Annotated in this window: 53 protein-coding genes, 2 tRNA genes and 1 pseudogene (1 of these 56 running past the window's edge); 32 read left to right on the top strand and 24 right to left on the bottom strand. The window is 68.7% G+C overall.

What is annotated here, in order from left to right; genetic code table 11:
- Positions 1-307 precede the first annotated feature (307 nt).
- A tRNA-Arg gene (locus C882_RS03425) sits at positions 308-384 on the top strand.
- 69 nt (positions 385-453) lie between these two features.
- Here C882_RS03425 and C882_RS03430 read toward each other — a convergent pair.
- Positions 454-2,205: a monovalent cation:proton antiporter-2 (CPA2) family protein gene (locus tag C882_RS03430; RefSeq protein WP_009539147.1), complete on the bottom strand. Its 1,752-nt coding sequence runs from the start codon at positions 2,203-2,205 to the stop codon at positions 454-456.
- A gap of 125 nt (positions 2,206-2,330) precedes the next feature.
- Here C882_RS03430 and C882_RS03435 point away from each other — a divergent pair, with 125 nt between their 5' ends.
- Positions 2,331-3,125 carry a carbonic anhydrase gene (locus tag C882_RS03435; protein WP_051999980.1) on the top strand — a complete coding sequence of 265 codons (795 nt, stop codon included), beginning with the start codon at positions 2,331-2,333 and terminating at the stop codon, positions 3,123-3,125.
- Complete coding sequence (locus tag C882_RS03440; protein ID WP_009539149.1) at positions 3,125-4,096, top strand: hypothetical protein; 972 nt, start codon at positions 3,125-3,127, stop codon at positions 4,094-4,096. Before C882_RS03435 ends, C882_RS03440 begins: the two co-directional genes overlap by 1 nt.
- 194 nt (positions 4,097-4,290) lie before the next feature.
- Here C882_RS03440 and C882_RS24905 read toward each other — a convergent pair whose 3' ends face one another.
- Positions 4,291-5,133, bottom strand: a complete 843-nt coding sequence (locus tag C882_RS24905) for a Clp1/GlmU family protein (RefSeq protein ID WP_009539150.1) — start codon at positions 5,131-5,133, stop codon at positions 4,291-4,293.
- Complete coding sequence (locus C882_RS24910) at positions 5,130-5,666, bottom strand: hypothetical protein (protein WP_009539151.1); 537 nt, start codon at positions 5,664-5,666, stop codon at positions 5,130-5,132. The genes C882_RS24905 and C882_RS24910 overlap by 4 nt, the downstream gene beginning before the upstream one ends.
- A gap of 134 nt (positions 5,667-5,800) precedes the next feature.
- On the opposite strand from C882_RS24910, the gene C882_RS03455 reads away from it, so the two are divergent.
- The 3 genes from C882_RS03455 (at position 5,801) to C882_RS03465 (ending at position 9,786) form a co-directional block, all read left to right on the top strand.
- Positions 5,801-6,646 carry a zinc ribbon domain-containing protein gene (locus C882_RS03455; RefSeq protein WP_009539152.1) on the top strand — a complete coding sequence of 282 codons (846 nt, stop codon included), beginning with the start codon at positions 5,801-5,803 and terminating at the stop codon, positions 6,644-6,646.
- A 251-nt stretch (positions 6,647-6,897) separates the two neighbouring features.
- Complete coding sequence (locus tag C882_RS03460) at positions 6,898-8,760, top strand: ribonucleoside-diphosphate reductase subunit alpha (RefSeq protein WP_009539153.1); 1,863 nt, start codon at positions 6,898-6,900, stop codon at positions 8,758-8,760.
- Positions 8,761-8,826: 66 nt separating this feature from the next.
- A complete protein-coding gene (locus C882_RS03465) occupies positions 8,827-9,786 on the top strand; it encodes a ribonucleotide-diphosphate reductase subunit beta (protein ID WP_009539154.1) in 960 nt (319 codons plus the stop codon).
- 709 nt (positions 9,787-10,495) lie between these two features.
- Here C882_RS03465 and purH read toward each other — a convergent pair.
- Positions 10,496-12,076, bottom strand: a complete 1,581-nt coding sequence (gene purH, locus C882_RS03470; protein ID WP_009539155.1) for a bifunctional phosphoribosylaminoimidazolecarboxamide formyltransferase/IMP cyclohydrolase — start codon at positions 12,074-12,076, stop codon at positions 10,496-10,498.
- Between the two features lie 152 nt (positions 12,077-12,228).
- Here purH and C882_RS03475 point away from each other — a divergent pair, with 152 nt between their 5' ends.
- The 4 genes from C882_RS03475 (at position 12,229) to C882_RS03490 (ending at position 16,497) form a co-directional block, all read left to right on the top strand.
- Positions 12,229-13,191, top strand: coding sequence for a glycosyltransferase family 9 protein (locus C882_RS03475; protein ID WP_009539156.1), 963 nt, complete (start codon positions 12,229-12,231; stop codon positions 13,189-13,191).
- Positions 13,192-13,285: 94 nt separating this feature from the next.
- Positions 13,286-14,242: a DMT family transporter gene (locus tag C882_RS03480; protein WP_009539157.1), complete on the top strand. Its 957-nt coding sequence runs from the start codon at positions 13,286-13,288 to the stop codon at positions 14,240-14,242.
- A 134-nt stretch (positions 14,243-14,376) separates the two neighbouring features.
- A complete protein-coding gene (locus tag C882_RS03485; RefSeq protein ID WP_009539158.1) occupies positions 14,377-15,138 on the top strand; it encodes an SDR family NAD(P)-dependent oxidoreductase in 762 nt (253 codons plus the stop codon).
- 318 nt (positions 15,139-15,456) lie between these two features.
- On the top strand, positions 15,457-16,497 hold the full coding sequence (locus C882_RS03490) for an OmpA family protein (RefSeq protein WP_009539159.1): 1,041 nt from the start codon (positions 15,457-15,459) through the stop codon (positions 16,495-16,497).
- An 82-nt stretch (positions 16,498-16,579) separates the two neighbouring features.
- On the opposite strand, the gene C882_RS03495 is transcribed toward C882_RS03490, so the two are convergent.
- The 4 genes from C882_RS03495 to C882_RS03510 form a co-directional block, all read right to left on the bottom strand.
- Positions 16,580-17,812, bottom strand: coding sequence for a multidrug effflux MFS transporter (locus C882_RS03495; protein WP_009539160.1), 1,233 nt, complete (start codon positions 17,810-17,812; stop codon positions 16,580-16,582).
- A 141-nt stretch (positions 17,813-17,953) separates the two neighbouring features.
- Positions 17,954-18,214, bottom strand: a complete 261-nt coding sequence (locus C882_RS03500; RefSeq protein WP_009539161.1) for a glutaredoxin domain-containing protein — start codon at positions 18,212-18,214, stop codon at positions 17,954-17,956.
- 131 nt (positions 18,215-18,345) lie between these two features.
- A complete protein-coding gene (locus C882_RS03505) occupies positions 18,346-18,840 on the bottom strand; it encodes a GFA family protein (RefSeq protein WP_009539162.1) in 495 nt (164 codons plus the stop codon).
- A gap of 32 nt (positions 18,841-18,872) precedes the next feature.
- Positions 18,873-19,661, bottom strand: a complete 789-nt coding sequence (locus C882_RS03510) for an alpha/beta fold hydrolase (RefSeq protein ID WP_009539163.1) — start codon at positions 19,659-19,661, stop codon at positions 18,873-18,875.
- A gap of 248 nt (positions 19,662-19,909) precedes the next feature.
- Between C882_RS03510 and C882_RS03515 the strand changes: the two genes are divergently transcribed.
- Positions 19,910-20,611, top strand: coding sequence for a hypothetical protein (locus C882_RS03515; protein ID WP_009539164.1), 702 nt, complete (start codon positions 19,910-19,912; stop codon positions 20,609-20,611).
- A gap of 113 nt (positions 20,612-20,724) precedes the next feature.
- Here the strand turns inward: C882_RS03515 and C882_RS03520 are convergent, their stop codons facing one another.
- The gene (locus tag C882_RS03520) at positions 20,725-21,285 is read right to left on the bottom strand and encodes an SH3 domain-containing protein (RefSeq protein WP_009539165.1); all 561 of its coding nucleotides are present in this window, start codon (positions 21,283-21,285) and stop codon (positions 20,725-20,727) included.
- Positions 21,286-21,487: 202 nt separating this feature from the next.
- On the opposite strand from C882_RS03520, the gene C882_RS03525 reads away from it, so the two are divergent.
- Complete coding sequence (locus C882_RS03525) at positions 21,488-22,474, top strand: 2-hydroxyacid dehydrogenase (RefSeq protein ID WP_009539166.1); 987 nt, start codon at positions 21,488-21,490, stop codon at positions 22,472-22,474.
- Between the two features lie 215 nt (positions 22,475-22,689).
- Here C882_RS03525 and C882_RS03530 read toward each other — a convergent pair whose 3' ends face one another.
- From C882_RS03530 to ubiE, 3 genes are read right to left on the bottom strand one after another with little or no spacing between them, the layout of a single operon-like run.
- Positions 22,690-23,523, bottom strand: coding sequence for an ion transporter (locus C882_RS03530; RefSeq protein ID WP_009539167.1), 834 nt, complete (start codon positions 23,521-23,523; stop codon positions 22,690-22,692).
- 39 nt (positions 23,524-23,562) lie between these two features.
- Positions 23,563-25,110 (bottom strand): 2-polyprenylphenol 6-hydroxylase, encoded by a 1,548-nt coding sequence (gene ubiB / locus C882_RS03535; protein ID WP_009539168.1) that lies wholly within the window; start codon positions 25,108-25,110, stop codon positions 23,563-23,565.
- A gap of 19 nt (positions 25,111-25,129) precedes the next feature.
- The gene (gene ubiE / locus C882_RS03540) at positions 25,130-25,954 is read right to left on the bottom strand and encodes a bifunctional demethylmenaquinone methyltransferase/2-methoxy-6-polyprenyl-1,4-benzoquinol methylase UbiE (RefSeq protein ID WP_009539169.1); all 825 of its coding nucleotides are present in this window, start codon (positions 25,952-25,954) and stop codon (positions 25,130-25,132) included.
- A gap of 149 nt (positions 25,955-26,103) precedes the next feature.
- Here ubiE and C882_RS03545 point away from each other — a divergent pair, with 149 nt between their 5' ends.
- From C882_RS03545 to C882_RS03555, 3 genes are all read left to right on the top strand, one after another.
- On the top strand, positions 26,104-26,769 hold the full coding sequence (locus tag C882_RS03545) for a glutathione S-transferase family protein (RefSeq protein ID WP_009539170.1): 666 nt from the start codon (positions 26,104-26,106) through the stop codon (positions 26,767-26,769).
- A gap of 74 nt (positions 26,770-26,843) precedes the next feature.
- Positions 26,844-26,918: transfer RNA gene (locus tag C882_RS03550), tRNA-Asn, on the top strand.
- 153 nt (positions 26,919-27,071) lie between these two features.
- Positions 27,072-27,500 carry a hypothetical protein gene (locus tag C882_RS03555; protein WP_009539171.1) on the top strand — a complete coding sequence of 143 codons (429 nt, stop codon included), beginning with the start codon at positions 27,072-27,074 and terminating at the stop codon, positions 27,498-27,500.
- A gap of 19 nt (positions 27,501-27,519) precedes the next feature.
- Here C882_RS03555 and C882_RS03560 read toward each other — a convergent pair whose 3' ends face one another.
- The 3 genes from C882_RS03560 to C882_RS03570 all read right to left on the bottom strand — a co-directional run bounded on the left by C882_RS03560 (position 27,520) and on the right by C882_RS03570 (position 31,014).
- A complete protein-coding gene (locus C882_RS03560; protein WP_009539172.1) occupies positions 27,520-27,906 on the bottom strand; it encodes an RNA-binding S4 domain-containing protein in 387 nt (128 codons plus the stop codon).
- A gap of 20 nt (positions 27,907-27,926) precedes the next feature.
- Positions 27,927-30,479, bottom strand: coding sequence for a helicase-related protein (locus C882_RS03565; RefSeq protein WP_083875674.1), 2,553 nt, complete (start codon positions 30,477-30,479; stop codon positions 27,927-27,929).
- Positions 30,480-30,648: 169 nt separating this feature from the next.
- Entirely contained in the window at positions 30,649-31,014 is a 366-nt protein-coding gene (locus C882_RS03570; protein WP_009539175.1) for an HPF/RaiA family ribosome-associated protein, read from the bottom strand.
- 382 nt (positions 31,015-31,396) lie between these two features.
- On the opposite strand from C882_RS03570, the gene C882_RS03575 reads away from it, so the two are divergent.
- The 4 genes from C882_RS03575 to C882_RS03590 all read left to right on the top strand — a co-directional run bounded on the left by C882_RS03575 (position 31,397) and on the right by C882_RS03590 (position 36,289).
- Complete coding sequence (locus tag C882_RS03575) at positions 31,397-32,563, top strand: hypothetical protein (RefSeq protein WP_009539176.1); 1,167 nt, start codon at positions 31,397-31,399, stop codon at positions 32,561-32,563.
- A gap of 137 nt (positions 32,564-32,700) precedes the next feature.
- Complete coding sequence (gene htpG, locus C882_RS03580; protein ID WP_009539177.1) at positions 32,701-34,590, top strand: molecular chaperone HtpG; 1,890 nt, start codon at positions 32,701-32,703, stop codon at positions 34,588-34,590.
- A 112-nt stretch (positions 34,591-34,702) separates the two neighbouring features.
- Positions 34,703-35,164 (top strand): YccF domain-containing protein, encoded by a 462-nt coding sequence (locus C882_RS03585; protein WP_009539178.1) that lies wholly within the window; start codon positions 34,703-34,705, stop codon positions 35,162-35,164.
- A 36-nt stretch (positions 35,165-35,200) separates the two neighbouring features.
- Positions 35,201-36,289 carry an NAD(P)H-dependent flavin oxidoreductase gene (locus tag C882_RS03590; protein WP_009539179.1) on the top strand — a complete coding sequence of 363 codons (1,089 nt, stop codon included), beginning with the start codon at positions 35,201-35,203 and terminating at the stop codon, positions 36,287-36,289.
- Positions 36,290-36,292: 3 nt separating this feature from the next.
- On the opposite strand, the gene C882_RS03595 is transcribed toward C882_RS03590, so the two are convergent.
- The 7 genes and pseudogenes from C882_RS03595 to C882_RS03625 all read right to left on the bottom strand — a co-directional run bounded on the left by C882_RS03595 (position 36,293) and on the right by C882_RS03625 (position 42,337).
- Positions 36,293-36,637: a 4-fold beta flower protein gene (locus tag C882_RS03595; RefSeq protein ID WP_009539180.1), complete on the bottom strand. Its 345-nt coding sequence runs from the start codon at positions 36,635-36,637 to the stop codon at positions 36,293-36,295.
- A 214-nt stretch (positions 36,638-36,851) separates the two neighbouring features.
- Positions 36,852-38,144 carry an adenosylhomocysteinase gene (gene ahcY / locus C882_RS03600; RefSeq protein WP_009539181.1) on the bottom strand — a complete coding sequence of 431 codons (1,293 nt, stop codon included), beginning with the start codon at positions 38,142-38,144 and terminating at the stop codon, positions 36,852-36,854.
- 240 nt (positions 38,145-38,384) lie between these two features.
- On the bottom strand, positions 38,385-40,163 hold the full coding sequence (ptsP, locus tag C882_RS03605) for a phosphoenolpyruvate--protein phosphotransferase (RefSeq protein WP_043643629.1): 1,779 nt from the start codon (positions 40,161-40,163) through the stop codon (positions 38,385-38,387).
- A 76-nt stretch (positions 40,164-40,239) separates the two neighbouring features.
- On the bottom strand, positions 40,240-40,524 hold the full coding sequence (locus C882_RS25210) for an HPr family phosphocarrier protein (protein WP_043643631.1): 285 nt from the start codon (positions 40,522-40,524) through the stop codon (positions 40,240-40,242).
- Between the two features lie 5 nt (positions 40,525-40,529).
- Positions 40,530-40,935, bottom strand: a pseudogene (locus tag C882_RS25215) (PTS sugar transporter subunit IIA).
- Positions 40,932-41,885: an RNase adapter RapZ gene (gene rapZ / locus C882_RS03620; protein ID WP_051999981.1), complete on the bottom strand. Its 954-nt coding sequence runs from the start codon at positions 41,883-41,885 to the stop codon at positions 40,932-40,934. The pseudogene C882_RS25215 and the gene rapZ overlap by 4 nt, the downstream one beginning before the upstream one ends.
- On the bottom strand, positions 41,882-42,337 hold the full coding sequence (locus C882_RS03625) for an HPr kinase/phosphorylase (RefSeq protein ID WP_043643554.1): 456 nt from the start codon (positions 42,335-42,337) through the stop codon (positions 41,882-41,884). Before C882_RS03625 ends, rapZ begins: the two co-directional genes overlap by 4 nt.
- Before the next feature lie 143 nt (positions 42,338-42,480).
- On the opposite strand from C882_RS03625, the gene C882_RS03630 reads away from it, so the two are divergent.
- The 11 genes from C882_RS03630 (at position 42,481) to lhpI (ending at position 51,724) form a co-directional block, all read left to right on the top strand.
- Positions 42,481-43,368 (top strand): AEC family transporter, encoded by an 888-nt coding sequence (locus tag C882_RS03630; RefSeq protein ID WP_009539186.1) that lies wholly within the window; start codon positions 42,481-42,483, stop codon positions 43,366-43,368.
- An 81-nt stretch (positions 43,369-43,449) separates the two neighbouring features.
- Positions 43,450-44,037: a TetR/AcrR family transcriptional regulator gene (locus tag C882_RS03635; RefSeq protein WP_009539187.1), complete on the top strand. Its 588-nt coding sequence runs from the start codon at positions 43,450-43,452 to the stop codon at positions 44,035-44,037.
- 116 nt (positions 44,038-44,153) lie between these two features.
- The gene (locus C882_RS03640; RefSeq protein WP_009539188.1) at positions 44,154-44,861 is read left to right on the top strand and encodes a response regulator transcription factor; all 708 of its coding nucleotides are present in this window, start codon (positions 44,154-44,156) and stop codon (positions 44,859-44,861) included.
- Between the two features lie 6 nt (positions 44,862-44,867).
- Positions 44,868-46,655 carry a stimulus-sensing domain-containing protein gene (locus tag C882_RS03645; RefSeq protein WP_009539189.1) on the top strand — a complete coding sequence of 596 codons (1,788 nt, stop codon included), beginning with the start codon at positions 44,868-44,870 and terminating at the stop codon, positions 46,653-46,655.
- A gap of 77 nt (positions 46,656-46,732) precedes the next feature.
- Positions 46,733-47,377, top strand: a complete 645-nt coding sequence (hisH, locus tag C882_RS03650; RefSeq protein ID WP_009539190.1) for an imidazole glycerol phosphate synthase subunit HisH — start codon at positions 46,733-46,735, stop codon at positions 47,375-47,377.
- Positions 47,374-48,105, top strand: coding sequence for a 1-(5-phosphoribosyl)-5-[(5-phosphoribosylamino)methylideneamino]imidazole-4-carboxamide isomerase (hisA, locus tag C882_RS03655; protein WP_043643557.1), 732 nt, complete (start codon positions 47,374-47,376; stop codon positions 48,103-48,105). The genes hisH and hisA overlap by 4 nt, the downstream gene beginning before the upstream one ends.
- Before the next feature lie 229 nt (positions 48,106-48,334).
- Positions 48,335-49,093 (top strand): imidazole glycerol phosphate synthase subunit HisF, encoded by a 759-nt coding sequence (hisF, locus tag C882_RS03660; RefSeq protein ID WP_009539192.1) that lies wholly within the window; start codon positions 48,335-48,337, stop codon positions 49,091-49,093.
- Positions 49,094-49,240: 147 nt separating this feature from the next.
- A complete protein-coding gene (locus tag C882_RS03665) occupies positions 49,241-49,588 on the top strand; it encodes a phosphoribosyl-ATP diphosphatase (RefSeq protein ID WP_043643559.1) in 348 nt (115 codons plus the stop codon).
- A gap of 69 nt (positions 49,589-49,657) precedes the next feature.
- Positions 49,658-50,020 (top strand): histidine triad nucleotide-binding protein, encoded by a 363-nt coding sequence (locus C882_RS03670; protein WP_009539194.1) that lies wholly within the window; start codon positions 49,658-49,660, stop codon positions 50,018-50,020.
- Positions 50,021-50,255: 235 nt separating this feature from the next.
- Positions 50,256-50,471 carry a hypothetical protein gene (locus C882_RS03675; protein ID WP_009539195.1) on the top strand — a complete coding sequence of 72 codons (216 nt, stop codon included), beginning with the start codon at positions 50,256-50,258 and terminating at the stop codon, positions 50,469-50,471.
- 326 nt (positions 50,472-50,797) lie between these two features.
- A complete protein-coding gene (lhpI, locus tag C882_RS03680) occupies positions 50,798-51,724 on the top strand; it encodes a bifunctional Delta(1)-pyrroline-2-carboxylate/Delta(1)-piperideine-2-carboxylate reductase (RefSeq protein WP_009539196.1) in 927 nt (308 codons plus the stop codon).
- 120 nt (positions 51,725-51,844) lie between these two features.
- On the opposite strand, the gene C882_RS24915 is transcribed toward lhpI, so the two are convergent.
- A complete protein-coding gene (locus C882_RS24915) occupies positions 51,845-52,372 on the bottom strand; it encodes a copper chaperone PCu(A)C (RefSeq protein ID WP_009539197.1) in 528 nt (175 codons plus the stop codon).
- 95 nt (positions 52,373-52,467) lie between these two features.
- Positions 52,468-52,887 (bottom strand): DUF2946 family protein, encoded by a 420-nt coding sequence (locus tag C882_RS24920; protein WP_043643561.1) that lies wholly within the window; start codon positions 52,885-52,887, stop codon positions 52,468-52,470.
- A 91-nt stretch (positions 52,888-52,978) separates the two neighbouring features.
- On the opposite strand from C882_RS24920, the gene C882_RS03695 reads away from it, so the two are divergent.
- A complete protein-coding gene (locus C882_RS03695; protein WP_043643639.1) occupies positions 52,979-53,746 on the top strand; it encodes a HugZ family pyridoxamine 5'-phosphate oxidase in 768 nt (255 codons plus the stop codon).
- Between the two features lie 163 nt (positions 53,747-53,909).
- A protein-coding gene (locus C882_RS03700) for a phosphoenolpyruvate carboxykinase (RefSeq protein ID WP_043643563.1) crosses the window boundary here: on the top strand, positions 53,910-55,301 show its 5' portion. It continues 216 nt past the right edge of the window; the window shows 1,392 of its 1,608 coding nt (coding positions 1-1,392); the start codon lies at positions 53,910-53,912; its stop codon lies off the right edge, out of view.

A 55,301-nucleotide genomic window follows, 5' to 3' on the forward strand; every position in this document is an offset into this window, starting at 1 on the left:
CGGAAGGCCGGGTTTCTATCGAACCACCCGGACCCTGTCAACCGCTTTTCTCAGGCCGTTTCAGAACCCCGCCGAAGCGGAAAACCCTGAACCGTGCCGCACCCTCCGTAGGCTGGTGCGACGGCCGAAACCCCTGAAGCTGTCGGCTGCCCCGGCATCGCTGCCGAGAGGCCGGTTTCTAGGCCCATCCGACCTTCGGGTCAACGGAAAAATGACGCCTTCGTGTCGAATCAGTAACCGCCCGCCGCAATGACAGGGTTTGCGGCGCCCCTGCCTTGCGCTAATGTGTCCGCCGCTCACCGCTTTGGCGCCCGTAGCTCAGCAGGATAGAGCACCGGATTCCTAATCCGGGGGCCACAGGTTCGAATCCTGTCGGGCGCACCAGAACACCGAAAGGCCCCGACGCTGCCACAGCGCCGGGGCCTTTTTGCACGCAAAGTGGGAATCCCCCGCCTACCCCGCGTCGGCTTTCTGCTCCGGCGCCACCGGGCCTTCGGGCGCGCGGACCGCGTCCACGGCCTCGCGCAGGGCTCGGTAGTCGTCGGCACGCCAGGTTTCCAGCACATCCGTGACGGCCTCGGCCGTGAGGCCCGTCGCGGTCAGGACGGAGGCCGCCAACTGCAGGCTCGATTCCAGCGTCTCGGGCACTGTTGCCGTGGCGCCGTAGCGGCGCAGGGTGTGGCTCTGTCCCAGGTCGCGGGCGCGGGCGTGAATGGGAAGGCTGGGATAGTGGTGATGGATCTGCGCCACGGCCCGGGCCGTGGCCGCGGCATCGTCGGTGGTCACCACCACCAGGCGGGCGTCGGAGGCATGGGCGGCGTGCAGCACTTCCGCCCGGCTCGCGTCGCCGAAATAGACGTTCATGCCCGACGAGCGGCCCTGCATCACCCGGTCCAGGTCGCGGTCGAAGGCGATGTAGGCGCGGCCCTGATCTTCCAGCAGGCGGGCAACCGTCTGGCCGACGCGCCCGAAGCCGCAGACGATGACGTGGCCTTCCTTGCCGGCCGGCGGCTTGGGCGGCGTTTCCGCCGGAGCCTCGCCGCGCGCCGCCAGCACGCCGGCGGCGCGGGCCCCCAGCAGCATGACGAGCGGCGTCAGCGCCATGGACAGCGACACCACCAGGATCAGCAGCTGCACCACGTCCTGCCCCATCACGCCCTCGCCCAGTGCGAAGGAGAACAGGACAAAAGCGAATTCGCCGCCCTGGCCCAGCAGCGCCGCCCCCTTGAGCGCATCGGGCAGGGCCAGCCCGCCGATCCGCAACAACGGCAGCAGGATCAGCACCTTCACCGCCATCAAGCCGAACACCAGGGCGATCACCAGCAGGAGCGATTCGGTGAGCAGGCCGAAGTCGACGCTCATGCCGACCGCCATGAAGAACAGGCCCAGCAGCAGCCCGCGGAAGGGCTGGATGTCGGCCTCGACCTGGTGGCGGAACTCGCTCTCGGCCAGCAGCAGGCCGGCGACGAAGGCGCCCAGCGCCATGGACAGGCCGACATGCTCCATGGCCAGCGCCATGCCCAGCACCACCAGCAGGGCCATGGCCGTGAAGACCTCGGCCGAGCGTGTCTTGGCGACGGCGCGGAACAGCGGGCGCAGCAGGAACCGCCCGACCAGGACCGCGCCGGCCAGCACGACGGCGGCCTCGGCCACCGCCTTGCCCACGTCGGCCGACAGGGCCGTGTTGGTCTGGGCCAGCAGCGGGGTCAGGGTCAGCAGCACCGGCACCATGAGGTCCTGCAGCAAGAGCACGGCGAAGGCCGCCCGGCCGTAGGTGCTGGCGACCTCGCCCCGCTCGGCCAGGATCTGCAGGCCCATGGCGGTGGACGACAGGGCCAGGCCGAGGCCGGTGATCAGCGCCACCGGCGGGGTCAATCCCATGAGCCACCCCGCCAGGCCGATCACCGCTCCGGTGATGAACACCTGAGCGCCGCCCAGGCCGAACACCTGCCGGCGCATCAGCCACAGGCGGGCGGGTTTCATCTCGATGCCGATGATGAACAGCAGGAAGACGACGCCGAATTCCGAGAAATGGCGGATTTCCTCCACCTCGGTGATGAAGCCCAGGCCCCAGGGACCAATGGCGGCGCCGGCCGCCAGGTAGCCCAGGATTGAACTCATCCCTAGGCGGGTCGCCAGCGGCACGAACACCACCGCCGCCCCCATGATCACCAGCGTGTCGAGCACGACGCCGCCTTCCGTCACGGTCTCCTCCTCCGGCCGAATCTCAGGTGCGCCCTTAGGAGTACATTGCGCGCGGCCCTGTTCCCAAAGGCTTTTCTCTGCCCATAATGGCAACGGACCGCGAAAGGAAGGGAAAAGACGGAGACATGATGGATCGGCGCCGCTTCCTGACCCGGGCCGCCGCGGCCGCCGCCTGCCCCGTCTGCGCCGCCGCCCTGGCACCGGGCCGGCCGGCCGGGGCCGCGGAGGCCGGCGGCTGGAGCTATGGGGGCGCCACCGGCCCCACGGCCTGGGGCACGCTCGACCCGGCATGGCGAACCTGCACCGCCGGCGAACGGCAGAGCCCCGTCGACCTGTCCGGCGCCACGCCGTCGATGATGGCCACACCCGACATCGACTGGCCGGCCATGCCGCTGGTCATCGCCAACACGGGCAACACCATCGCCGTGGAGGCCACCGCCTACGCCACCATGGGCCTGGGGCTGGAGGGCGCGCGCTACCGCATGACCGGTTTCCACTTCCACCACCCCAGCGAGCACACGGTGGAAGGGCGCGGCTTTCCGCTGGAAATCCATTTCATGCACGAGGACGAGTTGGGCGGCGGGTTCGCCATCGCGGCGGTCTTCGTGCGCTCGGGCGCGCTGAACCCGACCCTTCAGACGATCTTCCAGGCCATGCCGGCGCAGGCCGGGGAGCGCCTCAGCCTGCCGACGCTGATCCCGCCGCGCCGCCTGCTGCCGCCCGACGACGAGCGGGAGAGCTTCCGCTATCAGGGCAGCCTGACCCGTCCGCCCTGCACCGAGGCGGTGCGCTGGCTGGTCTTCACCCACCCCATCGAGGCCGCGCCCGAGCAGATCGAGGCTTTCGCGCGCCTGTTCCCCATGAACGCCCGCCCCGTGCAGCCGCTGGGACGGCGTTATCTTCTGCTGGACTTCTTCTGATGCGCTTCCGCTTTCTGGCGACCGCCGCCCTGGTTTCCCTTGCCGCCACCGCCTGCGCCCAGCGCATGGACACCCCGCCGTCGGACCTGGCGGGGACGTGGCTGGTGGCCGGCGTATACGACAGCGGCACCCGCCTGCCCTCGGCGCAGGAGCGGCAGGCGCTGGAGAACCAGGCCATGCGCGTCTCGCCCGAGCAGATCACCGACCCGCTGGGCCGCAACTGCCCGCGCCCGGTCTACGAGATCAAGGGCACCAGCGCTGCGGACTGGTTCGGCTTCGGCAACGACTGGCTGCGCCGGCGCGGCCCGGACGTGCCGCTGACGGCCGTGACCGTCTACTGCGACGGCGCGGCGTTCGACGGCTACGCCCTGCGCGAGGACGGGGCGCTGGTGGGCCGCTACAAGGATGCCTACGTGGTCATGCGCCGGGAAGACGACCCCCGCGTCGCCGACCGTCTCGCCGCCGTGGCCGAGGCCCGCTACAACCGCGTGCTGACGCCGGGCGCTTCGGCCGCGCCGGCGGAGACGGCGGCGGAAACGGTGGTGATCGGGGGGCCGGCGGCGGACGAGAAGCGGGCCGAGGGTTCGACTGCCGAGCCCCCGGCACCCGCGCCCGAGGAGCAGACCGCCGCCCTCCCGCCCAAGGAGGTCCTCGGCCCCACCCGCGCGGAGCTGCGCGAGATGGCGGGCCAGACGCCCGCCGAGCGCCAGGCCGAACAGACCGGCGGCGGCGGGCCGGTGGTGCATCTGGCATCCCTCCGTTCGCGGCAGGCGGCGGAAGAGGAATGGCAGGCCATCATCACGCGCGTCCCCATGCTGCGCGACTGGACGGTGCGATACCTGCCCGTGGACCTGCCGGAAAAGGGCCGCTACGTGCGCGTCATGGGCCTGCCGCCGGAGGGGATGACGGCCACGGAGGCCTGCGCACGGATCGAGGAGGCGGGGCAGTATTGCCGGGTGATGGGCGGATGACCGTCTGAGCGCTTCGCTCCAGGGGCCGTCAGCCGACGGCGACGCCGGGGTGACGGGTTGCTTTAGCTATTGGCATAAAGAGAAAAATACTCGTCGTTCCCGCGAAAGCGGGAACCCACATCAGACGCCAGACATCCTGCCGCGCACCTTACGAGGGAGCGCCGAGCGACTTCTTTAAGAGCCCATTCCGAAATTCACCGGCTGAGGCTGAGCGAGGGATTTTTTCGCGAGCCCGGCCTGGATCTCTCCACCACCATTCCACCCAGCCGCAACCGCGCCACCTCCGCCGCCGGCGTCAGGAGCCGCACCGCCGCGTCCGTCGCCTCCAGGAACAGCGCCAGCGCCACATCCCGCCCCGCCGCATCGGCCACGCCGCACAGCAGGCGCGGCGGCAGGCGGTTCGGGTCGACGGTTCCGGCGCCGCAGTCCTCCAGCGTCAGCCCCTCGCGCGCCACCTCCAGCACAGAGGCCTGCTCGAAGGACGTGGCGAAGGCGGCGGCGCGGGTTGCGCGGCGGCGGGCCTGGGAACGGCGGCGGACACAGTCGCTGCGGGGCAAGGCCAGGAGCGGCAACGGCGCCAGGGCCTCCCGCAGCGGCGCGAGCGTGTCCTCCGGCTCCAGCGCCAGGGCCAGGTCGGCTCCCACCGCGCGGGCCGTGTCGCGCTGCAGGAAACGGCCAGCACCCCGGATGAAGCCGCAGGTGTTGACGATCAGCGGATGCGCCGGGCGCTCCGCCAGCGCGCGCGCATTGTCCAGAAGCGGCCGGCGGCGGCTCATGGGGTCCACGACGCCCAGAAAGGCGAGCGTCGGCGCATTTTCGCCTTCCGTGCGGGCGAGGTAGGCGGGCGGGCCGACGTCGGGTTGACCGGGGTCGGCGTCCAGCAAGGCGGGCGAGAAACCGCGCGCCGCCGCCGCCCCGTACAGCCAGCGGCAGAAGGTGCTCTTGCCGGCGTCGGGGCCGCCGACGACGAGCAGTCGTGTGGCACCAGCCTCGACAGCCTTCAGGGCCGCGTGCCAGCCGGCGGGGACGTCGATCAATTCCGCGCCTTCTGGAACAGGGCCAGCGACAACTGGCTCATGAGCATCCGCACGGGCTCGGACTCCGGCGTCAGGTCCGCCAGGTCGCCGCCGACGGAGCCGTGCACCTCCGCCTTCACCTTGCCGCGCTGGCAGAAGACCGCCAGGGCGTAGAGGCGCTCGCTGGGCTGGACGGCGGGCTGCTCGCCCTCGCACAGGCGGCGGCCGGGGAAGCTCTTGGGCGGGTTGAAGGCCACCCGCACCGCATAGTCCGGGTGCCCTGCCGCCGCCAGGTCGGTGGTGAAGCGCAAACGGTCGTAGGCGGTGATCGCGCGCGCCATGTGGCCCAGGATCACCTGCTCGGCGGCGGCGTCGGCACCCCAGGGCGCGCCCGCCACGCCGGCGAGAATCGGCCCCCGCGCCGCGGCACCCTTCATCTCGTCCCAGGTGCCGGTCGGGTCCATGTAGCGGGTGGTGACGCGGGGCGCGTCGCCGCAGGCGGCGACGGCGGCCGTCACCGCACCGGCGGCCAGGGTGAACAGCTTTTTCAACATCGCCCGGCAACTCCTTGGCCCGTGCGGAACTTTCGACTTATCCCCGCTTCCCCCGATTCGCAAAGGCTTGCGCGGGACGGCTCCGATCGTCAATATCCGCCGCCCGCACATCAGGTCAACATGAGGCTCCCCCGATGACGACCGACCCGCTTCTGGGCGACGCGACGGATTCGCTGGACTCCGCGGCCCGCGAACTGCGCGCCCGCATCCGCTATGTCTCCGCCCGCGACGAACTGACGGCGCCTGACAGCACCGTGAACACCGCCCGCCTGGACGAGCCGGTGTTCGTGCTGCGCGCCCGCGACATGGTCGCCAGCACCACCGTCGCCTATTGGGAGTTCTGCGCCCGCAACCGGGGCGTGCCCGAGGACAAGCTGGAGCGCGCCGACCGCCAGCGCCGCGCCATGGAGGCCTGGCTCGACAAGCGCCTGCCGCAGCCCCGCTTGTCGGGCGAACTGCCGACGGTCCGCACCGCCCATGTGGAGCGCAACAATCCCAACGGGGTCCTGCGCAGCTGCCATCCGGAAGAGCCGGTGTTCTGCCTCGTGGCCTCCGACGTGGTGGCGCAGGAAGTGGTGGAGTTCTGGGCCTTCAACGCCCTGCGCAACGGCGCCAAGCCGCAGAAGGTGGACGACGCCCTGACCGTCGCCCGCGCGATGGCCGCCTGGACCGGCAAGCGCATCGTCGGCCTGCAGGAGCGCCACCGTCCTGCCGCGCTGTCCGATGACCGGCCCGCCGGCGGCGACGTGACGTCGGTGCTGTCGACGCACCGGCCCAAGCACGCCAAGGTCACGCGCATCCGCTGCCTGGCCTGCGGCCACACCGAAAAGATGGGCGAACCGCCATATTCGGAAGAGCTGCTGTCCGCCATCGCCGAAACGTGCGAGGGCCCCTGCCCCTCCTGCGGCGCCGAGCCGGCGCAGGACGCGGCGACGGGCCAGTCGCGCCGCGTGCTGACCACCGAAATGGTGGATGGCTGATCCGGCCGGGATGTGACTTCGTATCGCTCAGCGTCTCCAGATATTGACGCGGGGCGCGGAATGAATACCATATCTAGATCACCTCGACGGCCGGCCTTCTGGGACCGGCCGACCTCGGGGCCTTGGGGAACAGATCATCAGGCCTGACCGGCGCGGGTATCGCGCCCGGCAGTCTCACGGCGCCGCCGCCCCCGACCGGGCGGGGCGCCAACAGGCTTCCTTGCGCCTGATCTTAGTGGAGGACAGTGGTCGTGCTAGACGTTGTGCAGGTTTCGGAAGGCCCCCGGGTCCAGGTCGATCACCGCCGTGACGACCGGCTGACCGACTTCGGCAAGGCGGTGCTTGAAGACCGCTACCTGCTGCCCGGTGAAAGCTTCCAGGATCTGTTCGCGCGCGTCGCGTCGGCCTATGGCGACGACGACGCCCACGCCCAGCGTCTGTACGACTACATGTCCAAGCTGTGGTTCATGCCTGCGACGCCGGTGCTGTCCAACGGCGGCACGACGCGCGGCCTGCCCATTTCGTGCTTCCTGAACGAGGCGGACGACAGCCTGGACGGCATCGTCGGCCTGTGGACGGAAAACGTCTGGCTGGCCGCCCGCGGCGGCGGCATCGGCAGCTATTGGGGCAATCTGCGCTCCATCGGCGAGGCCGTGGGCTCGGTCGGCAAGACCTCGGGCGTGGTGCCGTTCATCCGCGTCATGGACAGCCTGACGCTGGCGATCTCGCAAGGGTCCCTGCGGCGCGGCTCGGCGGCCGTGTACCTGCCGTGCGACCACCCCGAGATCGAGGAATTCGTGGAAATCCGCCGCCCCACCGGCGGCGATCCCAACCGCAAGGCGCCCAACCTGCACCACGGCGTGCTGCTGTCGGACGCTTTCATGCGCGCGGTGGAAAGCGATTCCGACTGGCCGCTCATCAGCCCCAAGGACGGCCACGTGGTGCGCACCATCAAGGCGCGCGCGCTGTGGATTCGCATGCTGCTGGCCCGCATCGAGACGGGCGAGCCGTACATGATCTTCAGCGACACCGTCGCCCGCCAGCAGCCGGAGCACCACAAGCTGGCCGGCCTGCGCGTGAAGACCTCCAACCTGTGCGCCGAGATCACCCTGCCCACGGGCCGCGACCACATGGGCATGGACCGCACCGCCGTCTGCTGCCTGTCGTCCCTGAACCTGGAAACCTGGGACGAGTGGAAGGACGAGCCGCGCTTCATCGAGGACGTCATGCGATTCCTGGACAACGTCATCCAGGACTTCATCGACCGCGCGCCCGACAGCATGATGAAGGCCCGCTACTCCGCCATGCGCGAGCGTTCGGTGGGCCTGGGCGTCATGGGCTTCCACAGCTTTTTGCAGAAGAACCGCATCCCGTTCGAATCGGTGATGTCGAAGGTGTGGAACCGCACCATCTTCAAGCACATCAAGGCGGGCGTCGATGCCGCCAGCCGCGCGCTGGCCGTCGAGCGCGGCCCCTGCCCCGACGCCGCCGACTACGGCATGATGGAGCGGTTCAGCCACAAGACCGCCATCGCGCCGACGGCGTCCATCTCCATCATCTGCGGCGGCACCTCGCCGGGAATCGAGCCGGTGGCGGCCAACAGCTACACCCACAAGACGCTGTCGGGCTCCTTCAACGTGCGCAGCCCCTACCTCAAGGCCCTGCTGGCCGAGAAGGGCCGCGACGACGAGGACACCTGGACGTCCATTACCGTCAACGAGGGCTCGGTCCAGCACCTGGACTTCCTGTCGGACGACGAGAAATCCATCTTCAAGACGGCGTTCGAGCTGGACCAGCGCTGGGTGGTGGACCTGGCGGCCGACCGCACGCCCTTCATCGACCAGAGCCAGTCGGTGAACATCTTCCTGCCCGCCAACGCCCACAAGCGCGACCTGCACCAGCTGCACTTCCAGGCGTGGAAGAAGGGCGTGAAGAGCCTGTACTACTGCCGGTCGAAGTCCATCCAGCGCGCCGAGGTCGTCGCCGACAAGGCCGTCCCCGACGGGCTGAAGGACCTGGTCGCCTCCGCCGCCCTGCCCTCGGGCGCCAAGCCTGCCAACGGCGGCGGCAAGGACGACGGCCCTGACTATGACGAGTGCCTGGCCTGCCAGTAAGGCCGGGTGCCCGCGCCCTCTCCGTTTCGCACAGTTTCAGACGCCCCGCGCGCCACAGGTGGTTCCATGTCCCTCCTCGACTCCAAGCCCGTCTACAAGCCGTTTGCCTATCCCTGGTGCTACGACGCCTGGCTTCTCCAGCAGCAGATTCACTGGCTGCCGGAGGAAGTGCCGCTGGCCGATGACGTGAAGGACTGGCACCACAAGCTGTCCGACAGCGAGCGTCACCTGATGACGCAGATCTTCCGCTTCTTCACCCAGTCGGACATCGAGGTGAACAACTGCTACATGCGGCACTACACCCGCGTGTTCAAGCCGACGGAAGTGCAGATGATGCTGGCGGCGTTCTCCAACATGGAGACCATCCACATCGCCGCCTATTCGCACCTGCTGGACACCATCGGGATGCCGACGACCGAGTACTCGGCCTTCCTCGACTACAAGCAGATGAAGGACAAGTACGACTACATGCAGGTGTGGGGCGTCGACACCAAGGAAGACATCGCCAAGACCCTGGCCGTCTTCGGCGCCTTCACGGAGGGGCTGCAGCTGTTCGCGTCGTTCGCGATCCTGCTGAACTTCCCGCGCTTCAACAAGATGAAGGGCATGGGGCAGATCGTCACGTGGTCGGTGCGCGACGAGACCCTGCACTGCAACTCCATCATCCGCCTCTACCGCACGTTCCTTCAGGAAAATCCCGACGTGGACCGTGCGAAAATCGAGGCGGAACTGGTCGACGCCTGCAAGACCATCCTCCACCACGAGGACGCCTTCATCGACCTGGCGTTCGAATTGGGACCGGTGGAGGGATTGGCGCCCGAGGACGTGAAGACCTACATCCGCTACATCGCCGACCGCCGCCTGACGCAGTTGGGCATGGAGCCCCTGTTCAACATCGAGCGCAACCCGCTGCCCTGGCTGGACGCCATGCTGAACGCGGTTGAACACACCAACTTTTTCGAGAACAGGGCGACGGAGTATTCAAAGGCTGCGACCCAGGGTACCTGGGAAGAGGCATTTGCATAAAATTGAGTCCGGCGCTGGAACATTGTACCCGGCGGGCTGTTATCCATGCGTACCCCGCGTGATTTCCTCATACCCGAGTGAACATGCAAGCCCCGGCCCCGTGGATACCCCGCCCACGGGGCCGTGGTGTGTCTGCAGTCCGGGACCCGATTTCCACTAGCCCGCATTAACTTTTGGATGCATCATGGAATGGATGCGTCTTTCAGTGGCATTCGCGGGAGGGGAACATGTCAAACAGAATCCGGGACCTGCAAAATCAGGAAAACGCCCTTCGGGATGAGCGGAGAAGGGCCGAAGACCTTGTAAGGCAAGGGAAGGCATCAAACCAGGATGTGGACAGGGTCAGGCGTGAAATCGATCGCGTGCGCCGAGAGATCGACGCTGAGATGAGGAAGAGCAGATAGGACCCAACACGTTTCTTCCATCTTTCAGCAGGGGCGACGGTGCCATGGATCAGCTTCTTCGCGTTGTCCGCGCACCCTTGCGGCGCCTGGCAATCTGGTGGGGATACACGTGCGGCGCGTTCTGGCACAAACGGTTGCCGGATCAGCCTGGACTGGCAAAGCTGCTCGGGCTCGCGACCGTCTTGATCCTGAATCCTCTGACACTTCTTGTTATCGCAGCCGTCCTGGTAGAGGGCTGATAGAAAAACCCCGGCCGCCACTCAGGCAGCCGGGGTTTCTCATGTTGTCGCCGGGATACCGCCGGATCAGTGGCGGAAGTGGCGCATGCCCGTCATCACCATGGCGAGGCCCTTCTCGTCGGCGGCCTTCACCACCTCGTCGTCACGCATGGAGCCGCCCGGCTGGATGACGGCCGTCGCACCCGCCTCGGCGGCGGCGAGCAGGCCGTCGGCGAAGGGGAAGAAGGCGTCCGACGCCACCACCGAGCCGACCGTCGCCGGCTGCTCGGCGCCGGCGGCCTCGGCGGCGTCCTTTGCCTTGGCGGCGGCGATGCGGGCGCTGTCGACGCGGCTCATCTGGCCGGCGCCGATGCCCACCGTCGCGCCGTCCTTCACGTAGATGATGGCGTTGGACTTGACGTGCTTGCAGATGCGGAAGGCGATCAGCATGTCGCGCATCTCGCGGTCGTCCGGCTGGCGTTGCGTCGCGACCTTCAGCGCGCTTTCCGTCACGCGACCCGAATCGCGGCTCTGCACCAGGAAGCCGCCGGACAGGGTCTTCAGGGTCAGCCCCTCTTCCGCCGGGTCGGGCATGCCGCCGGTCAGCAGCAGGCGCAGGTTCTTCTTGGCGGCGAAGACGGCGCGGGCCTCCTCGTCGGCGTCCGGCGCGATGACGACCTCGGTGAAGATCTTGGTGATCTCCTCGGCCGCCGCCTTGTCGATAGGCCGGTTGATGGCGACGATGCCGCCGAAGGCCGAAACCGGGTCACAGGCCAGCGCGCGCTTGTAGGCCTCGACGATGCTGCCGCCGACGGCCACGCCGCAGGGGTTGGCGTGCTTGATGATGGCGACGGCCGGCTCGTCGAACTCGGCGGCCAGCTCGAAGGCGGCGTCGGTGTCGTTCAGGTTGTTGTACGACAACTCCTTGCCCTGCACCTGCTCGGCCGTGGCGACACCCGGACGCGCCTCGCCGGTGGTGTAGAAAGCGGCCTGCTGGTGCGGGTTCTCGCCATAGCGCAGCGTCTGCTTGCGCAGCCCCCCCAGGGCGAAGCGGCGCGGCAGCTCGTCGCCCACCTGGCGGGCGAACCAGCCGGAAATGGCGGCGTCGTAGGCGCCGGTGCGGGCGTAGGCGGTGGCGGCAAGGCGCTTGCGCAGGTCCGGCGTGGTGTCGCCGTCGTTGGCCTCCATGGCCTCCTTCACCGCATCGTAGTCTTCCGGGTCGACGACCACGGTGACGGCGGCGTGGTTCTTGGCGGCGGCGCGGATCATGCCTGGGCCGCCGATGTCGATGTTTTCGATGCAGGTGTCGAAGTCGGCGCCCTTCGCCACCGTCTCCTCGAACGGGTAGAGGTTGACCACCACCAGGTCGATGGGCGCGATGCCGTGCTCGGACATGGCCGATTCGTGATCGGCATTGCCGCGGATGCCCAGGATGCCGCCGTGCACCTTGGGGTGCAGGGTCTTCACGCGCCCGTCCAGCATTTCGGGGAAGCCGGTAAAGTCCGACACGTCGGTCACCGCCACCCCGGCGTCGCGCATGGCCTTGGCCGTGCCGCCGGTGGACAGGATGTCGACGCCGCGCGACTCCAGGAACTTCGCGAAATCGACCAGTCCGGTCTTGTCGGAAACGGAAAGCAGCGCCCTGCGGACGGGAGTGTGCATGGTCATCGGCCCTGTGCCCTGATGTGATGAACGGGGAGGAAATCGTGCGCGCGCTATAGCACAGGGGGCGGCGGGGTCAAAGCCCCGGCGGCGCGCACCTGCCGCATCCGCCGCGCGTGGCCGTTGAGGCCGCCCGCGCGATGGGGTATGGAAGCCCCATGCCGTCCTCCGCTTCCTCCGCACAGCCCGCGCCACGCCGCATCCTGCTCATCAAGCTGGGCGCCTTCGGCGATTTCGTCGTCGCGCTGGCCCACATGAAGGCCGTGCGCGACGCCCATCCGGACGCGCACATCACCCTTCTGACGACCCCCGCCTTCGCCGGCATGGGACGGGCCTGCGGGCTGTTCGACGCCGTGCGCGACGACGGGCGGCCCAAGGGTTTCGCCGGCCAACTGGCGCTCGCCCGCGACCTGCGGCGGCAGCGCTTTGACCGCGTCTACGACCTGCAGCGCAACGACCGCACGAAGCTGATGTTCCACGTCATGCGGCTGGGGCGGCCGGGGCTGGAGTGGAATGGCATCTTCAAGGGCGCGAGCCACTTCCTGCCCGACCCGCGCGAACCCCGGCGCCACGCCGCCGTGCGCTACACCGACCAACTGGCCGCCGCCGGCATCACCGCCGTACCGCCGCAGTCCGACCTGTCGTTCCTGGACGGCGACCTGTCGGGGCTGGGGCTGCCGGACGGCCCGCTCGTGCTGATGGTGCCGGGCGGGGCGCCACAGCGGCCGGCCAAGCGGGCCCCATCGGCGGTGTTCATCGCCGCCGCCCGCCATGCCGCGGCAAGCGGCGCGACGCCGGTGCTGATCGGCACGGACAAGGAGGCCGACGCACTGGACGCCATCACCGGCGCGGTGCCCGAGGCCGTCTCGCTCCAGGGCCGCACCGACTTCGGCCAGCTCGCCGCCCTGGCGCGCCGGGCGCGCGCTGCCATCGGCAACGACACCGGGCCCATGCACCTGATCGCGGTCGCCGGCTGCCCGAGCGTGGTGCTGTTTTCCCGCGAGTCCGACCCGGTGGAGTGCCGCCCCTGGGCGGCTCGGGTGGAGACGCTCCAGCGCGACGACCTGGCCGACCTGCCCGTCGCCGAGGTCACCGCCGCCCTGGACCGCGCGCTGTCCTGACTGCATGGCAGCCGTGCCCGCCGGTGAGTGGCCCTGGCGCGCGGGCACCACAGTCCTCAATGTAGGAGCATCCTTCACCACGACCGGAGCCTCCATGCCCTCGCTGCTCGACCGCGCGCAACGGCCCTTCGCCCTGATGGCGGAGCGCCTGCCGGAGAACATGCGCGGCGTGCTGTGGATGGTCACCGGCTCCATCGCCTTCGGCTTCATGGGCGCGGGCATCAAGTTCGCCGGCGCCAGCGGCCTGCACGCCTTCGAGGTGGCGTTCTTCCGCTGCCTGTTCGGGTTGCTGGCGCTGAGCCCCTTCCTGTTCGGCGGCGGCGTCGTCACGGTGCTGGCAACGAAGCGGCCGGGCATGCACCTGCTGCGCGTGCTGTTCGGCTCGGCGACCATGCTGTGCATCTTCTACGCCATCACGCACATGGAACTGGCCGCCGCCACCGCGCTGGCCTACGCGCGGCCGCTGTTCCTGATCGTGCTGGCGGTGGTCTTCCTGGGCGAGGCCGTGCGCTGGCGGCGCTGGCTGGCGACGGCCTGCGGGTTCGGCGGCGTGCTGATGATCCTGCGGCCCGACGTCGGCGCCATGAACGACGCCGCCTGGGCGGCGCTCATGGCGGCGTTCCTCATGGCCTGCGTCATTACCATCATCAAGCGCATGTCGACGACCGAGCGGCCGCTGACCATGCTGGCGTGGTTCTCCATCGCCTCGTGCATCGTCACCGGTGTTGCCGCCGCGCCCGTGTGGATCACCCCCGACTGGGAGCAGCTCGCCCTGCTGGCAGCGGTCGGCACCATCGGCACCATCGGGCAGTACTGCGTGCTGCGGGCCTACCGGTTGGCGGAGGCGACCATCGTGGTGCCCTTCGACTATTTCCAGATCCCCATCGCCTGGGCGCTGGGCTTTTTCCTGTTCGCCGAGCAGCCGTCGTGGCTGACGCTGGCGGGCGCGGCGGTGATCGCGGGGTCGACGCTCTACATCCTGCTGCGCGAGGCGCGCCTGAAGAAGCAGGACCCGCCGCCGCCCAGCGCCACCGACACCCCGGCCGAATAGGCGCAAGCTGCGGCGCGGCAATGGCCCTGGCCCTCCAGTTGACGCGAACGTAAACCTGCCGCTTCCGGGCCGGGGCGGAATCTGGTATGCAAGACCGCATCCGGAAAACGCAAAATAAGCCAGGAGGAATACACATGGACGTCAAGGGGCAGGCCGCCATCGTCACCGGGGCCGCGTCGGGTCTGGGCCGCGCCACCGCCACAGCGCTGGCCGCCGCCGGTGCCAAGGTCACGCTGCTGGACCGTGACGCCGAGACGCTGGACGCCGTCGCCAAGGAAATCGGCGGCCTCGCCGCGCCGTGCGACGTGACCAGCGCCGACAGCGTCAAGGAGGCCATCGCCAAGGGCCGCGACGCCCACGGTGCGGCCCGCATCTGCGTCAACTGTGCCGGCGTCGTGCACGGTGGCCGCATCGTCGGCCGCGAAGGTCCGATGGACCTGGATGCCTTCTCGCGCGTGGTGCAGATCAACCTGATCGGCACCTTCAACGTCATGAGCCAGGCCGCCGCCGACATGCTCACCCTGGAGGAGCAGGACGAAGGCGAGCGCGGCGTCATCATCAACACGACCTCCATCGCCGCCTTCGAGGGCCAGTTCGGCCAGTCGGCCTATTCGGCGTCCAAGGGCGGCGTCGCCTCGTTGACCCTGCCGGCGGCGCGCGAGTTCGCGCCCAAGGGCGTGCGCGTCATGTGCATCGCGCCGGGCATCTTCGAGACGCCGATGTTCAACGGCCTGCCGCAGGAAACTCTGGACGCCCTGCTGGCCAAGACGCTGTTCCCCAAGCGCCTGGGCAAGCCCGAGGAATACGCCAAGCTGGTGCTGTCCATTTGCGCCAACACCATGCTGAACGGCGAGACCATCCGCCTCGACGGCGCCATCCGCCTGGAGCCGCGCTGAGCCCGAGTCGGACCGCGCAAGTCGAAGGGGCGTCCCGTCGGGGCGCCCCTTTTTCATGCCCGCGTCCGGGCGGCCTACGGTCTACCACCTTCGTGACACCATTGCGCCACACTTCTGTTGCAGCGCGGCAACAGGCGCCGGGGAATGCGCGGCGGGCGGGGACCTCGGGCGCGGCGGCGTCGTTCTCCATCTTGAAAGGCGGCCCGGGCGATCGCACCGTTTAGGCACGGCGAACCGGAGACCGCCCACCGCAGCAATCACAGAATCGACCGTGGCGAAAATGGCACGGCGGGATCGAGACGAAGAGGACCGCGTACCATGAAACGTTCCGTTCAGGTTGTCCTGGGCGCCTCCGCCCTGGCGCTTACCGCCGCCGCGCCGGCGCTGGCCCAAGAGAGCAAGCAAGGGCCCTACGTCGGCCTGGGCGGCATCTACGTCATGCCCCAGGATTCCGACACCGAAGAGGCGCCCGGCACCACCTTCGACGGAGACGTCGAGTGGGATGACGGCTGGGGTGCCCTCGGCAGCCTCGGCTACGCCTGGGGCAACGGCCTGCGCACCGAGTTCGAGTTCTCCTGGCGCGAGAACCAGGCCGACGCCATCGGCGGCACCGACCTGGGCGGCGAGGCGAACGCCATGGCCGGGATGGTGAACGTGCTCTACGACATCGACTTCGGCCTGCCCTTCAAGCCCTACGTCGGTGCCGGTGCCGGTGCGGCCCGCGTGGCCTTCGACGACGTGACGGCCGGCGCCACCACCATCGACGAGGGCGAACTGGGCTTCGCCTGGCAGGGCATCGCGGGCGCGTCCTACAGCCTGGGCGCCAACACCGACCTGACCCTGGACTACCGCTATTTCAGCGTCCCGGAAGTGGAACTGGAAACCGGCGGCAGCACCTACGACACTGAATACAACACCCACAACGTGGTGCTTGGCGTGCGCTTCACCTTCGGCGCGCCCCCGCCGCCGCCGGCCGTCGAGGAGCCCGTCGCCCAGCCGGCGCCCCAGCCCGCGCCGGAACCCGCGCAGCCCAGCGACTATCTGGTCTTCTTCGAGTTCGACAGCGCCAACCTGACGCCGGAGGCGCAGCAGGTGCTGAACCAGGCGGCCGCCACCGCCCAGGACGGCCAGCCGACCATGGTGAACGTCACCGGCCACGCCGACCGCTCGGGTCCCAGCGACTACAACATGCGTCTGTCCATGCGCCGGGCCGAGACGGTCGCCAACTATCTGACCGCCCAGGGCGTGCCCCAGCGCGAGATGGCGATCGAGGCCGAGGGCGAGACCCAGCCGCTGGTGCCCACCGCCGACGGCGTGCGCGAGCCGCAGAACCGCCGCGTCATGATCCGCGTGCAGTAACGCGGTCCACAACCGGCTTCGGTCGGGGGAAGAGGGGAGAAACGGCGCCGGAGCGATCCGGCGCCGTTTCCGCGTTCATGGGTCAGGATGCCTTTTCCGCCGCCTCGGCCGGTTCCTCGTCGTCGCGAAGCCCGCGCACCGCCAGCAGGAAAACGGCGAGCGTCGCCAGCCCCATGAGGCCGATGGAGGTGGTCATGACCCGCGTCGTGCCGTCGTGCAGCAGCCCCACCAGATAGCCCATCAGCGATCCCATGCCCATCTGCAGGAAGCCCAGCAGGGACGATGCCGCCCCCGCCATGCGCGGAAAGGGGCCGATGGCGCCGGCGGTGCCGTTGGGCATGACCAGCGCCGCGCCCAGGAAATAGACGGAGATCGGCGCGATCACCGCCACCACCGTTTCCACCCCCGCCCAGGCGAGTGCCATGGCGGTGGTGCCGGCGGCAGCGACCAGCAGGCTGCCGATGAACAGCATGCGCTCGATCCCCAGGCGTCCCGTCAGCCGTCCGCCCCCGAAGGCGCCGGTGATGTAGCCGATGACCACGGCCATGAAGGCGAATCCGAAATAGCCGGGCTTCACCCCCAGTACGTCGATCACCACGAAGGACGAGCCCGAGATGAAGCTGAACAGCCCGCCGAAGGCCAGCGCCACGCAGGCCGTGTGGCCCATGAAGGCGCGGTTCCTGAGAAGGTGCAGGAAGTTGGCGATAATGCGCGACGGCCGCAGGGCATGGGGATCGCGGTGACGGTTGGTCTCCTGCAGCGCCGCCCACACGGCCGCCAGGATGACCACGCCGAAGCCCGTCAGCACCACGAAGTTCGACTGCCAGCCGAACGCCGCGTGCAGGCCGCCGCCGATCAGGGGCGCGACCGCCGGGGCCAGCGCCATGGCGGCGGCCATGTACGACAGCATCCGCGCGGCCTCCGCCCGATCATAGACGTCGCGCACGATGGCCCGGCCAAGAACGGGCCCTGCGCAGGCGCCCAGCGCCTGAAGGAAGCGCCCGGCGAGCAGGGCCTCGATGGTGGGCGCGACCATGCAGACCACGCTGGCGGCGACGTAGAGCATGACGCCCGCGATCAGCACCGGCAGCCGCCCGAAGCGGTCCGACAGGGGCCCGTAGAACAGCATCCCGAAGGCGAACCCGGCGGTGAACACCGACAGCGTCAGCTGCACCATCGACACGCTGGTGTCGAACGCCCGCGTCATGGCCGGCAGCGACGGCAGGTACATGTCGGTCGAGACCGGGCCGAAGGCGACCAGCGCGGTCAGCAGAACGGCGATGGGGAACGACCGGGGATCGGGCTTGCGGGGCATCGGGAGGGTCCGGTTGTGGCGGGAAGCATGACCGAAAAACGGCGAAGGGCGCCGATTGAGCGCCCTTCGCCGCCTGCGGTCAAGGTCTGCTTGCCGGTGCTTTGACGGGGCCGATCCGCCGCCGCGCCGGCCGCCGGGCCCTCAGCGAGCGTCCGGGTACTGGCTTTTCAGCTTTTCCAGGATCGGCTGCTCGTACTGCATCAGGTTGTCGTAGCCGCCGATCAGGTGACCGTCGATGAGGATCTGAGGCACCGTCGCGACGTCGAACTTCTGCTTCATGGCCGAGAATTCGGCCGGCGCGGAGACGTCGATCTCCTCGTAGGGCAGGTTGTGCTCCTTGAACCAGGCCTTGGCCTTGTCGCAGAACATGCAGGTGCTCTTGGTGTAGATCTGGATCGCCATAGTTCCTCGTGTCCGGTCTTGTCTGGTGTTCGGGGGCGTCTAGCCATCCTGCCGCGCGCAGGGCCGGGCGGCAACCGCCCGTCGGTCATATCTGGTGCCCGCACGCCCTTTGCAAGATGTCTGACGCGGCGTCAGCCCCTGGGCGGCTCGCCCGACAGCAGCTTGTGGGCGCGGTGCCAGTCGTCCAGGGACTGGTTGGGGTATGCATCGAACCGCGCCTCGCCCTGTCGGCTGTCGTCGCGCACCCAGTTGGCCTTGCTGCCCAGCATGATGTGCACCTGCTCCGGCGGGTCCGGCAGCGGCGTGTCGATGGCGCCCGCTTGCGGGTGGACCAGGTGCGGCCATTCCGGCGAGAACACCCACAGCGCGGTGCCGCAGCGGGTGCAGAAACGGCGCTCGCCGCTGCTGACGCTGCCGTCCTCCATGCGCGCATGGTAGCAGCCGAGCGCCCCCTCCTCGGCGTCGACGGTCAGCGTGTCGGCCTTGGCGCCCAGGTTGATGGCATAGCCGCCGCTGCCGGCCGTCTTGCGGCAGATGGAGCAGTGGCAGCGCAGGTAGGGGACCGGCGCGTGCGCCTCGACCGAAAAGCGCACGGCGCCGCAGTGGCAGGAGCCTTCCAGATGCATGGTGCATACCTCCGCTTCAATGGGTGAAACGTCTAGGGCGTCAACGCGTCCACGAAGGCGGTGATGGCATCCAGCACGCGCCTCCGCTGCTCGAAGTGGGGCACGTGACCGCAGTCGGGCACCATGAGCTTTTCCACCGGCCCCGAGACTCCGTTCACGATGGCGTCCACCTGGGCCTCGGTGCCGTACTGGTCGCCCTCGCCCTGGATGATGAGCGCCGGCACGGTCACGCCGGCCAGCACGTCCTTGATGGTCCAGGCGGCATAGGCGTCGGTCAGCCAGGTGTCGTTCCAGCCGTGGAAGGCCGTGTCGGTGTTGGCGCCGTGCCAGCGGGCGAGCTTCTCGCGCAGGTTGGTGGTTTCCCACGCCGTGCGGGCCTCGCGAATGCCCGCCAGGGTGATGTCCTCCACGAAGACGTGGGCCGCCTCGGTCACGATGGCCCGGATCCGCGGGTCTTCGCCCCGCCCGGCGGCGATGAGCGCGATGGAGCCGCCGTCGGAATGGCCGATCAGCACCGCGCGCTCCACCCCCGTCGCGTCCAGCACGGCCGGCAGGACCTCCAGCGCCTCGGGCGTCAGGTAGTCGGTGGACCGCGGCAGGGTGATCCCGGAGGACCCGCCATACCCCGGCCGGCTGTAAACCAGCGCCCCCATGCCCAGCCGCGCCGACAGGTCCGCCGGCACGTCCTTCCACAGGTCGCGGCAGCCCAGGCCCTCGTGCAGGAAGACCAAGGTCGGTGCCTCCTTCGGCGCGGGGCCGTGCCAGCGGTATTCCAGCTGGTGCCCGGCGGCGGTCAGAAATCCTTCGGGTATGGTCGACATGCGGCGAGACAGGTCCTTGTTTCCGTGTGCGACATCCTTCTGTACCGCGCCCCGCCCCGCAGGTAAAGGAGAGCGATGCCGAAAGTGGTAGTAAAACTCAAACGGTGAAAAGAAGTATCAAGGGGAACCGGGTACCCCCTGCGAAGGTTCTAACAACTGCACGCACGGCGATTCATCGGGCTTGGAAACGGCCTGAAGTATTTCCGCATATCTGGTGACGTTTCTTGTTCTGCTACGGAGAGCCTTCCATGCACCAAGCCCAGGCCGAGGCCCGGTACAGCCTGTCGGTGGCGTCGACGACCGCGTCCTGCGCCCACCGCTCGGCGGACCTGGGGTGCCCGGTGGACACCCGCGTGGAGAACCGGCTGCCGGAAATGATGACCCGCGGCCTGCGTGACGAAGCCGTGGAGATGGCGCTGGACGCCGCCCATATCGGCGTCCTGTGCGAACGCACCTGCCCGGCCGTGGAGCCGCTGCTGGAAACGGTCGGCCGCGCCGCCCAGCAGGAAGCCGCCGACCCCGACGGGCTGCTGGGCGATACGGGGGCCGCCGTCGTCCGCTCGCCGACGCTCAAGCGCCTCAACGCCCTTCCCGGTCAGGCCTCCGAACCCGCCCGCCACGCCTTCCTGCTGGTCCGCGCGGCCTACCGCTTGCGGCAGGCCCGCACCGCCGAAACCCTGTGGCAGGCGGTGGACGCCAACCTGGGCTGCTGGATCGCCCTGCGCACCGCCGTCGCCGATGGCCGCGTCGCCCTGCCCGCGAGCCGGCGCCGCCAGGTCGTCCAGTACGCCGACTACGTCGAGCAGATGACCCGCACCACGCGCCCCATGTGCGACCGCACGGTGGAAGCCTTCATCCGGCTGGATCGCAACGTCGCCAAGTGGTTGACCGAGGACGCGACCGACCGCGTCGCCACCGCCCACGGCGCGCACCTCATGGCCGCCGAGTAGCAGTGCCGCCCCGGAAACGACATCGGCCGCCCGTGCCAAGGCAGGGGCGGCCGTTTCGCGTGCGGCCGGCTCGTGCGCGAAGGGGCCCTCCGGCGCGAGAGCCCGGCGCACCGTCATTCGATGTATTCATTGCGGTAGACGCCCCAGAAGGCCGAACGCCTGAGCCAGCCGTCCATGCCGTTCGCCTCGACGCGGCAGAACTCCGTCCCGCGCGGGCACTGGATCAGGCTCGCCTGCACGCCGCCCTCAAGATAGGCCAGCGTTTCCGCCTCCTCGCGCGGTTCGGCGCGCAGTCGGTGGGTGCCGTCCATGGTCATCACCGTTCGGCGGCCCGACAGCATGCTCTGGTGGACCCAGCCCTCGGCGCCCTGCGGGTCGCGGATTTTTCGCCACGTCTGGAATTCCTGCACGATCTCCACCGGCAGGGACCGGCGCAGGTACACCCAGTCGATGGGATAGCGCACGCCGGGGCCGGTGCGCATGTTCACCTGCTCGGCCCGCAGCGACACGAAACGCGGCAGCGGCAGCCCCGTTCCATCGGCTGCAACGGCCGTGGCGGCGGACAGCGCATACGGACTGGCAGGCTGCGGGGCGATGGGCGCGGCAGCCAGGCCAAAGCCCATGGCCAGCGCCAGCAGCGCGGTGGAAGCGACTCCGGTAACAGCGTTCGGCATTGGTGTGTGGCTCGATTTCCCCAGGGCGGCGCATTATACGGACCGACCGCCCCGGCGGGTCAAGCGCGGCGGTGGACGGTTCGAGCCTGCGCGAAAGGAAGTGTCGCAGGACCGTGTTGCAACGCAATGTCTGGACAAGGCCCGCCCGTCTTGCTAAGCCAAACCACGCACAGAGCCTATAAGGTCTCCGGGAGGGATATGCATGGTCGCGAAGAAGCCCCTGGTCGTCGTCACGCGCAAGCTGCCGGACGTGATCGAGACCAGGATGATGGAACTGTTCGACTGCCGCTTGAACCACGACGACCACCCCTTCACCAAGGATGAACTGGTGGCGGCGGTGCGCGAGGCGGACGTCCTGGTGCCCACCATCACCGACCGCATCGACGCCGGCGTGCTGGGCCAGGCCGGCGAGCAGTTGCGCCTGATCGCCAACTTCGGCACGGGCGTCGACCACATCGACCTGAACACGGCCCAGCAGCGGGGCATCACGGTCACCAACACGCCCGACGTGCTGACCGAGGACACCGCCGACATGGCCATGGGCCTGATCCTGGCCGTGCCCCGCCGTCTGGCCGAGGGCGAGCGCCTGATCCGCTCGGGCAAGTGGGCGGGCTGGAGCCCGACCCACATGCTGGGCCACCGCATCTACGGCAAGCGCCTGGGCATCGTCGGCATGGGCCGCATCGGACAGGCCGTGGCGCGCCGCGCCCGCGGTTTCGGCATGACCATCCACTACCACAACCGCCGCCGCCTCCACCCCGAGATCGAGCAGGAGCTGGAAGCGACCTACTGGGAAAGCCTGGACCAGATGCTGGCGCGGATGGACGTCATCTCCATCCACTGCCCGCACACGCCGGCCACCTACCACCTGCTGAGCGCCCGGCGCCTGAAACTGCTGCGCGAGCAGGCCTACATCGTCAACACCGCCCGCGGCGAGGTGCTGGACGAGAACGCCCTCCTGCGCATGCTGCAGCGCGGCGAGCTGGCCGGAGCGGGCCTGGACGTGTTCGAGCAGGAGCCGAGCATCAATCCCAAGTTCCTGACGCTGGACAACGTGGTGCTGCTGCCGCACATGGGCTCGGCCACCATCGAGGGCCGCGTCGACATGGGCGAAAAGGTCCTCATCAACATCAAGACCTACGCCGACGGCCACAAGCCGCCGGACCGCGTGCTGCCGAACCTGGTGTAATACCGGACGACACTCGAAAACATACACTTGTCGTCCGGCAAGGCCGACTGGCCGCCGCGCCTTATGGCGCGTGAACGCAGCCTCGATGATTTCAATCATCGAGGCGTATAAGCCGCCGGAAAAAGAAAACCCCCGCCGGAGCGGTCCGGCGGGGGTTTTTCTTCGTCAGGGCGATGCGCCGGTCGATCCGCTGCTGCGCAATCGCCGGGCGTTGCCTATTCCCCCGCCGAGCGCTCTCGTTTGCCCAGGGCCTCGCGCAGTTCGGCCATTTCCGTGCGCAGGGCGCGGATGTGGTCGAGCATTTCCTCGCGTTCCGCGTGAGCGGTGGCTTCGGCGGCTTCCTGGGTTTCGTGGTAGTCGCTCTGCATGGCGTTGACGACCACCGCGATGAACAGGTTCAACATCGTGAAAGTCGCGATGGCGATGAAGGGCACGAAGAAGGCCCAAGCATAGGGGTAGACCTCCATCACCGGGCGCACGATGCCCATGGACCAGCTTTCCAGCGTCATCACCTGGAACAGGGTGTAGACGCTTTCGGGCAGCGTGCCGAACCAGTCGGGGAAGGAGGCCCCGAACAGCTTGGTCGCCATGACGCCGGCCACGTAGAAGACCAGCGCCAGCAGCGCGATGATCGACCCCAGGCCCGGAATGGCGCTCAAGAGCGCCGTGACCACCCGGCGCATGCGCGGCACCGCCGAGATCACGCGCAGAACCCGCAGCACGCGCAACGCGCGCAGCACCGAGAACGGGCCGGTCTGGGGCACCAGCGCGATGCCGACGACGATGAAGTCGAACACGCCCCACGGGTCGCGGAAGAACCGCCAGCCGTGGGCGGTGATGCGCAGCGTGATCTCGGCCACGAAGATCCACAAGATCACCGTGTCGATGGCGATCAGGGTCGGGCCGATGGCCTCCATGACCGCAGAGGAGGTCTCCAGCCCCAGGATGACGGCGTTGATGACGATCAACACCAGGATGAACCGCTGCACGCGCGGCGCCTCCACGAAGCCCCGCACGCGCTGCCGCCAGGCCGCCGATTCTTCCGCCATTGCCCTGTATTCCACCTTCAGAAAAGCCTTGAGAGGGCTCTAATTCCCCACCAGCAGGGCCAGCAGGATCACCACCAGGGCCCAGGGCAGGATCATCAGAACGTTCATGCGCGTCTTGCGCGCCACCCGCTGGCCGGCAAGGGCCGCGAGCGTTTCCGGGTGCAGGCGCACGCCGCCGGCCTGGATCATGGCGAAGACCTTCTCGCCCTCGTCGAGGATCTTGGGCAGCTTCTCGGCCGTCGAGACCATGCCGTTGACCGCGTCCTTGATGCGCGCCTCCGGTCCCAGGTTGGCGCGCATCCAGTCTTCCACAAGCGGCTGGGCGAGTTCCCACATGTTGATGTCGGGCGCCATGCGCCGGCCGACGCCTTCGGCCACCAGCATGGATTTCTGCAAAAGCAGAAGCTGCGGCTGGGTCTCCATCTCGAAGGTTTCCGTCACCGCGAACAGCTGCCCCAGCAGCCGGGCGATGGAAATGTCCTTCATGGGCCGCCCGAAGATGGGCTCGGCGATGGAACGTGCCGCCTGGGTGAAGGCATCCACCGACTTGTCGGCGGGCACGTATCCCGCCTCGAAATGAATCTCGGCGACGCGGCGGTAGTTGCCGGTCAGGAAGCCCAGCAGCATCTCGCCGAGATAGCGGCGCGTCTGCACGTCCACCCGGCCCATGATGCCGAAGTCCACGGCCACCAGGTTGCCGTCCTCGCGCACGAACAGGTTGCCCGGGTGCATGTCGGCGTGGAAGAAGCCGTCGCGGAAGACCATGTTGAAGAAGGCATCCGCCGACTTGGCCACCACGTCCATGGGATCGATGCCGGCGGCGATCACGGCCTCGCGCTCGTCGGTCGGAATGCCCTTGATGCGCTCCGACGTCATGACGCGCTGGCTGGTGCGCTGCCAGTCGATCTCCGGCACGTTGAAGGTGTCGTCGCCGGCGAAATTCTCGGCCATCTCGGCGGCGGCGGCGGCCTCGAACCGGAGATCCATCTCCATGGTCACCGAGTCCTCGAAGGCCTGCACGCTTTCGACCGGCCGCAGGCGGCGCAGCGACGGCTGGGTGGCCTCGACGATTTCGGCGATCCAGTACAGCAGGTCCAGGTCGCGGGCGATATGGTCTTCCACGCCCGGGCGCAGCACCTTGACGGCGACCTCGCGCCCGTCGGTGGTGGTGGCGAAATGCACCTGCGCGATGGAGGCCGCGGCGACTGGTTCCTCGGAAAACTCCGAGAACAGGTCCTCGATGGTTTCCTCGAACTCGGACTCCATGATCCGCCGCACGTCGGCGAACCCGAACGGCGGCAACTGGTCCTGCAGCTCCGACAGGTCGTGCGCCACCTCTTCGCCCATCAGGTCGGGACGGGTGGACAGCGCCTGGCCCAGCTTGATGAAGCTCGGCCCCAGTTCCGACAGCGCGCGGGCGAGCCGCTGGCCGGGGCGGCCCGGCACGTTCTTGCGGCTGAACATCTTGGTCAGCGCGGCCACCTCGCGCGCCACGCCGATGTTCTCCAGCGGGAACAGGGCGTCGTGGCGGGCCAGCGTGCGGGCGATCTGGAACAGCCGGCGCAGGTTCTTGACGGCGCGGATCATCGGGCGACCTCGTTGCGCATCAGATGCGCCAGCCGGAATGGATGCAGGCGATGCCGCCCGACAGGTTGCGGTACTTGCTCTGGCGCAGGCCCGCCTCTTCCATCATCTCCACCAGCCGGTCCTGCGGCGGGAACTTGCGGATGCTCTCGGCCAGGTACTGGTAGGCCTCGCGGTTGCGGGCGACGATCTGGCCCATGCGCGGCAGCACCTTGAAGGAGTACAGGTCATAGGCGGCATCCAGACCCGGCACCACGACCTTGCTGAACTCCAGGCAGAAGAATCGGCCGCCGGGCTTGAGCACGCGGCGGGCCTCGGCCAGGGCAAGGTCGATGTTGGTGACGTTCCGCAGCCCGAAGGCAATGGTGTAATGGTCGAAGGTGCGGTCGGGGAAGGGCAGCGATTCGGCATTGCCGCAGGCCCAGGTCAGGCCCGACAGCCGGCCCTGGTCGGTGGCGCGGTCGCGGCCTACTTTAAGCATCTCGACGTTGATGTCGCAGACCGTGACGGCGGCTTCCGCCGTGTTGGGCGGCGGCTCGTCCACGTCCTCGCCCATGTCGCGACGCTCCGCCCGGCGGACGGCGCCGATGTGGCGGGCGCGGTCCAGGAAGCGGAAGGCGATGTCGCCCGTGCCGCCCGCGACGTCCAGCAGCGCCTGGCCCGGCTGCGGGTTCACCCAGTCGATCAGCGCATTTTTCCAGATGCGATGGACCCCGCCGCTCATGAGGTCGTTCATCAGGTCGTAGCGCGCGGCGACCGAATCGAAGACGTCGCGCACGAGGCCCTGCTTTTCCTCGGTGCGGACGGTGCGGAACCCGAAGTGGGTGGTGTCGTTCTGCTGGCTCATGGCGGCGGAGGATAGCTCAAGGCGCGGGCGGATGCGATAGGGAAGCGTGCTGCGTCAACGCCCGCGGGAGACGACCGTTTGCGTGACCTGTCGGTGACGCTCCGCGACGCCCCTTGCAAGCGCCGCAGCTTCAGGTAAAACGAAAGACCATGCGCATCCTCTATTACCATTGTCTGAGCCCCTTCGCCCGCAAGGCCCGGGTGGTGCTGAACGAGAAGGGCCTGCACTTCGAGACGGTCGTCGTCCGGGACTGGGAACGGCCGGAGGAATTCCTTGCGCTGAACCCGGCCGGCGAGGTGCCCGTGCTGGTGGACGACGATTACGTCATCTGCGGCGCCACGGCCATCTGCGAATACGTGGACGAAAGCTATCCGGCGCCGCCGCTGCTCAGCCACGATCCCGTCCAGCGGGCCGAGGTGCGGCGGCTGGTGGACTGGTTCGACCACAAGTTCTTCCAGGAAGTCACCGTGCCGACGGCGGGCGAGAAGCTGACCAAGCGCGTGCTGACCCGCGACGCGCCGGACAGCCGCCTCATCCGCGCCGGACGGGTGAACATCCACACCCACCTGCAATACATCGCCTGGCTGTCGGAGCGCCGCCGCTGGCTGGCCGGCGAGTCCCTGTCGCTGGCCGACCTGACCGCCGCCGCACACCTGTCGCTGGTGGATTATGCCGGCGACGTGCCGTGGGAGGAGCACGAACTGGCCAAGGACTGGTACGCCCGGGTCAAGTCGCGCCCCAGCTTCCGCTGCCTTCTGGCCGAGACGGTGCCCGGTGTTCCCGCGCCCCGGCACTACGCCGACCTGGACTTCTGATCGCCGGACCCGGTGAAAAAAGTTCTGGACAGCAGCGCCCAGGTTCGGTAAATCGCGGGCCTCCAACGGGTTGTTCCGGCGTAGCTCAACGGTAGAGCATGCGACTGTTAATCGCAGGGTTGTAGGTTCGAATCCTACCGCCGGAGCCATTTTCCCCGTCTTTGCCTTTCGGCACCCTCCCCCATATTACGACGTTGCGCGACATCACGACGTTGGTACGACCGATGCGCCTTTGATTGTGCGCGGCCGGGTCCGCAGGCTTGAGGCCATCGCCCTTGCCCTGCCGGAGGTCGTGCCGCACCATGCCGTCGTGGTTCCCGTCGTCGCTGCTGTTCCGCGCCGTGCCCGCGCTGATCGCCGTCGCGGTGCTGGTGATGGCCGCGCTGTTCGGCTCCGGCTCGTTGTCCGGCCCGGCCTCGGCCGCCGCCGACACGCTGAAGGGGCTGATGCCCGACACCGCCGCCTCGGACCCGCAGGAAGCCTACACCCTGCGCCTGCACGCCGAGGTCGCCACCGAATCGGCCTGCATGAGCCCGCCGGATGACGTCGCCCCGGCGGCCGTCGACGCCCTGTCGCGGCGGGACCGCGCCGCCTACTGCCGGTGTTTCGCCCGCGTTGTCGCCCGCGATGCGTCGACAGCCGACCAAATGGACCTGATCGACGCCCAGGGCGAGCCCCCCAGCGCCGTCGCCACCGAGGCCCGCCGCGCCTGCCTGCCGGGGCGGCGGTAAAAGGTCCGCCGACGCCGCCTCACCCGCTCATCCCGTCATCCTTGAACGCCGCCATGGCGCGCCGGTCCTTCTTGGTCGGGCGGCCCATGCCGCGCGGGCGGTGGGGCATGAAGTCGTCGGTCTGCTTCACCGGCGGCTCCGGCTCGTCATACAGCGTCTGCGCCTCGGGGGCAGGGCCGCGCCGCTCGCCTGGGGCCTGCACCACCACCGTGCGGCGGTAGGGTCCGGACAGGAAGCTGATGACGTCGCCCGGCTTCACGCTCGTCGCCGGCTTGTGGATGGAGGTGCCGTTCACCGACACCTGCCCGCTGGCGCACCATTTCTGGGCCAGCGAGCGGGTCTTGCAGAAGCGCGCATGCCACAGCCATTTGTCGAGGCGGATGGACGGCGCGGAGCTTTCGGTCATGGGCGGTATCCGCGAATGCGTCAGGCGGTGATGGTCACTAGGTCGCGCAGGACGGCGAAGGGGCTGTCCTCCAGGTCCTTGCGCCCCTGGCCGGGCGGACGCTTGCCCTTGCCCTTGGCCTTGGCGGCGGCCGTGCCGCGCCGCGGGCCCTTGGCGTTGCGCTCGGGCCGTCGGCGGGGAACCTGCTTGAAGGTGATGCCCTCCTCGCCGGCCTCCGCCTCGTACCCCAGCGCCCCCAGAACGGCCGGCGCCTCGTCCACCGTCGCGCCCAGCAGGGTGAGCAGGTCGGGCGGCAGGACCGAGACCTTCTCGCGCGCCAGGCGGCGCAGTTCGGCGGCGAAGCGCTCCAGCATGTCGACGCGCACCGCCTTGTCGCCCAGCACGTGGAAGCCGACAGCCTCGTAGAAGCCACTCGGTGCCTCGGCATCGACCGGCAGGCTGGTCCGCCCCTCCGGCAGGGCGGGCACGACGGCGCCCGACCGCGCCGCCCACAGCCGCGCCCGCAGGCGCTGCGGCGCCGCCTTGAGAAGGGCGGGCAGGAACACCGTTTCCACGCCGAACCGGATGCCGAGCCGGGCCAGGGCCTTGCGATCCTTGTCCGAGAGCGCCTTGACCTGCTTGTCCACCACGCCGCGCGGCAGCGATCCCAGCCCTTCCGCCAACTGGAAGACCAGCCCGCGGGGCGCGCCCGTCAGCGGCGTGTCCAGAGCCTTGCACAGCGGCTTGAGCACACGCGCGACGTGGGCCTTCAGCCACTCGGCGGTGCGGCGCTTCACCTTGTCGCGGGCGTCGCCCTCCAGCATCTCGTCAAACGGCACCTCCACGGACGGCTGCCAGGGCTGCGGCCCCCCGGTGACGCGCGCGACGGGCTCGCCGCGCCAGAGCACGTTGCCCTCGTCGTCAAGCGCGAAGGCGTCGTCGGTGTCGGCCGCGATGGCCTCCACCCGGTCGGCGATCTCGCGGCGCAGGGCCTTGCCGGCGGCATTCATGACCGCACGGTCGGCGGCGCGGCTTTCGCCCTTTTCGGGGATGAAGCGCAGGCCGGTCAGGCGGCCCAGGCTGTGGCCCTCCACCAGCACGCCGCCGTCCTTGGAAACCTCGGGCAGCAGCGGAGCCTCGTCGCGCAGCGCGCGGGCCAGGACCGAGGTGCGCTTGTCCACGAAACGCTTGGTCAGGCGGTCGTGCAGGGCATCGGACAGGCGGTCCTCGATGGCGCGGGTCTGTTCCTGCCACTCCTTGGGTGCATCGATCCAGTCGCCGCGGTGGGCGATGTAGGTCCACACGCGGATGGAGGCGATGCGGTCCACCAGCGCGTGCATGTCGCCGTCCACACGGTCCACCTGCCGGATATGGCCGGCCAGCCAGTCGGTGGGGATGACGCGCTTGGGGCCCGTCAGGTGGCGGTAGATCTGCCCCAGCAGGCGCGAATGGCTCTCCGGCATGACCTTGCGGAAGTCGGGCACGCCGCAGACGTCCCACAGCAGCCGCACACGGGCATGGCCGCGCGCCAGGTCGCGGATTTCGGTGTCGCGCGCCAGGGCCTCCAGCGCCAGATGGTCGTCGGCAGGGCGGCGCGGGCGCACCAGGCCGGCTTCCGGCGGCGGCATCCGCAGCGAGGCCAGAAGAGCGTCGATGGAGGTCAGCCGCAGGTTGGCGTTGCGCCAGTACAGACCGCGCAGGGGCGCGAACTCGTGGTTCTCCACCCGCTCGACGATTTCCGGGTCGATGGTGCCGGCGTCACCCGTGGTGCCGAAGGTGCCGTCGTTCATGCCGCGCCCGGCCCGGCCGGCGATCTGGGCCACTTCAGGAGCCGTCAGGGCGCGCGGGCTGTGGCCGTCGAACTTGCGCAGCGCGGCGAAGGCGACGTGGTCGACGTCCATGTTCAGACCCATGCCGATGGCGTCGGTGGCGACCAGATGGTCCACCTCGCCGGCCTGGAACATGGCCACCTGGGCGTTGCGGGTGCGCGGGCTCAGCGCCCCCAGCACCACGGCGGCACCGCCGCGCTGGCGGCGGACCAGTTCCGCGATGGCGTAGACGTCGGCCGCCGAGAACGCGACGATGGCGGCGCGCCGGGGCAGGCGGGTCAGCTTCTTCGGGCCGGCGTACTTCAACTGGGACAGGCGCGGGCGGGTCTGGAACTCGCAGCCCGGCACCAGCTTGTACATCAGCGGCTTGATGGTCTCCGAGCCCAGGAACATGGTCTCGCGCATCCCCCGCGCCCGCAGCAGGCGGTCGGTGAAGATGTGGCCGCGGTCGGGGTCGGCGCAGAGCTGGATTTCATCAACCGCCAAAAAGTCCACCCGGCGGTCCAGCGGCATGGATTCGACCGTACAGATCCACCACGCCGGGTTGGGCGGAATGATCTTTTCCTCGCCGGTGATGAGGGCGACGCGGTGCGGTCCCTTCGCCTTGACGACCCGGTCATAGTTCTCGCGCGCCAGCAGGCGCAGCGGAAAGCCGATCATGCCCGTGGCGTGACCCATCATCCGCTCCATGGCGAGGTGGGTCTTGCCGGTGTTCGTGGGGCCAAGGACGGCGGTGATCCGGGCCCCGGAGGAATAGCCGCTCATAGCCGCAACATCGGGCGATCGGGCCCCGATTGCAAGCGGGGGACGGCGGCGAGCCGTGTGAAAGGATGGTGACGCACCACCGCCAAAAACACGAACGCGCCCGCCGCCGGGTGGCGGTCGGACGCGTTCGGTGTGCGGCGCTGCCGGCGGGGCCGGCGGCTCCAGCGGCTTACGCGGACTTGTGGGCAGTCCGGTCGTTCTCGCGCTGCTTGCCGATCCAGGTCTTGAGCTGCTGCTCCATGGACTGGAAGGCATCGCGGATGGCGACTCCGATGTCCTCGTGCACGTGCGGGTCCTTCGGGTCGCGCTTCACCACCAGTTCGTCGCCCGGGACGCTCAGGTTGATGGTGATGTGGTACGGCTCGCCCTTGTGGTGCTGGTTGGACGTGTTCTTGTGGTGCTGCTCGATCACCACGCGGCAGGACACCAGGTCCTTGGAAAACTGCTCCAGCTTGGCCACCTTCTCGCGAACACGCTCCTCGACCGCATCGGAATGCTCGAGGCCGTGGAAGGAGATCTGCACGGGAACCTGCATAAACCTCTCCTAGATCAATCTCACGGCCGGCAGGTATAGGCATCAGCCGTGGGTTCTGAAAAAGACGGGGCCGCCCCCTCCGGCGACCGTAAGGCGGAATTCATAACGGTTCCAGGGCGCCCGGGCAACGGGCAGGATGCCTAAAACCATCGATTTTCCGCCTATGGTGGCGCCACGAGTCCGCGACGGCATTGAAAGGGGACGCTGAATGCGCCCTGGCGGTTCCGCGCTATCAAGCCGCCGCGTTGCGCACATCTTCGGCGGGACCAAGACGGTACACCGTCTCCATCCGGTAATCAGCCACCGCCGGAAGGCGGATATGCTGGAACGATGCGCTCTGGGAGAATGTCAACGGGCTTGGGGCATCCGGAGAAGCGCCATCATGATCCCCTCCGTCGTTTGGCTGCGCCATCTCGTGGTGGCCCTTCTTCCGTTTCTGCTTCCCTTTGGATTCGTAATCCTGGTGCCAGTCCTTTTGTCGCAGTTCATGACATGCCAGACCGGCGGCACGAATACCAATCCGCTGTTCTGTCCGGACAATGCGCAGTGGAAAGCCGTGGAGGCCCTCATGCTGGCACGGCTTGAGGCGTTCGCAAGTACTCCGGCGTCGCTGCCGGGCTTCCCCATGACGGCTCCTTGGTCGCCGAATCTTCCGGAGGTTATGGCCAGTGCGGCCGGAGAAGGGGCGGCGCGGATTCGCTGGACCGTCACCTTCATTGTGTTGCTGATCGCCTGCTTAGCGGCCGTTGCCGTCGCAGCCTGGACGATCATCTATTGTTTGCGCGGGCATCGGCGGATCACGATCGGTCAAGCCGCCGCGCTAGCGGTACTCGCCGCACTGGCGCTGAGCGCCTTGAGACAGGAAGTTACGGATTACCAAACCTTCGAGCACGACGATAGCCTGCGCACCTATCTGCAGCGTAACAACATCGTGTCCTTCACCAAGAATCACCTTCTTCCCGAAGGTGCCAAAAGAGCATTCGATGTCGCCGGCCTCGCCCAGGCCTTAACGACCATAGTGCTCGCGGCGACCGCTTCAGTCATCCTGATCCGCCGGGTGCGACCTGCGGTCCTTCCCGAGCACGAGGCCCTCGCCTATGCCAGACGACTCAGGCGTCGCGCCGTCGGCCTTCAGCGCGTGATCGCGGCGGCCGCGGTCGTTCTTGTCGCGGGCCTCACCCAGACCTATGCAATGCTGTCGTGGCCCCTCGCTTTGTTGCCGGGGAGCGGCGAGGACGCGGCAGCCGCCATTGGCGGTGCACTACGGCTGTTCGTCGGCGACGTTGTCTTGCTGTACGGCATCTTCTCGACGCTCGTCCTGACCGCAGCCCTTGGACCGGCCATCCTCGTCCTCCAGAACCGTTCCCACGACCTTGCGCGTAGCCATCTTCCCGATGCGCCGCGCGATGCGCGTGAGAAGTGGCTTTCGGACAACGGTCTTAAGCTCACGATATCGCAAAAGGCCGCGGAAGCGACGGCCATGCTCGCGCCGGCGTTTGTCGGCTGGTTCCTGCCTGCCTTCGGCCCGTTGCTTCTGCCCTCGGGTTGACAAGGGCTCAATCACCCCTTTGCATCCGGTGCTTGCGCGATAGGGTTCTTTTTCCCCATATCTTGCCGCCATTCGCCGCCGCCGTCCGGCGGGCCGGCAATATCGGAGAAACAGAGAGAAACAGAGGGTCGCCACAGATGGCCGAAGAGAAGCTGAGTTTCCAGGCCGAGGTCGCGCGGGTGCTGGATATCGTCGTGCACTCGCTGTACTCGCAGAAAGAGATTTTCCTGCGGGAGCTGATCTCCAACGGGTCGGACGCTTGCGACAAGCTGCGCTGGCAGTCCATCACCGAGCCCGAACTGATCGCCGACGATCCCGAATTCCGCATCACGCTGACGCCGAACAAGGACGCCAAGACGCTGACGGTGGCCGACAACGGCATCGGCATGAACCGCGAGGACCTGATCGAGAACCTGGGCACCATCGCGCGCTCGGGCACCGGCGAGTTCCTGAAGAACCTGACCGGCGACTCGAAGAAGGACATCTCGCTGATCGGCCAGTTCGGCGTCGGCTTCTACTCCGCCTTCATGGTCGCCGACACGGTTGAGGTCATCACCCGCCGCGCCGGCGACGCCCACGGCTGGCGGTGGACGTCCGACGGTACGGGCAGCTTCACGGTCGCCGAGCACGAGAACGCGCCGCGCGGCACCACCGTCACCCTGCACCTGAAGGATGGCGAGGAGGAGTTCCTCGAGGAATTCCGCCTGCGCCACGTGGTCAAGACCTACTCCGACCACATCGCCATCCCGGTGCTGCTCAAGCAGGGCGACGAGGAGCCGCAGACGCTGAACGAAGCCTCGGCGCTGTGGACCCGCCCGCGCAACGAGATCACCGACGAGCAGTACAAGGAATTCTACCACCACGTCGCCCACGCCTTCGACGAGCCGTGGCTGACCCTGCACTACAAGGCCGAGGGCGCCATCGAATACACGGGGCTGCTGTATATCCCCAGCCAGAAGCCCTTCGACCTGTTCCAGCCCGACCGCAAGCAGCACGTGCGGCTTTACGTCAACCGCGTGTTCATCACCGATGACTGCGAGGGGCTGGTGCCGGCGTGGCTGCGCTTCGTGCGCGGCGTGGTGGACAGCCCCGACCTGCCGCTGAACGTCAGCCGGGAGATGCTGCAGCACAACCCCATGCTGCGGAAAATCCAGAACGGCCTGGTCAACAAGCTGCTGGGCGAGTTGAAGAAGAAGGCGGAGAACGAGCCCGAGGCCTACGCCTCCTTCTGGGAGACCTTCGGCGCGGTGCTGAAGGAAGGCATGTACGAGGACCACGAGCGCCGCGACAAGCTGACCGACCTCCTGCGCTTCCACACCACCCACGGCGACGGCCTGCACTCCTTCGCCGATTATGCATCGCGCATGAAGGAAGGGCAGAAGCACGTCTACTACATCACCGGCGACGACCGCGACGCCATTTCCCAGAGCCCGCTGCTGGAAGGCTACCGCGCCAAGGGCGTGGAGGTGCTGCTGCTGACCGACCCGATCGACGAGTTCTGGGTCGCCAACATGCCCACCTACAAGGAGTTTTCGCTGAAGTCCGTCGCCGCCGGCGGGGCCGACCTCAAGGACATCAAGAAGGAGGAGTCCGAGGACGCCAAGGACGAGGACCAGAAGGCCGACGAGGCCCCGAAGGAGGACCTGGACGGCCTCATCACCGTGCTGAAGGCGACGCTGGGCGAGAGGGTGAAGGACGTCCGCCCGTCGGACCGCCTGACGGAAAGCCCCGTTTGTCTGGTGGCCGAGGAAGGCGACATGCCCATGCACCTGGAGCGCCTGCTGCGCGCCCACCAGCAGAAGGACAGCGAGACCCCGCGCGTGCTGGAGATCAATCCCGGACACGCGCTCATCAAGCACATGGCGGCCAAAGCCAAGTCCGGCCCTTCGCCCGAGCTTGAGGACATGGGCTACCTGCTGCTGGATCAGGCCCGCATCGTCGAGGGCGAGGCGCCGACCGATCCGGTCGCCTTCGGCAAGCGGCTCGCCAAGGTGATGCAGTTGGGCGTCGCCCCGGCGGGCGCCTGATCCGCCACCCGCCACGGGCCCGGCGCGCGTCGAACGGTCATTGGAACGACGCGCGCCGGCGCCCTATGCTCATCCCGCAGCGGCAGCGAATAACCAGGAGACCACACGCATCATGAGCCTGATCCTCAACATCCTCTGGCTGGTCCTGGGCGGCGGTCTGGTGACGGCCCTGCTGTGGTTCCTGGGCGCGGTCATCATGGCGATCACCATCGTCGGCCTGCCCTGGGCGCGCGCCTGCGTCACCATCGGCGTCTTCAACCTGTGGCCCTTCGGCCGCGAGGCCATCGACCGGGCCGACGTGACGGGGCGGGACGACATCGGCACGAGCCCGCTGGGCACGGTGGGCAACATCATCTGGTTCGTGCTGGCCGGCGTCTGGCTGGCGATCGGGCATGTGGTGGCGGCCGTCGGCCTGGCGCTGACCATCATCGGCATCCCCTTTGCCCTGCAGCACCTGAAGCTGGCCCACATCAGCCTGTTTCCCATCGGCAAGATGGTGGTTGACCGCGAGGTCGCCGCCGAGGCCCGCCGCCGCAAGGGATCAATGGACCTGGACCGCATCCGCACGCGCTGATCTGCTGGGGCTCCCCGACAGGAAGGAGCCCGCCAGATGCCCACGCGCCAATCCCTGCTCGCCCGACTCGGCCTGCGCCATCCCGTCGTGCTGGCGCCCATGGCGGGGGAGCCTGCAACTCCGGGCCTGGTCGCCGCCGTATCGTCGGCCGGCGGCCTGGGCTCCCTGGGGGCAGCCTACCTGACGCCGGAGAGGATCGGGGAAGCCTGCGCCGCCATCCGCGCCGGCACCAACGGCACCTTCGCCGTCAACCTTTTCGCCCCGCCGCCGGAGCCGCTGCCGGCAGCCGATCCGGCGATGCTTCAGGCCTACCGGGACACGCTATGCAATCTGCATGAACAGGCCGGACTGGCCGATCCGCCGCCCGCCGAGACCCCGGAGCCGCCCTGCTTCTATGATCAGCTGGAGGCCGCGCTGGCGGGCGGGGCACCGGTGATGTCGTTCACCTTCGGCCTGCCCGACGCGTCGGTGATGGAGCGGCTGAAGGCGGCCGGCGTCTTCACCATCGCCACCGCCACGACGGTCGCCGAGGCCCGCGCGGCGGAAGCGGCGGGGTTTGATGCCGTCACCGCGCAAGGGTTCGAGGCCGGCGGCCACCGCGGCGGCTTCACCGGCCCCCGCGCCGAGGGCGACCTTGTGGGGACGCTGGCCCTGGTGCCGCAGGTGGTGGATGCCGTCGACATTCCCGTCATCGCCGCCGGCGGCATCGGCGACGGGCGGGGCGTAGCGGCGGCGCTGGTGCTGGGAGCCGAGGCGGCGGCGCTGGGCACGGCCTTCCTGCGTGCCGCCGAATGCCCCCTCAATGAAGCGTCGAAGGCCGCGCTGGAAAAGGCCGCCGACGACGCCACGACCCTGACCAGCGCCTTTTCCGGCCGTCAGGCGCGCGGCCTGCGCAATGCGGTGACGGAGACGTATGCGGAGGCCGACGCGGCGGGGCGCATCCCGCCCTACCCCGTCCCCAACGGCCTCACCAAACCCCTGCGCACCCATGCGGCCCGCATGGGTAACGCAAGCTGGAACAGCGTGTGGAGCGGCCAGGCGGCATCGCTCGCCCGCGCCGAACCCGCCGCCGCCATCGTCGAGCGCGTGGCGGCGGAGGCGGCGCGGCTGCTGGGGCGTGGTTGACGCTCAGAGCGAATACCGGCTCCAGGCGAATTTGCTCTCGGGCCGGATGGGCGGCGTGTCGTTGATGGCGGGCGTCGGCGACAGGCCAAGCCCCGGCGCCAGCGGCGGATCGCCGACAATGGGCGGGGTGACGGGCAGGGCGCGGGCCTCGCGGGTCCAGCCGGCGACGCCGCCGTCGTGGCCCTTCATGTGGCCGTCGCGCCACCAGCCGATGTGCCGCCCCTTCAGGTCATGCACGTTGCCGCCCCGCGTGATGCGCGCGAGAAAGCGGCCCGTGCGCGAGACGATGTGCCCGCGCGGCGCGACGAAAGCGGTGGCGTAGCCCCGGGAATCGTAGATAGGAGTCATCCTGCACCCTCCCTGGTGGTTTCGATCACGTCGGAAAGAAACGCACGGGAGGCGCCGCCGGGTTCGAGGAAGCCGGCAAACCCTGACCGAGTGCGTCCTCGCCCCGTCAGACCGGCCCTTCCCATCGCCGAGGCCCACGCACGGCGACAGCGCTGACAAAAAAAGGGGCACCCCGAAGGGCGCCCCTTTTCCTGGCTTGAACGGCCACCGCCGCTTAGTAGCGGTAGTGGTCCGGCTTGTACGGGCCGGCAACCGGCACGCCGATGTAGTCGGCCTGCTCCTGGCTCAGCGTCGTCAGCTTGACGCCCAGCTTGGCGAGGTGCAGCTCGGCCACCTTCTCGTCCAGCTTCTTGGGCAGGACGTAGACCTGGTTGTCGTACTTGTCGCTGTGGTTCCACAGCTCGATCTGGGCCATCACCTGGTTGGTGAAGGAGGCCGACATCACGAAGCTGGGGTGGCCGGTGGCGCAGCCCAGGTTCACCAGACGGCCCTCGGCCAGCAGGATCAGGCGCTTGCCGTCGGGGAACTCGACCTCGTCCACCTGCGGCTTGACGTTGTGCCAGGTGTAGTTGCGCAGGGCGCTGACCTGGATCTCGCTGTCGAAGTGGCCGATGTTGCAGACGATGGCGCGGTCCTTCATGGCGCGCATGTGGTCGATGGTGATCACGTCCTTGTTGCCGGTCGTGGTCACGAAGATGTCGCCGACCGAAGCGGCCTCTTCCATGGTGGTGACTTCATAGCCTTCCATGGCGGCCTGCAGGGCGCAGATCGGGTCGATCTCGGTCACCAGCACGCGGGCACCCTGGCTGCGCAGCGATTCGGCCGAGCCCTTGCCCACGTCGCCGTAGCCGCAGACCACGGAAATCTTGCCGGCGATCATGACGTCGGTGGCGCGCTTGACGCCGTCCACCAGCGATTCGCGGCAGCCGTACAGGTTGTCGAACTTGGACTTGGTGACGCTGTCGTTCACGTTGATGGCGGGAACCTTCAGGGTGCCGGCCTTGGCCATCTCGTACAGGCGGTGGACGCCCGTGGTGGTCTCTTCCGACAGGCCCTTCACGTCGTCCAGCAGGCCCGGGAACTTGTCGTGCATGACCTGGGTCAGGTCACCGCCGTCGTCCAGGATCATGTTCGGGCGCCAGCCGTTGGGACCCTCGATGGTCATGTCGATGGCCCACCAGAACTCCTCGTCGTTCATGCCCTTCCAGGCGAACACGGGGATCTCGGCGGCGGCCATGGCGGCGGCGGCCTGGTCCTGGGTGGAGAAGATGTTGCACGACGACCAGCGGACCTCGGCGCCCAGCGCGGTCAGGGTCTCGATCAGCACGGCGGTCTGGATGGTCATGTGCAGGCAGCCGGCGATGCGCGCGCCCTTGAGCGGCTGCGACGGGCCGTACTCCTCGCGCAGGGCCATCAGGCCCGGCATCTCGGTCTCGGCGATGGCGATTTCCTTGCGGCCCCAGTCGGCCAGCGAGATGTCCTTGACCTTGTAGTCGGTGAACGTCATGGAGCCCTCCAAGCTTGAATGCGTGGCAGGGCGGGGCCGCACGGGCGCGCCGGTGTCCCTGCCGGAAAACCTGGGAGGCTGTATATCTTCCCCGCCCGGCGTTGGCAAGAGGGATATAAAGATATCTTTATATGGCTATGCGATTGCCGGACATGCCGACGGCCCGAACGCAAACGGCTCCCGCCCAGGCAGGGCGGGAGCCGTTCACGGTCGCCGGACCTTGAGGCGGGGCGCCCGCCCCTACTCCAGCGTGGCGTTGAAGTCGTCCAGCAGGGCGCCGATGCGGGCCGGGTCCCATTCGGTCATCACCGCCATGGCACGGCGGGCGGCCTCGGCCATGGCGATCTGGCAGACCCGCTGCTTGACCCGCGGAATGTTGGTCGACGACATGGACAACTCGCGGAAGCCAAGCCCCAGCAGCAGCGCCGTCAGGCGCGGATCGCCGGCCATTTCGCCGCAGATGGAGACCGGAATGCCGGCGCGGTTGGCGGCCTCGCCGGCGAACTGTACCAGCCGCAGCACCGCCGGATGCAGCGGATTGTAAAGGTGCGCCACCGAGTCGTCGGTGCGGTCGATGGCCAGCGTGTACTGGGTCAGGTCGTTGGTGCCGATGGCGAAGAAGTCCGCATGATGCGCCAGCGCATCCGCCGCCAGCGCCGCGCCCGGAACCTCGATCATCACGCCCAGCGGCGGCAGCGGATCGGGCAGCGGCACGCGGCGGCTCTGCAGCTTGCGCACCACCCGGTCCATGACGGCACGCGCCTGCGCCAACTCGTCGGGCGTGCCGATCATGGGCAGCAGGATGCGCACCGGCCCATAGGCCGAGGCGCGGAGGATGGCGGCAAGCTGGGTCTCGAAGAGGTCGACGCGCGCCAGGCTCAGGCGGATGGCCCGCAGGCCCAGCGCGGGATTGGGGCCGATGCGCCCGCCCACCAGGGAGCCCAGCTTGTCGCCGCCGGCATCCAGCGTGCGCACGGTGACGGGGCGGCCGTCCATGGCGTCAACCACCTGGCGCAGCAGGGCCGTCTGCTCGTCCTCGCCGGGCATGTCGGCGCGGTTCATGAACAGGAACTCGCTGCGCAGCAGTCCGATGCCCTCCGCCCCGGCGTGCATGGTGGCCTCAAGCTCGGACGGCAGCTCTATGTTGGCGTGCAGGCGCACCCGGATGGTGTCGCGGGTGACCGCCGGCACGTCGCGCAGGCGGTCGAGCGCCCGGCGCTGGCGCAGGAAGTCCGCGCGCCGCTTGCGGTAGTCGGCCAGCGTGTCGGCGTCGGGGTTGAGCACCACCTGGCCCATGGTGCCGTCCACCACGATGGCGTCGCCGTGGCGCACCCGGTGCGTCAGGTCCTGCACGCCGACCACCGCCGGCAGCCCCAGCGAGCGGGCCATGATGGCGGTGTGGCTGTCGGCCCCGCCCACCTCGGTCGTGAAGCCGGACACCGTGTGCGGGTCCAGCAGCGCGGTGTCGGCTGGCGACAGGTCGTGCGTGACGATCACGGAGTCGCGGCCGATGCCCGAGAAGGCCTTGTACGGCGACTTGGTCAGGTTGCGCACCAGCCGCTGGCCGATGTCGCGGATATCGGCGACGCGGCCCGCCAGATAGCGGTCGTCCATGGCCGTGAAGGCGGCGATCAGGTCGCCGATCTCCTTCTTCACGGCGGCTTCCGCGTTCACCCGTTCCTCGGCAATGCGGTTGGACACGCCGCGCACCAGGCGCGAGCCCGACAGCATCTGGTGGTAGGCGTCCAGCAGGTAGCCCAGTTCCTCGCCGGCCGCGCCGGGCAGGCGCTCGGCCCGGCGGCGCAGGGTGTGAAGCTGGCGCTGCGCGGCGTGCACGGCCTCGGCGAAGCGGTGCTGCTCCGACTCGACGCGGCCCTCGGGGATGCGGTATTCGGGCGCGTGAACGGCGCCGGCCTCGTGCAGGTAGACCGTGCCCACAGCCACGCCGGGCGCGACGCCCAGCCCGGTCAGAATATCCATGGGACGCACCGTCCCGCTGTCCGGCGTTTCCGCCGCCATCAGCTCCTCCCGCCGTTCGCCCCCGTTGTCCGTCGACTGCCCCACCCGATGCCGCACCTCCTCGCGCGGCGACCGGTCAGTCTTCATGGAACTTGTCGTCGATCAGTTGGACGATGGCGTCCAGCGCCGGCCCGGCGTCGTCGCCGGCGGCGCGGATCTCGATGGTGGTTCCCGGCGAGGCGGCCAGCATCATCAGCCCCATGATGGAGCGTCCCGACACTTCCTGGCCCCGGTTCACGACGGTGATGTCGGCGGTATAGTTGGCGGCGAGCTTGACGAACTTGGCGGCGGCGCGAGCATGCAGGCCGCGGCTGTTCGTTATCGTTGCCTCGCGCTTCTGCATATCCTGGACGGTCCCCATGACGATCACGACTCCTGCGTCAACAACTTCGACGCGACGTTTATGTATTTGCGCCCGGCCTCCTGGGCGGCGGCAACGGCGTCGGCCAGATCCTTGGACCCGCGCACCGACGCCAGCTTGATCAGCATAGGCAAATTCACCCCGGCAATCACCTCCACCTTGGCCATTGTCCATGATGGAAATGGCCAGGTTGGACGGCGTGCCGCCGAACATGTCCGTCAGAAGAACGACTCCCGCGCCGGTATCGACCTGCGCGACGCGCTCCAGGATGTCGGCGCGGCGCTGCTCCATGTCGTCGTCGGGTCCGATGCACACGGTGCTGATCTGCTCCTGCGGACCGACCACATGCTCCAGCGCCGCCACCAGTTCCTCGGCCAGGCGGCCGTGGGTCACGAGAACCATACCGATCATGGACTTTCCCTCATATCCCGCCCCGGCGGCAGCGCCTGGGGGTCGACGTCGCGATGACGCACGGTGACCGGCACGTCGCGGTCGCGCAACCAGCGCGCCAGCCGTTCCACCGTGAACACCGACCGATGCTTGCCGCCGGTGCAGCCGACGGCGATGGTCAGGTAGCTCTTGCCCTCGGCTTCGTAGCGCGGCAGCAGCGGCGCCACCAGCCGCGTGATGCCGTCGAAGAAGCCGGGCCAGTCCGGGTCCGCCTCCACATAGGCGGCGACACGTGCATCGACGCCGGTGAAGGGCTTCAGGTCCGGAACGTAATGGGGATTGCGCAGGAAGCGGGCGTCGAACACCAGGTCGGCGTCGCGCGGCAGTCCGTCGCGGAAGCCGAAGCTGGTGACGCAGACCGTCATGCCCGGCGAGGCCGCCAGCGCGAACTTCGTCTCCAGGTCCGCCCGCAGTTCGCGCGGGGGCCGCCGGGTCGTGTCCATCACCACGTCGGCGACGTCGCGCAGCGGCTTGAGCATCTGGCGTTCCAGCTGGATGCCGTCCAGCAGTGGCAGGTCGACGGCCAGCGGATGGCGGCGGCGGGTCTCCGTGAAGCGCCGCATCAGCACCTCGGTGTCGCTGTCCAGGAACACCAGGTTGGCGTCGACGTGGTCCTCGTCGCGCAGGGCGGCCATGACGCGCTTGATGGCATCCACGTCGAAGTCGCGGGTGCGCACGTCGATTCCCAGCGCCAGCGGGCGCCGGATGCCGCCGCCGGCGTGCAGCAGGCCGTCCAGCAGGGCGAGCGGCAGGTTGTCGACCGCTTCCCAGCCCATGTCCTCCAGCGCCTTCAGCGCCGTGGTCTTGCCCGCGCCCGACAGGCCGGTGACCACGACGACGCGCCCCGCCGTGGAGGACGGGGCCTGGGGGCCGGTGGTGGCTGGGGTATCCTGCTGCGTTACTTCGGTCATTGTGGGGAAAGACTATCGTCCGAGACGATACGGACCGCAAGCCGAACCTTGGCCGGCGCGCTTGCCTCGAAGGGGTCGAGCACGATGCGGCGCACGGGATGGTCCGGCAGAAGGGCCTCCGCCTGCGGATCGGGCAGGCGCTCCACCGCGCACGCATCGTGCACCAGGTCCACCAGCAGGGCCACGGGCACCGGCGCGGGCGGAGCGGTTGGCGGGCACAGGCGCACGATGCCCACGCCGCGCACCTCCATGAGGCCGGCAATGATTTCCGGCGCCGCGGCGGTCAGCACGCCGTCGCGGAGATAGAGGTCGGTGTAGTCGTCGGAGACCAGGGTGGCGCCGGCGTCGATCAGCCTGAGCGCAAGGTCGGACTTTCCACTTCCCGACGGCCCGCGCAGCAACACCCCGACCCCCTCAACCGCCACGGTGGTGACGTGCATCCTGGTGGTCATGCAGGCAAGGTGCGCCTGCCCGGGCGGGGTGTCAATTCCCGACCGCATTATGGGACCATTACCCGCGCCTGCTTCCCCCGCGGTCTGCGCCCTGGTAGCCTTTCGGCCCTCTTGTTGCCGCCGATCAGGACCCTCCTGCCCCCATGAACCTGGACGTCTTTTCCACCCTGTTCTCGGTCATCGCACCGGTGTTCCTGATCGCGGCCATCGGCTATGGCTGGGGCAAGAGCGGCAAGACCTTCGACACCCCCATGGTGACCATGCTGGTCATCAACATCGGCGTGCCCTGCCTGGTGATCGACGTCCTGCTCAACGCCGACCTGACCGCCGAGGCCCTGACGGAAATGGCGCTCGCGGCCTTCCTGGCGTTGTCGGCGACCGTCGTCGTCTCCGCTGTCGTGCTGAAGGCGTGGGGCTTGTCCTTCCAGGCGTACCTGCCCGCACTCACCTTCGGGAACACCGGCAACATGGGCCTGCCGCTGTGCCTGTTTGCCTTCGGAGACGAGGGGCTGGCGCTCGCCATCGGGTATTTCGTGGTGTTCATCGTGCTGCAGTTCACGCTGGGCATCGGGGTGGCCTCGGGCCGGTTCTCGCCGAAGGAACTGCTGACCAGCCCGGTCATCATATCGGTGGTCATCGCGCTGGGGCTCATGGCCGGCGACGTGACCCTGCCCAAATGGGCCGACAACACCATCGGGCTTCTCGGCGGCATGACCATCCCGCTCATGCTGCTGACGCTGGGCGTCTCTCTCGGGCGCCTGCATGTGCAGACGCTGGGGCGGTCGGCGGTGCTGGCATGCCTGCGGCTCGGGCTCGGGTTCGCCGCCGGCTGGGGCGTGGCGGACCTGATGGACCTGGAGGGCATCGCGCGCGGCGTGGTCATCGTGGAAAGCGCCATGCCGGTGGCCGTCTTCAACTACCTGTTCGCCGTGCGCTACAACGCCGCGCCGGCCGAGGTCGCCGGCATGGTGGTGATCTCCACCGCCCTGTCCTTCGCGACGCTGCCATTCCTGCTGCTGGCCGTGATGTAACGGCGCCTTGCGAAACCGACCACTTGGTCCACATCTAGGGGCGGTGTTTCGCCACTCATCGGACCATCTCAGAAGACCGCCATGCCCCGCACCCGATCCTTCGACCGAGACGATGCCCTGGAGGCCGCGCTGGGCCTGTTCTGGGCCAAGGGGTACGAGGCGACGTCGCTCGCCGACCTGACGCGCGCCATGGGGCTGTCCAAGTCCAGCCTGTACGACACCTTCGGCGACAAGCACGCCCTGTTCCTGGCCGCCTTCGACCGGTATGCCGCCACGCGTATGCGCCCGGCCCTGGGCCTGTTGAAGGACGACGGCCGCCCGGCGCGCATCCGGCTGGAGGCCTTCCTGCGGCGCTTCATCACGCTCAAGGTGCGCGACGGCGACCGGCGCGGCTGCATGATCGGCAACACGGCCGTGGAACTGGCCCCGCACGACGAGACCGCCGCGGCCCGCGTCAGGGGCGCGCTGGCGCATATCGAGGAAGCCCTGTTCACCCTGCTCGCAGAGGCCCGCGACACCGGCGAGATCGATCCGGGGAAGGACCCGCGGGCGCTGGCCCGCTTCCTGACGGCGATGGTCCAGGGCCTGCGGGTCTTGTCCAAGGCCGACGCCGACGCCCGCGCCCTGGACGACGTGGTGCGCCAGGCGCTATCCGTCCTTGACGTTTAGGCGCGGCGCCAGGAGAACACCTCCACCACGCTTCATTTTCGCCACATTGGGCGACCAAAAGTGGCAGACGCGCCGCGCCCGGGCGGCGCACGGCATGATTTCGCGGAGGACTGGCGTTGAGCAAGACCATCGCCCTGGTGGACGACGACCGCAACATCCTGACCTCGGTCTCCATCCTGCTGGAGTCCGAGGGCTTCAAGGTCACCACCTACAACGACGGCGCCGAGGCGCTGGACGGGCTGGAGCGCGCGCCCGCCGACCTGGCCGTGCTGGACATCAAGATGCCCCGCATGGACGGCATGGAACTGCTCCAGCGCCTGCGCAAGGACACCGACATGCCGGTGATCTTCCTCACCTCCAAGGATGACGAGGTGGACGAGCTGCTGGGCCTGCGCATGGGGGCGGACGACTACATCAAGAAGCCGTTCAGCCAGCGCCTGCTGATCGAGCGCATCCGCTCCGTCCTGCGCCGCGCCGACGCCCGGGCCGGCCTGCCGGAGGCCGGCGCCGAGGCCGCGCCCGATGCCATCAAACGCGGGGAACTGGTCATCGACCCGGCCCGCCACATGGTCACCTGGAAGGGCGAGAGCGTGGACCTGACGGTCACCGAGTTCCTCATCCTGCAGGCCCTGGCCCAGCGGCCGGGCCACGTGAAGAGCCGCGACCAGTTGATCGACATCGCCTATGGCGAGAGCATCTACGTGGACGACCGCACCATCGACAGCCACATCAAGCGCCTGCGCAAGAAGTTTCGCGCCGTCGATACGGACTTCTCGCAGATCGAGACGCTGTACGGCGTGGGATACCGCTACAAGGAAGCCTGATCTTAAATGGGCCTCGTCGCCGACCGCGATGACTGGAACCGTGACGCCGCCGAGGACCCTGCCGGCGGCGACGGCGGTGCTTCGCCGCTGACCGGCCGCGCCGCCCGCCGCCGCGCCCGCGCCCAGCGCCGCAGCCAGCGCCGCCGCCGGCCGTGGCTGAGCCCGCTGACGCGGCGCATCCTGGCCGTGAACCTTGTGGCGCCGGCCCTGCTGGCCTTCGGCATGCTTTACCTCGACCAGTACGAGGAAGCCCTGGTTGCCGGTGAACTGACGGCCCTGCGCACCCAGGCGGATCTCATCGCCGCCGCCGTCGGCGAGGGCGCGGTCGAGGTGCGGAGCAGCGGGTCCGAGGCCGTGCCCTTGATCCCCATGACCACTCACCGCATCGCCAACGACCCGGCGCGCCAGATGGTCCGCCGCCTGGCCGACCTGGGCGGCATGCGGGTGCGCCTGTTCGACCACAACGGCCTGCTGGTGGCCGACAGCCGCCTGCTCATGGGCGCCGGGGGCCTGGTGCAGGTCTCCGACCTGCCGCCGGTGGAGGACACCGACACGCTGATGGGGATGCTGCGCAAGGCCTATGACTGGCTGCGCGGCTCGGTCGCCTTCCGCCGCGACGTCCAGCCCTACATCGAGCGCCCGGACCAGACGGCATCAGACTACGACGAGGTGGTGGGCGCCGTGGAAGTGGGCGACTCGGGCACCGCCGTGCGCCGCCGCCGCGACGGCACCCTGGTCCTGTCGGCCGCGACGCCGGTGCAGCACTACAAGCAGGTGGTCGGCGCCGTCATGGTGCAGAAAAGCGCCGCCGACGTCGACCGCAGCGTCTTCGAGGTACGGCTTGCGGTGCTCAAACTGTCGGCCGTGACGCTGGCGGCCACCGTGCTGCTGTCGCTGTACCTGGCCGCCGCCATCGCCCGGCCGCTCACCCGCCTGTCCCAGGCCGCCGAGCGCGTGCGCCACGGCAAGGGGCGGGTTCTGGCGATTCCCGACCTGTCGGCCCGCAAGGACGAGATCGGCGACCTCTCCCAGTCCCTGCGCGAGATGACCGAAGACCTGTGGGCGCGCATGGATGCCATCGAGGCTTTCGCCGCCGACGTGGCCCACGAAATCAAGAATCCGCTGACCTCGCTGCGCTCCGCCGTCGAGACCACCGCGCGCGTCAAGGACCCGGATCAGCAGCGCCGGCTCATGGCCGTCATCCTGGACGACGTGCAGCGCATGAACCGGCTGATTTCCGACATCTCCGACGCCTCCCGCCTGGACGCCGAACTGTCGCGGGCGGAGACCGAGCCGGTGGCGCTGGGCACCATCCTGGACACGCTGGTGGAGCTGCACAATGCATCCGACACCGACGGCGCGCCGCGCTTCGTGCTCGACGCGCCCAAGGGGGATGCGCTGGTGGTGCCGGGTCTGGAGGGACGGCTCGCGCAGGTGTTCCGCAACCTCATGGGCAACGCCGCCGGCTTCAGCCCGCCCGGCGGCACCATCACGGTGCGCGCCCGCCGCGACGACGGCTGGGTGCGGGTGACCGTGGAGGACGAGGGTCCGGGCATCCCGCGCGGGAAGGAACGCGACATCTTCAACCGCTTCTATACCGAACGTCCGGCCGGCGAGAAGTTCGGCACGCACTCGGGCCTGGGGCTGTCGATCTCCAAGCAGATCGTGGAGGCCCACCGGGGCGCGATCCGGGCGGAAAACCGCCGCGACGACATGGGCGCCGTGCTGGGCGCGCGCTTCATCGTCACCCTGCCGGCCGATGCCGACGTCGAGGGCGGCGAAGCGGCAGAATAACGGTCCGGCCTCCATGGGCTTTGTTTGGCGGGCGCTTCCTGCTACAAGACCAGCGTTTTTCCGCCGAAGGGATCGTCATGACCGTCGCGATCATCGATTACGGCTCGGGCAACCTGCGATCGGCCGCCAAGGCGCTGGAGCGCGCGGTGGCCGAGAGCGGCAGCACCCAGAGCGTCCTGGTCACCGCCGACACGAAGGCCGTGCGCGAGGCCGACCGCATCGTCCTGCCCGGCGTCGGCGCCTTCGCCGACTGCCGCAGCGGCCTCGACGCCGTGCCCGGCATGGTCGACGCCCTGCGCGAGACCGTGCTGGAAAAGGGCCGCCCGTTCCTGGGCATCTGTGTCGGCATGCAGCTCATGGCCACCAAGGGCCTGGAACATCGCACCGCCGACGGGCTGGACTGGATTTCCGGCGAGGTGGTGCGCATCCATCCCAGCGATCCCTCGCTGAAGGTCCCGCACATGGGCTGGAATGAACTGGTCTTCGAACCCGGCGCCCATCCCATGCTCGACGGTGTCGCGCCGGGCGACCACGCGTACTTCGTGCACAGCTATCACTTCGTGCCGCGCCTGGCCGCGCACCGGCTGGCGACCGTTCAATACGGCGAGACGCTGACCGCCTGTGTCGGCCGCGACAACCTGTTCGGCACCCAGTTCCACCCGGAGAAAAGCCAGGCCACGGGCCTCAAGCTGCTCTCCAATTTCCTGCGTTGGGCCCCATGATCCTGTTTCCCGCCATCGACCTGAAGGACGGTGCCTGCGTCCGCCTGCTCAAGGGCGAGATGGACAAGGCGACCGTCTTCAACACTTCCCCGGCCGATCAGGCCCGCGCCTTCAAGGACGCGGGCTGCGAGTGGCTGCATGTCGTCGACCTGAACGGCGCGTTTGCCGGCAAGCCGGTCAACGCCGACGCCGTGGAGGCGATCCTCGCCGTCACCGGGGCGGACATGCCCGTACAGCTGGGCGGCGGCATCCGCGACCGCGCCACCATCGACATGTGGCTGGAAAAGGGTGTTCAGCGCGTGATCCTGGGCACCGTCGCCCTGCGCCACCCTGAGCTGGTCAAGGACGCCTGCAAGGCCCACCCCGGCCGCGTCGCCGTCGGCATCGACGCCCGCGACGGCATGGTCGCCGTGGAAGGCTGGGCCGAGACCAGCGAGATGACCGCCATCGACCTCGCCATGAAGTTCGAGGACGCGGGCGTGGCGGCCATCATCTACACCGACATCGACCGCGACGGCGTGCTGTCGGGCCCCAACGTGGACGCCACGGCAGCCCTGGCGGAGAAGATCTCCACGCCGGTGATCGTTTCGGGCGGTGTCTCCTCCCTGGACGACCTGAAGGCGTGCAAGGCGAAGGCCGATACCGGCATCGTCGGCGTCATCTCGGGCCGCGCCGTCTACGACGGCCGCATCGACCTGGGCGAGGCGCTCAAGGTGATGAAGGACTGAACGGGGTTTTTGAACCACCAAGACACCAAGACACCAAGACACCAAGAGATCGCGGCGCAGCCGCACCATCTCGGTAGAGCTGCGAATATGGCCGGGCTTGAAGTGGAATCGCGGGAGCGCGAGGGAGGCTGGGCCTCCCTCGCATATCATTGCGGCGAAGCCGCAAAGCCTTGGTGTCTTGGTGCCTTGGTGGTGAACAACACCGGCGTGTGAAGGTTAAGGACGACCCATGCTCAAGATGCGCATCATTCCCTGCCTGGACGTGAAGGACGGCCGCGTCGTCAAGGGCGTGAATTTCGTCGGTCTGCGCGATGCCGGCGATCCCGTGGAGCAGGCCCGCGTCTACGACGCCGCCGGGGCCGACGAACTTTGCTTCCTGGACATCACCGCCAGCCACGAAAAGCGCGACACGCTTTATGACGTGGTCGCCCGTACCGCCGAACAGTGCTTCATGCCGCTGACCGTCGGCGGCGGCGTGCGCACGGTCGAGGACATCCGCAAGCTGCTGCTGGCCGGGGCCGACAAGGTCTCCATCAACACGGCCGCCGTGCACAATCCCGACTTCGTGCGGGAGGCGGCGGAAAAGTTCGGCAGCCAGTGCATCGTCGTCGCCATCGACGCCAAGTCGGTCGGGCCGGACACGTTCGAGATCTTCACCCACGGCGGCCGCAATCCCACCGGCATCGACGCCGTGGAATGGGCGAAGAAGATGGAAGAGTTGGGCGCCGGCGAAATCCTGCTGACCAGCATGGACCGCGACGGCACCAAGCAGGGCTTCAACCTGCCGCTGACGCGCGCGGTGGCCGATGCGGTGTCCATTCCCGTCATCGCCTCGGGCGGCGTCGGCAATCTGGACCATCTGGTGGACGGCATCACGGAAGGCCACGCCACCGCCGTTCTGGCCGCCTCCATCTTCCACTTCGGCGAATACACGATCGCCGAGGCCAAGGCCCACATGAAGGCCGCGGGCGTGGCCGTGCGCGACTAATACCGGGCGACACTTGAGATCGCACACTTGTCGCCCGGCAAGGCCGACTGGCCGCCGCGCCTTATGGCGCGTGAGCCTGCGTGGCAACTGAACGCAGCCTCGATGATTTCAATCATCGAGGCGTATAAGGACGACAGGGGACAGAGCATGAGCACCGACGCCTCCGCCGCCATCCTGGACGAGTTGTTTGCGGTGATCGAGGGCCGCAAGGCGGCCGATCCCGAAAGCAGCTACACCGCCAAGCTGTTCGCCAAGGGCCGCAAGAAGATCGCCCAGAAGGTCGGCGAGGAAGGCGTGGAATGCGCCATCGCCGCCGTCTCGGAAACGCCGGACGACGTGGTGGCGGAAAGTGCCGACCTGCTCTATCACCTGATGGTGCTGTGGGCGGAACAGGGCATCACGCCCGATCGTATCTATGCCGAGCTGGGCAAGCGCGTCGGCGTCTCCGGCCTGGCCGAGAAGGCCGCGCGCGCGAAGACCGGCAAGCCTTTGTAGTGCGGGCGACAACTGGACGTTTTCGTGCGTCGCCCGGTGTCACGTGATCGGATAGACAGGGAGCATTCGATGGCCTACGACGACAACAACGTGTTCGCCAAGATCCTGCGCGGCGACATTCCCTGCAGGAAGGTCTACGAGGACGACCACGTGCTCGCCTTCGAGGACATCGAGCCCAAGCGCCCCGTCCACGTGCTGGTCATCCCCAAGGGCAAGTACGAGGACGCCACCGACTTCGGCGAGAATGCGTCGGACGCCGAGATCGCGGCCCTGCACCGTGCCATCGCCCGCATCGCGCGCGACAGCAACATCGACGGCACGGGCTACCGCCTCATCGCCAACACCGGATCGAACGGCGGACAGGAAGTGCCGCACCTGCACTTCCACATGCTGGGCGGCGCGCCGGCGGGGCCGATGATCAAGGCGCAGTGAATTTTCTTTCCAGTCATTGACGAATGTCATGGGGCGCCCCGGCGGGCGCCCCTTACGCTGTGGGTTACATTCTTGTTTTCGCATGTAATACCGGGCGACACATGGAGTCTCACACGGGTCGCCCGGCAAGGCCGACTGGCCGTCGCGCCTTATGGCGCGTGAGGCTGCGTGCCGAGTGAACGCAGCGTCGATGATTGCAATCCTCGACGCGAATAAGCTGAGAAAGGATCGACCCATGCGCTTTCTGCCGATTCTCCTGCCCGTGTTCATGCTGGCGCCGATCCTGATCTGGATGGGCCTGGAAATGTTCGTCATCAAGGGCGACGCCGCCCGCTGGCTGTCGGGCAACCTGTGGGAGGTGGGCCTGGGCCTGGCCGTCACCTTCGCCGCCTGCATCGCGGTGGCCAAGTTCGTCGCCGACAGCATCACCAAGACCATGCGGCATCACTAGGGCCGCCGGTACCGCCTTGCCCCGCCCCGTTCGCCAGTCCCTCTCCCCTGAGAGCGAAACGGCGGGGCAGGTCGCGGCCGGTGGTCGACGGGATCAAGGCCTCGGACCTTTCGAACGGTGTCGAGCCGCGGGAGCCGGCCGCGAACAGGCGGAGGGCGGATGGTTCTGGGGGACCGTCCGCCCTCTTGCCGTTTCCGCCCGCCGCGTCGCCGTTCCGCCCGTCCCGTGGCCGGAAACCCGGAGCGGCCCTTTACGCGCCCCCGCCCGACCTGGATGATGAGGCCAATCGGCCAACGTTCACCATCATTCAGGGAGGACCCCGCCCCATGCGCCTGCTGACCGCCGAGGACGTCGCCCGGACCCTCGAACCCCGCGCCCTGGTCGACGCCCTGCGCGACGGCTTCAAGGCCGGGGCCACCGTGCCGCTGCGCCATCATCATCCGCTGCCCGGCGAGGACAACGCCAAGGGCATGCTTCTGCTCATGCCGGCGTGGCGCGAGGGCGCGTACCTGGGCGTGAAGATCGCCACCGTTTTCACAGAGAATCCCAAGCGCGGCCTGTCGTCCGTCATGGGCGTCTACTACCTGTGCGACGGCGACACCGGCACGCCGCTGGCCGTCATGGACGCCACCGAACTCACCCGCCGGCGCACCGCAGCCGCTTCCGCGCTGGGTGCGGACTATCTGGCGCGGCCCGACGCCAGGACCCTGCTGGTGGTCGGCACCGGTGCACTGGCGCCCCACTTCATCGCCGCCCACCGCGCCGTGCGGAACTACGAGCAGGTGCTGGTCTACGGCCGCAACAAGCAGACAGCCGAGGAGCTGCGCAAGGAGGTCCACGGCATCGAACTGGTCGACGACCTGCGCGACGGCGTGGACGCCGCCGACGTCATCTCCTGCGTCACCACGTCCCACGATCCGGTGGTTCCGGGTGCGTGGCTCAAGCCCGGGCAGCACCTGGACATGGCGGGCGGCTTCACCCCCCGCATGCGCGAAACCGACGACGACGGCGTCACCCGCGCGTCGGTCTTCATCGACAGCGACGGCGCCCTGAAGGAGGCCGGCGACATCGTCCAGCCCATGACGGCCGGCGTAATCACGGCCGACGACATCAAGGGCGACCTGTTCCAGCTGACCCGCGGCGAGCGCCCGGGCCGGCAGTCGGCGGACGAGATCACCCTGTTCAAGAGCGTCGGCAATGCCATCGAGGACTTGATCGGCGCCGCGCTCGCCTACGAGAAGAGCGGCGGCTGATCCGAGGCCCGTTAAGGTGCCTGCCAGCACCTTCCCGGCCGATCCCAACGCCGTGCAGGAACAGGGGCGTCAGACGAAAGCGCGGGACGGCCTTGGCGGCCGCCCCGCGCTTCTCTTGGATCAATGCTTCATGTTGCCCATGCCGTGGCCGCCGCCGGCGGACATGGCGCCGACGCCCTTCACGGGGGTCGCCACGGAGGCCGTTTCGCCGTTGTCGAGCGTCAGGGTGATGTTGAACACCTGCCCTTCCTCCAGCGGCGCGTGCAGGCCCATGAGCATGACGTGGTAGCTGCCGGGCTCCAGCCTAGTGGCGCCGTTGGCGGGCACCTCGATCTTCTCCACCTCGCGCATCTTCATGACGTCGCCTTCCTTGATGTGGGTGTGCAGTTCCACCGTCTTGGCGACGTCCGAGGCGGCGGAGACCACGGCGCGGTCCTCGGCGCCGGTGTTCTTCAGCACCATGAAGGCGCCGCCGTTGCGGGCCATGCCGGCCGAGGCGCGGGCCCAGGGCTGGTGAACCTCGACCGCGCCGACGCTAGCGGCGGGCTCCATCTTCTTTTCTTCACTCCCGGCGGCGAGGGCGGCGGTACTGGTCAGGCCGGCGGCGAGCATCAGGCCGGCGGCGGTCAGGGTACGGAGCGTCGTCATGGTAGGGTCTCCCGTCCATGCCGGCGGTGTCGCGCGGCATGGCATCGTGTCGTCGTCTGGAAAGGGAACGCGCTGAAGCGGCCGGAGGGGCCGGCTCAGGCCGCAGGCGGGCCGCGCGGCAGGCGCGACCACGGACGGCGGTCGGCCTGGGGAGACGACGGCGACTCGGCGGACACCAGAAGCGGCAGGGCGGCCGGAAGGGGAACGGCCGCCACCGGCGCATCCAGGCCGCAGAAGCCGAGCGCGGTGCAGACGGGACAGGACTGGCTCGCGCCGGAAGGGGATGCGGCGCGGCCGCGCGCGTCCTGCTGGTCCGGGGTCATGGTGCGCGGCCCGAAGGCCGTGCAGACCAACAGGGTGCGCGGGAAACCGTCGGCCCCGGCCGGAAGGGGAACGGCCTGTCCCAGGGGCACGACGATCTGAAGCAGCAACGCGACGCTCGCCAGCCAGACGGCGAATCCGCCGGGGCCGGAGCGTCCGCGCCCGCGGCGCGCGATATATGAGCGATGCTGCATGGGGCGCAGTGTGGCGCGTTCCCAGGCGTTTGGGAAGACCTTGCTGCGCGCCGGCCTTTACGCGGCGCCGGCGGCGGGCGATCATCGGCCCATGCGCAAGGACATCCCCACCATCATGCCCGGCCGCAGCCACCGCGACGCCGTCCGGCGGCTGCTCAGGGGCGTCCGCAAGGCCGGCCTCGCCACCACCATGGCAGAGGGCGGCGCACCCTACGCCAGCCTCGTCACCGTCGCCACCGACCAGGACGGCAGCCCGCTCCTGCTGCTGTCGGGCCTGGCCGACCACACCCGAAACCTGGCCGCCGAGCCCCGCGCCGCCCTGCTGGTCGACGCGGCCGAAGGTCTCGACAACCCGCAGACGGGGCCGCGCGCCACGGTCATGGGCCGCATCGCCCGCGTTGCCGATCCGGCGGAGGAGGAGCGCGGCCGCCGGCGCTTCCTGGCGCGGCATCCTGCGGCGGCCCTGTACGCCGGCTTCGGCGATTTCGCGCTGTACCGCATGGCGGTGGAGCGGGCGCATTACGTGGGCGGATTCGCGCGCGCCGTGTGGATCGACGACGGGCCGTCGCTGCTCAGCCCGCCGGCCCTGGCCGCGGCCATGAGCGACGCCGAGGTTTCCATCATCACCCACATGAACGATGACCACGCCGACGCCGTTGACCTCTACGCGCGGCGGCTGTGCGGCCGGTCCGGCGAAGAAGGATGGCGCATGGCCGCCATCGACGCCGACGGCTGCGATCTGGTCTCCGCCGAACAGGCCGCGCGCCTGCCGTTCGATCCGTCGCTGACGGACCCGTCCGGGGCGCGGGAGACCCTGGTGGCGCTGGTGAAAAAGGCGCGGGCGGGCGGTGCGGAATAGTCCTTCGGACGTACCACACGCGACGCGCTAAAAACCTTCGCAAAACTGCCATCCTCACGGTTGCCCGCGCCCTTTTGAGCCACTATTGTACGCGCGTTCCGATTCGGAAATTTAGTGTCTCCGAATCGCGCGTTCACGAAACGTCATTAGCGGGAGCCTCGTGGTGCAGCAGTCCGGTCCCTACATCAGTTCGAATGGTCTCGAAACCCTGGGCCTGAAGAACCTGGCCCATGTGCATTGGAACTACACCTCGGCCCAACTGGTCGAGGAGGCCATGAAGCGCGGCGAGGCTCAGCTCGCCAAGGGTGGTGCCCTGGTGGCCGACACCGGCGTCCACACGGGCCGGTCGCCCAACGACAAGTTCATCGCCGAGGACCCGTCGGTGAAGGACACCATCGACTGGGGCACCGTGAACCGCGGCATGTCGACGGAGAACTTCGAGAAGATTCACGCCCGGATGCTCAAGCACCTGGAAGGCAAGGAAGTCTTCGTGCAGGACTGCTTCGCCGGCGCCGACCTGGACCACCGCCTGCCGGTGCGCGTGATCTGCGAGCAGGCCTGGCACAACATGTTCGCGCGCAACATGTTCATCCAGCCCGAGGCCGCCGACCTGAAGGACTTCGCGCCGGGCTTCACCGTCATCCAGTGCCCCAGCTTCGAGGCCGATCCGGCCACCGAGGGCACGCGGTCGGAAACGGTCATCGCCGTGTCCTACGAAAAGAAGCTGGTGCTGATCGGCGGCACCTCCTATGCCGGGGAGATCAAGAAGAGCATCTTCTCGGTCCTGAACTACACCCTGCCGGGCAAGGGCATCCTGCCCATGCACTGCTCGGCCAACATCGGCCCCGAGGGTGACGTGGCGATCTTCTTCGGCCTGTCGGGCACCGGCAAGACCACGCTGTCGGCCGACGCCTCGCGCACGCTGATCGGCGACGACGAGCACGGCTGGGGCCCGAACGGCGTCTTCAACTTCGAGGGCGGCTGCTACGCCAAGGTCATCAAGCTGAGCCCCGAGGCCGAGCCGGAAATCTATGCCACCACCCAGAAGTTCGGCACCATCCTTGAAAACGTGGTGATGGACGAGGGCACGCGCGAACTGGACCTGGACGACGGCTCCAAGACCGAGAACACCCGCGCCTCCTACCCGCTGGAGTTCATTCCCAACGCCAGCGACACCGGCCGGGGCGGCCACCCCAAGAACATCATCATGCTGACCGCCGACGCCTTCGGCGTGCTGCCGCCGATCAGCAAGCTGACGCCGGAACAGGCCATGTATCACTTCCTGTCGGGCTACACCGCCAAGGTCGCCGGCACGGAAAAGGGCGTGAAGGAGCCGCAGGCCACCTTCTCCACCTGCTTCGGCGCCGCCTTCATGCCGCGCCACCCCACCGTCTACGGCAAGCTGCTGGCCGAGCTGATGGAAAAGCACGGCGCCAACTGCTGGCTGGTCAACACGGGCTGGTCGGGCGGCGCCTACGGCGTCGGCCACCGCATGAAGATCAGCCACACCCGCGCCATGGTGAACGCCGCCCTGGACGGCACGCTGGCCAAGGCC

Source organism: Caenispirillum salinarum AK4 (genome assembly GCF_000315795.1).
Taxonomy (GTDB): Bacteria; Pseudomonadota; Alphaproteobacteria; order Rhodospirillales; family Rhodospirillaceae; genus Caenispirillum; species Caenispirillum salinarum.

What these genes read in the sequence shown, in the direction of transcription:
- C882_RS03435 (WP_051999980.1), top strand. Translation starts at nt 2,331, where the DNA reads ATGATGGATCGGCGCCGCTTCCTGACCCGGGCCGCCGCGGCCGCCGCC.
- C882_RS03440 (WP_009539149.1), top strand. Translation starts at nt 3,125, where the DNA reads ATGCGCTTCCGCTTTCTGGCGACCGCCGCCCTGGTTTCCCTTGCCGCC.
- C882_RS24910 (WP_009539151.1), bottom strand. Translation starts at nt 5,666, where the DNA reads ATGTTGAAAAAGCTGTTCACCCTGGCCGCCGGTGCGGTGACGGCCGCC.
- C882_RS03455 (WP_009539152.1), top strand. Translation starts at nt 5,801, where the DNA reads ATGACGACCGACCCGCTTCTGGGCGACGCGACGGATTCGCTGGACTCC.
- C882_RS03465 (WP_009539154.1), top strand. Translation starts at nt 8,827, where the DNA reads ATGTCCCTCCTCGACTCCAAGCCCGTCTACAAGCCGTTTGCCTATCCC.
- purH (WP_009539155.1), bottom strand. Translation starts at nt 12,076, where the DNA reads ATGACCATGCACACTCCCGTCCGCAGGGCGCTGCTTTCCGTTTCCGAC.
- C882_RS03475 (WP_009539156.1), top strand. Translation starts at nt 12,229, where the DNA reads ATGCCGTCCTCCGCTTCCTCCGCACAGCCCGCGCCACGCCGCATCCTG.
- C882_RS03480 (WP_009539157.1), top strand. Translation starts at nt 13,286, where the DNA reads ATGCCCTCGCTGCTCGACCGCGCGCAACGGCCCTTCGCCCTGATGGCG.
- C882_RS03485 (WP_009539158.1), top strand. Translation starts at nt 14,377, where the DNA reads ATGGACGTCAAGGGGCAGGCCGCCATCGTCACCGGGGCCGCGTCGGGT.
- C882_RS03490 (WP_009539159.1), top strand. Translation starts at nt 15,457, where the DNA reads ATGAAACGTTCCGTTCAGGTTGTCCTGGGCGCCTCCGCCCTGGCGCTT.
- C882_RS03495 (WP_009539160.1), bottom strand. Translation starts at nt 17,812, where the DNA reads ATGCCCCGCAAGCCCGATCCCCGGTCGTTCCCCATCGCCGTTCTGCTG.
- C882_RS03500 (WP_009539161.1), bottom strand. Translation starts at nt 18,214, where the DNA reads ATGGCGATCCAGATCTACACCAAGAGCACCTGCATGTTCTGCGACAAG.
- C882_RS03505 (WP_009539162.1), bottom strand. Translation starts at nt 18,840, where the DNA reads ATGCATCTGGAAGGCTCCTGCCACTGCGGCGCCGTGCGCTTTTCGGTC.
- C882_RS03510 (WP_009539163.1), bottom strand. Translation starts at nt 19,661, where the DNA reads ATGTCGACCATACCCGAAGGATTTCTGACCGCCGCCGGGCACCAGCTG.
- C882_RS03515 (WP_009539164.1), top strand. Translation starts at nt 19,910, where the DNA reads ATGCACCAAGCCCAGGCCGAGGCCCGGTACAGCCTGTCGGTGGCGTCG.
- C882_RS03520 (WP_009539165.1), bottom strand. Translation starts at nt 21,285, where the DNA reads ATGCCGAACGCTGTTACCGGAGTCGCTTCCACCGCGCTGCTGGCGCTG.
- C882_RS03525 (WP_009539166.1), top strand. Translation starts at nt 21,488, where the DNA reads ATGGTCGCGAAGAAGCCCCTGGTCGTCGTCACGCGCAAGCTGCCGGAC.
- C882_RS03530 (WP_009539167.1), bottom strand. Translation starts at nt 23,523, where the DNA reads ATGGCGGAAGAATCGGCGGCCTGGCGGCAGCGCGTGCGGGGCTTCGTG.
- ubiB (WP_009539168.1), bottom strand. Translation starts at nt 25,110, where the DNA reads ATGATCCGCGCCGTCAAGAACCTGCGCCGGCTGTTCCAGATCGCCCGC.
- ubiE (WP_009539169.1), bottom strand. Translation starts at nt 25,954, where the DNA reads ATGAGCCAGCAGAACGACACCACCCACTTCGGGTTCCGCACCGTCCGC.
- C882_RS03545 (WP_009539170.1), top strand. Translation starts at nt 26,104, where the DNA reads ATGCGCATCCTCTATTACCATTGTCTGAGCCCCTTCGCCCGCAAGGCC.
- C882_RS03555 (WP_009539171.1), top strand. Translation starts at nt 27,072, where the DNA reads ATGCCGTCGTGGTTCCCGTCGTCGCTGCTGTTCCGCGCCGTGCCCGCG.
- C882_RS03560 (WP_009539172.1), bottom strand. Translation starts at nt 27,906, where the DNA reads ATGACCGAAAGCTCCGCGCCGTCCATCCGCCTCGACAAATGGCTGTGG.
- C882_RS03565 (WP_083875674.1), bottom strand. Translation starts at nt 30,479, where the DNA reads ATGAGCGGCTATTCCTCCGGGGCCCGGATCACCGCCGTCCTTGGCCCC.
- C882_RS03570 (WP_009539175.1), bottom strand. Translation starts at nt 31,014, where the DNA reads ATGCAGGTTCCCGTGCAGATCTCCTTCCACGGCCTCGAGCATTCCGAT.
- C882_RS03575 (WP_009539176.1), top strand. Translation starts at nt 31,397, where the DNA reads ATGATCCCCTCCGTCGTTTGGCTGCGCCATCTCGTGGTGGCCCTTCTT.
- htpG (WP_009539177.1), top strand. Translation starts at nt 32,701, where the DNA reads ATGGCCGAAGAGAAGCTGAGTTTCCAGGCCGAGGTCGCGCGGGTGCTG.
- C882_RS03585 (WP_009539178.1), top strand. Translation starts at nt 34,703, where the DNA reads ATGAGCCTGATCCTCAACATCCTCTGGCTGGTCCTGGGCGGCGGTCTG.
- C882_RS03590 (WP_009539179.1), top strand. Translation starts at nt 35,201, where the DNA reads ATGCCCACGCGCCAATCCCTGCTCGCCCGACTCGGCCTGCGCCATCCC.
- C882_RS03595 (WP_009539180.1), bottom strand. Translation starts at nt 36,637, where the DNA reads ATGACTCCTATCTACGATTCCCGGGGCTACGCCACCGCTTTCGTCGCG.
- ahcY (WP_009539181.1), bottom strand. Translation starts at nt 38,144, where the DNA reads ATGACGTTCACCGACTACAAGGTCAAGGACATCTCGCTGGCCGACTGG.
- ptsP (WP_043643629.1), bottom strand. Translation starts at nt 40,163, where the DNA reads ATGGCGGCGGAAACGCCGGACAGCGGGACGGTGCGTCCCATGGATATT.
- C882_RS25210 (WP_043643631.1), bottom strand. Translation starts at nt 40,524, where the DNA reads ATGGGGACCGTCCAGGATATGCAGAAGCGCGAGGCAACGATAACGAAC.
- rapZ (WP_051999981.1), bottom strand. Translation starts at nt 41,885, where the DNA reads ATGACCGAAGTAACGCAGCAGGATACCCCAGCCACCACCGGCCCCCAG.
- C882_RS03625 (WP_043643554.1), bottom strand. Translation starts at nt 42,337, where the DNA reads ATGACCACCAGGATGCACGTCACCACCGTGGCGGTTGAGGGGGTCGGG.
- C882_RS03630 (WP_009539186.1), top strand. Translation starts at nt 42,481, where the DNA reads ATGAACCTGGACGTCTTTTCCACCCTGTTCTCGGTCATCGCACCGGTG.
- C882_RS03635 (WP_009539187.1), top strand. Translation starts at nt 43,450, where the DNA reads ATGCCCCGCACCCGATCCTTCGACCGAGACGATGCCCTGGAGGCCGCG.
- C882_RS03645 (WP_009539189.1), top strand. Translation starts at nt 44,868, where the DNA reads ATGGGCCTCGTCGCCGACCGCGATGACTGGAACCGTGACGCCGCCGAG.
- hisH (WP_009539190.1), top strand. Translation starts at nt 46,733, where the DNA reads ATGACCGTCGCGATCATCGATTACGGCTCGGGCAACCTGCGATCGGCC.
- hisA (WP_043643557.1), top strand. Translation starts at nt 47,374, where the DNA reads ATGATCCTGTTTCCCGCCATCGACCTGAAGGACGGTGCCTGCGTCCGC.
- hisF (WP_009539192.1), top strand. Translation starts at nt 48,335, where the DNA reads ATGCTCAAGATGCGCATCATTCCCTGCCTGGACGTGAAGGACGGCCGC.
- C882_RS03665 (WP_043643559.1), top strand. Translation starts at nt 49,241, where the DNA reads ATGAGCACCGACGCCTCCGCCGCCATCCTGGACGAGTTGTTTGCGGTG.
- C882_RS03670 (WP_009539194.1), top strand. Translation starts at nt 49,658, where the DNA reads ATGGCCTACGACGACAACAACGTGTTCGCCAAGATCCTGCGCGGCGAC.
- C882_RS03675 (WP_009539195.1), top strand. Translation starts at nt 50,256, where the DNA reads ATGCGCTTTCTGCCGATTCTCCTGCCCGTGTTCATGCTGGCGCCGATC.
- lhpI (WP_009539196.1), top strand. Translation starts at nt 50,798, where the DNA reads ATGCGCCTGCTGACCGCCGAGGACGTCGCCCGGACCCTCGAACCCCGC.
- C882_RS24915 (WP_009539197.1), bottom strand. Translation starts at nt 52,372, where the DNA reads ATGACGACGCTCCGTACCCTGACCGCCGCCGGCCTGATGCTCGCCGCC.
- C882_RS24920 (WP_043643561.1), bottom strand. Translation starts at nt 52,887, where the DNA reads ATGCAGCATCGCTCATATATCGCGCGCCGCGGGCGCGGACGCTCCGGC.
- C882_RS03695 (WP_043643639.1), top strand. Translation starts at nt 52,979, where the DNA reads ATGCGCAAGGACATCCCCACCATCATGCCCGGCCGCAGCCACCGCGAC.